Annotated in this window: 60 protein-coding genes, 2 pseudogenes and 1 riboswitch (2 of these 63 running past the window's edge); of the genes and pseudogenes, 50 read left to right on the forward strand and 12 right to left on the reverse strand. The window is 36.8% G+C overall.

The window, feature by feature from the left end:
* Nucleotides 1–367 carry the 5' portion of a LysE family translocator gene (locus tag B3D94_RS18665; RefSeq protein WP_069481268.1) on the reverse strand. Its footprint begins 251 nt before the window's first position, so the window shows 367 of its 618 coding nt (coding positions 1–367); the start codon lies at nucleotides 365–367; its stop codon lies beyond the left edge, outside the window.
* A gap of 246 nt (nucleotides 368–613) precedes the next feature.
* On the opposite strand from B3D94_RS18665, the gene fabZ reads away from it, so the two are divergent.
* From fabZ to B3D94_RS18685, 4 genes are all read left to right on the forward strand, one after another.
* Entirely contained in the window at nucleotides 614–1,039 is a 426-nt protein-coding gene (gene fabZ, locus B3D94_RS18670) for a 3-hydroxyacyl-ACP dehydratase FabZ (protein ID WP_291759173.1), read from the forward strand.
* Nucleotides 1,040–1,219: 180 nt separating this feature from the next.
* A complete protein-coding gene (locus tag B3D94_RS18675) occupies nucleotides 1,220–1,660 on the forward strand; it encodes a hydroxymyristoyl-ACP dehydratase (RefSeq protein WP_291759176.1) in 441 nt (146 codons plus the stop codon).
* On the forward strand, nucleotides 1,644–2,081 hold the full coding sequence (locus B3D94_RS18680) for a DinB family protein (RefSeq protein ID WP_069481271.1): 438 nt from the start codon (nucleotides 1,644–1,646) through the stop codon (nucleotides 2,079–2,081). The genes B3D94_RS18675 and B3D94_RS18680 overlap by 17 nt, the downstream gene beginning before the upstream one ends.
* Nucleotides 2,082–2,159: 78 nt before the next feature.
* Nucleotides 2,160–2,906, forward strand: coding sequence for a polysaccharide deacetylase family protein (locus B3D94_RS18685; protein ID WP_291759179.1), 747 nt, complete (start codon nucleotides 2,160–2,162; stop codon nucleotides 2,904–2,906).
* Between the two features lie 55 nt (nucleotides 2,907–2,961).
* Here the strand turns inward: B3D94_RS18685 and B3D94_RS18690 are convergent, their stop codons facing one another.
* A complete protein-coding gene (locus B3D94_RS18690; protein ID WP_089984403.1) occupies nucleotides 2,962–3,234 on the reverse strand; it encodes a translation initiation factor 2 in 273 nt (90 codons plus the stop codon).
* A gap of 186 nt (nucleotides 3,235–3,420) precedes the next feature.
* On the opposite strand from B3D94_RS18690, the gene B3D94_RS18695 reads away from it, so the two are divergent.
* From B3D94_RS18695 to B3D94_RS18725, 7 genes are all read left to right on the forward strand, one after another.
* Nucleotides 3,421–4,134 (forward strand): GNAT family N-acetyltransferase, encoded by a 714-nt coding sequence (locus B3D94_RS18695; protein ID WP_349679806.1) that lies wholly within the window; start codon nucleotides 3,421–3,423, stop codon nucleotides 4,132–4,134.
* 316 nt (nucleotides 4,135–4,450) lie between these two features.
* Nucleotides 4,451–5,965 (forward strand): S41 family peptidase, encoded by a 1,515-nt coding sequence (locus B3D94_RS18700; RefSeq protein WP_193831881.1) that lies wholly within the window; start codon nucleotides 4,451–4,453, stop codon nucleotides 5,963–5,965.
* Nucleotides 5,966–6,034: 69 nt separating this feature from the next.
* Entirely contained in the window at nucleotides 6,035–6,937 is a 903-nt protein-coding gene (locus B3D94_RS18705; protein WP_291759187.1) for a CobW family GTP-binding protein, read from the forward strand.
* Between the two features lie 444 nt (nucleotides 6,938–7,381).
* On the forward strand, nucleotides 7,382–8,068 hold the full coding sequence (locus B3D94_RS18710; protein WP_008181638.1) for a CAP domain-containing protein: 687 nt from the start codon (nucleotides 7,382–7,384) through the stop codon (nucleotides 8,066–8,068).
* A gap of 220 nt (nucleotides 8,069–8,288) precedes the next feature.
* A complete protein-coding gene (locus B3D94_RS18715) occupies nucleotides 8,289–9,722 on the forward strand; it encodes a spore germination protein (protein WP_069481277.1) in 1,434 nt (477 codons plus the stop codon).
* Nucleotides 9,719–10,747, forward strand: a complete 1,029-nt coding sequence (locus tag B3D94_RS18720) for a GerAB/ArcD/ProY family transporter (protein WP_069481278.1) — start codon at nucleotides 9,719–9,721, stop codon at nucleotides 10,745–10,747. Before B3D94_RS18715 ends, B3D94_RS18720 begins: the two co-directional genes overlap by 4 nt.
* Nucleotides 10,737–11,813, forward strand: coding sequence for a Ger(x)C family spore germination protein (locus tag B3D94_RS18725; protein ID WP_069481279.1), 1,077 nt, complete (start codon nucleotides 10,737–10,739; stop codon nucleotides 11,811–11,813). Before B3D94_RS18720 ends, B3D94_RS18725 begins: the two co-directional genes overlap by 11 nt.
* Nucleotides 11,814–11,853: 40 nt before the next feature.
* Here the strand turns inward: B3D94_RS18725 and B3D94_RS18730 are convergent, their stop codons facing one another.
* A complete protein-coding gene (locus B3D94_RS18730) occupies nucleotides 11,854–13,203 on the reverse strand; it encodes an MATE family efflux transporter (RefSeq protein ID WP_069481280.1) in 1,350 nt (449 codons plus the stop codon).
* A 170-nt stretch (nucleotides 13,204–13,373) separates the two neighbouring features.
* Here B3D94_RS18730 and B3D94_RS18735 point away from each other — a divergent pair, with 170 nt between their 5' ends.
* Nucleotides 13,374–14,450, forward strand: coding sequence for an undecaprenyldiphospho-muramoylpentapeptide beta-N-acetylglucosaminyltransferase (locus B3D94_RS18735; protein WP_291759194.1), 1,077 nt, complete (start codon nucleotides 13,374–13,376; stop codon nucleotides 14,448–14,450).
* A gap of 71 nt (nucleotides 14,451–14,521) precedes the next feature.
* Here the strand turns inward: B3D94_RS18735 and B3D94_RS18740 are convergent, their stop codons facing one another.
* Nucleotides 14,522–15,070 (reverse strand): GNAT family N-acetyltransferase, encoded by a 549-nt coding sequence (locus tag B3D94_RS18740; RefSeq protein WP_025115397.1) that lies wholly within the window; start codon nucleotides 15,068–15,070, stop codon nucleotides 14,522–14,524.
* 540 nt (nucleotides 15,071–15,610) lie between these two features.
* On the opposite strand from B3D94_RS18740, the gene B3D94_RS18745 reads away from it, so the two are divergent.
* From B3D94_RS18745 to B3D94_RS18785, 9 genes are all read left to right on the forward strand, one after another.
* A complete protein-coding gene (locus B3D94_RS18745; protein WP_291759200.1) occupies nucleotides 15,611–17,638 on the forward strand; it encodes a diguanylate cyclase domain-containing protein in 2,028 nt (675 codons plus the stop codon).
* Between the two features lie 113 nt (nucleotides 17,639–17,751).
* Entirely contained in the window at nucleotides 17,752–18,429 is a 678-nt protein-coding gene (locus B3D94_RS18750) for a response regulator transcription factor (protein ID WP_291759203.1), read from the forward strand.
* Nucleotides 18,426–19,811 carry a HAMP domain-containing sensor histidine kinase gene (locus tag B3D94_RS18755; RefSeq protein ID WP_291759205.1) on the forward strand — a complete coding sequence of 462 codons (1,386 nt, stop codon included), beginning with the start codon at nucleotides 18,426–18,428 and terminating at the stop codon, nucleotides 19,809–19,811. The genes B3D94_RS18750 and B3D94_RS18755 overlap by 4 nt, the downstream gene beginning before the upstream one ends.
* Nucleotides 19,812–20,043: 232 nt before the next feature.
* The gene (locus B3D94_RS18760; protein WP_291759208.1) at nucleotides 20,044–22,869 is read left to right on the forward strand and encodes a 2-oxoglutarate dehydrogenase E1 component; all 2,826 of its coding nucleotides are present in this window, start codon (nucleotides 20,044–20,046) and stop codon (nucleotides 22,867–22,869) included.
* Between the two features lie 91 nt (nucleotides 22,870–22,960).
* Entirely contained in the window at nucleotides 22,961–24,217 is a 1,257-nt protein-coding gene (gene odhB / locus B3D94_RS18765; protein ID WP_036125744.1) for a 2-oxoglutarate dehydrogenase complex dihydrolipoyllysine-residue succinyltransferase, read from the forward strand.
* A gap of 304 nt (nucleotides 24,218–24,521) precedes the next feature.
* Nucleotides 24,522–24,708, forward strand: a riboswitch (Lysine riboswitch).
* Between the two features lie 118 nt (nucleotides 24,709–24,826).
* A complete protein-coding gene (locus B3D94_RS18770; RefSeq protein WP_291759214.1) occupies nucleotides 24,827–25,684 on the forward strand; it encodes a transporter substrate-binding domain-containing protein in 858 nt (285 codons plus the stop codon).
* A gap of 167 nt (nucleotides 25,685–25,851) precedes the next feature.
* Entirely contained in the window at nucleotides 25,852–26,577 is a 726-nt protein-coding gene (locus B3D94_RS18775; protein ID WP_012294408.1) for an amino acid ABC transporter permease, read from the forward strand.
* An 11-nt stretch (nucleotides 26,578–26,588) separates the two neighbouring features.
* A complete protein-coding gene (locus B3D94_RS18780; RefSeq protein WP_291759220.1) occupies nucleotides 26,589–27,320 on the forward strand; it encodes an amino acid ABC transporter ATP-binding protein in 732 nt (243 codons plus the stop codon).
* Nucleotides 27,321–27,592: 272 nt separating this feature from the next.
* The gene (locus tag B3D94_RS18785; RefSeq protein WP_069481288.1) at nucleotides 27,593–27,790 is read left to right on the forward strand and encodes a DUF6501 family protein; all 198 of its coding nucleotides are present in this window, start codon (nucleotides 27,593–27,595) and stop codon (nucleotides 27,788–27,790) included.
* A 48-nt stretch (nucleotides 27,791–27,838) separates the two neighbouring features.
* On the opposite strand, the gene B3D94_RS18790 is transcribed toward B3D94_RS18785, so the two are convergent.
* The 4 genes from B3D94_RS18790 to B3D94_RS18805 all read right to left on the reverse strand — a co-directional run bounded on the left by B3D94_RS18790 (nucleotide 27,839) and on the right by B3D94_RS18805 (nucleotide 32,126).
* A complete protein-coding gene (locus B3D94_RS18790) occupies nucleotides 27,839–28,909 on the reverse strand; it encodes a toxic anion resistance protein (protein WP_069481289.1) in 1,071 nt (356 codons plus the stop codon).
* A complete protein-coding gene (locus B3D94_RS18795) occupies nucleotides 28,906–29,556 on the reverse strand; it encodes a 5-bromo-4-chloroindolyl phosphate hydrolysis family protein (RefSeq protein ID WP_025115387.1) in 651 nt (216 codons plus the stop codon). Before B3D94_RS18795 ends, B3D94_RS18790 begins: the two co-directional genes overlap by 4 nt.
* A gap of 516 nt (nucleotides 29,557–30,072) precedes the next feature.
* On the reverse strand, nucleotides 30,073–30,354 hold the full coding sequence (locus B3D94_RS18800; protein ID WP_025115385.1) for an acylphosphatase: 282 nt from the start codon (nucleotides 30,352–30,354) through the stop codon (nucleotides 30,073–30,075).
* A gap of 44 nt (nucleotides 30,355–30,398) precedes the next feature.
* Nucleotides 30,399–32,126 (reverse strand): methyl-accepting chemotaxis protein, encoded by a 1,728-nt coding sequence (locus tag B3D94_RS18805; RefSeq protein WP_291759230.1) that lies wholly within the window; start codon nucleotides 32,124–32,126, stop codon nucleotides 30,399–30,401.
* Nucleotides 32,127–32,213: 87 nt separating this feature from the next.
* On the opposite strand from B3D94_RS18805, the gene B3D94_RS18810 reads away from it, so the two are divergent.
* The 3 genes from B3D94_RS18810 to B3D94_RS18820 all read left to right on the forward strand — a co-directional run bounded on the left by B3D94_RS18810 (nucleotide 32,214) and on the right by B3D94_RS18820 (nucleotide 33,740).
* Nucleotides 32,214–32,534, forward strand: a complete 321-nt coding sequence (locus B3D94_RS18810) for a DUF1033 family protein (RefSeq protein WP_254664271.1) — start codon at nucleotides 32,214–32,216, stop codon at nucleotides 32,532–32,534.
* A 222-nt stretch (nucleotides 32,535–32,756) separates the two neighbouring features.
* A complete protein-coding gene (locus B3D94_RS18815; RefSeq protein ID WP_004230088.1) occupies nucleotides 32,757–32,957 on the forward strand; it encodes a cold-shock protein in 201 nt (66 codons plus the stop codon).
* Nucleotides 32,958–33,254: 297 nt separating this feature from the next.
* Entirely contained in the window at nucleotides 33,255–33,740 is a 486-nt protein-coding gene (locus B3D94_RS18820; RefSeq protein ID WP_291759286.1) for a YkvA family protein, read from the forward strand.
* Nucleotides 33,741–33,795: 55 nt separating this feature from the next.
* Here B3D94_RS18820 and B3D94_RS18825 read toward each other — a convergent pair whose 3' ends face one another.
* On the reverse strand, nucleotides 33,796–34,620 hold the full coding sequence (locus B3D94_RS18825) for a S1C family serine protease (protein ID WP_069481297.1): 825 nt from the start codon (nucleotides 34,618–34,620) through the stop codon (nucleotides 33,796–33,798).
* A 61-nt stretch (nucleotides 34,621–34,681) separates the two neighbouring features.
* Nucleotides 34,682–35,290, reverse strand: a complete 609-nt coding sequence (locus tag B3D94_RS18830; protein ID WP_291759289.1) for a hypothetical protein — start codon at nucleotides 35,288–35,290, stop codon at nucleotides 34,682–34,684.
* Between the two features lie 169 nt (nucleotides 35,291–35,459).
* On the opposite strand from B3D94_RS18830, the gene B3D94_RS18835 reads away from it, so the two are divergent.
* From B3D94_RS18835 to B3D94_RS18850, 4 genes are all read left to right on the forward strand, one after another.
* Nucleotides 35,460–35,930, forward strand: coding sequence for a DinB family protein (locus B3D94_RS18835; RefSeq protein ID WP_069481299.1), 471 nt, complete (start codon nucleotides 35,460–35,462; stop codon nucleotides 35,928–35,930).
* 79 nt (nucleotides 35,931–36,009) lie between these two features.
* Entirely contained in the window at nucleotides 36,010–36,567 is a 558-nt protein-coding gene (locus B3D94_RS18840; RefSeq protein WP_291759293.1) for a TetR/AcrR family transcriptional regulator, read from the forward strand.
* 20 nt (nucleotides 36,568–36,587) lie between these two features.
* A complete protein-coding gene (gene fabF / locus B3D94_RS18845; protein WP_291759296.1) occupies nucleotides 36,588–37,823 on the forward strand; it encodes a beta-ketoacyl-ACP synthase II in 1,236 nt (411 codons plus the stop codon).
* A gap of 161 nt (nucleotides 37,824–37,984) precedes the next feature.
* Nucleotides 37,985–38,728 (forward strand): amidohydrolase family protein, encoded by a 744-nt coding sequence (locus tag B3D94_RS18850; protein WP_291759299.1) that lies wholly within the window; start codon nucleotides 37,985–37,987, stop codon nucleotides 38,726–38,728.
* Between the two features lie 49 nt (nucleotides 38,729–38,777).
* Here B3D94_RS18850 and B3D94_RS18855 read toward each other — a convergent pair whose 3' ends face one another.
* Nucleotides 38,778–40,382: an ABC-F family ATP-binding cassette domain-containing protein gene (locus B3D94_RS18855; RefSeq protein WP_291759302.1), complete on the reverse strand. Its 1,605-nt coding sequence runs from the start codon at nucleotides 40,380–40,382 to the stop codon at nucleotides 38,778–38,780.
* 260 nt (nucleotides 40,383–40,642) lie between these two features.
* On the opposite strand from B3D94_RS18855, the gene B3D94_RS18860 reads away from it, so the two are divergent.
* From B3D94_RS18860 to B3D94_RS18875, 4 genes are all read left to right on the forward strand, one after another.
* Nucleotides 40,643–41,158 (forward strand): phage integrase SAM-like domain-containing protein, encoded by a 516-nt coding sequence (locus tag B3D94_RS18860; protein ID WP_291759304.1) that lies wholly within the window; start codon nucleotides 40,643–40,645, stop codon nucleotides 41,156–41,158.
* 13 nt (nucleotides 41,159–41,171) lie between these two features.
* Nucleotides 41,172–41,666: a M15 family metallopeptidase gene (locus B3D94_RS23075; protein ID WP_414674001.1), complete on the forward strand. Its 495-nt coding sequence runs from the start codon at nucleotides 41,172–41,174 to the stop codon at nucleotides 41,664–41,666.
* A gap of 68 nt (nucleotides 41,667–41,734) precedes the next feature.
* Nucleotides 41,735–42,202 (forward strand): hypothetical protein, encoded by a 468-nt coding sequence (locus B3D94_RS18870; RefSeq protein ID WP_291759307.1) that lies wholly within the window; start codon nucleotides 41,735–41,737, stop codon nucleotides 42,200–42,202.
* 150 nt (nucleotides 42,203–42,352) lie between these two features.
* Complete coding sequence (locus B3D94_RS18875; protein ID WP_291759310.1) at nucleotides 42,353–42,490, forward strand: hypothetical protein; 138 nt, start codon at nucleotides 42,353–42,355, stop codon at nucleotides 42,488–42,490.
* 95 nt (nucleotides 42,491–42,585) lie between these two features.
* On the opposite strand, the pseudogene B3D94_RS22955 reads toward B3D94_RS18875, so the two are convergent.
* A pseudogene (locus B3D94_RS22955) lies at nucleotides 42,586–42,804 on the reverse strand (site-specific integrase); the annotation flags it as partial.
* Nucleotides 42,805–42,920: 116 nt separating this feature from the next.
* On the opposite strand from B3D94_RS22955, the gene B3D94_RS18880 reads away from it, so the two are divergent.
* The 18 genes and pseudogenes from B3D94_RS18880 to B3D94_RS18960 form a co-directional block, all read left to right on the forward strand.
* Nucleotides 42,921–43,415 carry a hypothetical protein gene (locus B3D94_RS18880; RefSeq protein WP_069481309.1) on the forward strand — a complete coding sequence of 165 codons (495 nt, stop codon included), beginning with the start codon at nucleotides 42,921–42,923 and terminating at the stop codon, nucleotides 43,413–43,415.
* A 17-nt stretch (nucleotides 43,416–43,432) separates the two neighbouring features.
* The gene (locus B3D94_RS18885; RefSeq protein ID WP_069481310.1) at nucleotides 43,433–43,969 is read left to right on the forward strand and encodes a hypothetical protein; all 537 of its coding nucleotides are present in this window, start codon (nucleotides 43,433–43,435) and stop codon (nucleotides 43,967–43,969) included.
* A gap of 646 nt (nucleotides 43,970–44,615) precedes the next feature.
* Nucleotides 44,616–45,326: a hypothetical protein gene (locus tag B3D94_RS18890; protein ID WP_069481311.1), complete on the forward strand. Its 711-nt coding sequence runs from the start codon at nucleotides 44,616–44,618 to the stop codon at nucleotides 45,324–45,326.
* Between the two features lie 761 nt (nucleotides 45,327–46,087).
* Nucleotides 46,088–47,371 carry an NAD(P)-dependent oxidoreductase gene (locus B3D94_RS18895; protein WP_069481312.1) on the forward strand — a complete coding sequence of 428 codons (1,284 nt, stop codon included), beginning with the start codon at nucleotides 46,088–46,090 and terminating at the stop codon, nucleotides 47,369–47,371.
* A gap of 453 nt (nucleotides 47,372–47,824) precedes the next feature.
* Entirely contained in the window at nucleotides 47,825–48,382 is a 558-nt protein-coding gene (locus B3D94_RS18900) for a recombinase family protein (RefSeq protein ID WP_291759316.1), read from the forward strand.
* A gap of 296 nt (nucleotides 48,383–48,678) precedes the next feature.
* Entirely contained in the window at nucleotides 48,679–48,987 is a 309-nt protein-coding gene (locus B3D94_RS18905; RefSeq protein WP_254664273.1) for a hypothetical protein, read from the forward strand.
* 136 nt (nucleotides 48,988–49,123) lie between these two features.
* Nucleotides 49,124–49,669 carry a DinB family protein gene (locus B3D94_RS18910; protein WP_254664274.1) on the forward strand — a complete coding sequence of 182 codons (546 nt, stop codon included), beginning with the start codon at nucleotides 49,124–49,126 and terminating at the stop codon, nucleotides 49,667–49,669.
* Nucleotides 49,670–49,813: 144 nt separating this feature from the next.
* Nucleotides 49,814–50,383: a hypothetical protein gene (locus tag B3D94_RS18915; RefSeq protein ID WP_254664275.1), complete on the forward strand. Its 570-nt coding sequence runs from the start codon at nucleotides 49,814–49,816 to the stop codon at nucleotides 50,381–50,383.
* A 442-nt stretch (nucleotides 50,384–50,825) separates the two neighbouring features.
* Nucleotides 50,826–51,362, forward strand: coding sequence for a hypothetical protein (locus tag B3D94_RS18920; protein ID WP_291759324.1), 537 nt, complete (start codon nucleotides 50,826–50,828; stop codon nucleotides 51,360–51,362).
* A 39-nt stretch (nucleotides 51,363–51,401) separates the two neighbouring features.
* On the forward strand, nucleotides 51,402–51,698 hold the full coding sequence (locus tag B3D94_RS18925; RefSeq protein ID WP_069481316.1) for a hypothetical protein: 297 nt from the start codon (nucleotides 51,402–51,404) through the stop codon (nucleotides 51,696–51,698).
* A 43-nt stretch (nucleotides 51,699–51,741) separates the two neighbouring features.
* Entirely contained in the window at nucleotides 51,742–52,137 is a 396-nt protein-coding gene (locus tag B3D94_RS18930; protein WP_139133729.1) for a hypothetical protein, read from the forward strand.
* Between the two features lie 189 nt (nucleotides 52,138–52,326).
* Nucleotides 52,327–52,704: a relaxase MobL gene (gene mobL, locus B3D94_RS23080; RefSeq protein WP_414674014.1), complete on the forward strand. Its 378-nt coding sequence runs from the start codon at nucleotides 52,327–52,329 to the stop codon at nucleotides 52,702–52,704.
* A pseudogene (mobL, locus tag B3D94_RS23085) lies at nucleotides 52,667–53,110 on the forward strand (relaxase MobL); the annotation flags it as partial. The gene mobL (B3D94_RS23080) and the pseudogene mobL (B3D94_RS23085), both read left to right, overlap by 38 nt.
* Nucleotides 53,111–53,245: 135 nt before the next feature.
* Nucleotides 53,246–53,506 (forward strand): hypothetical protein, encoded by a 261-nt coding sequence (locus B3D94_RS18940; RefSeq protein ID WP_291759330.1) that lies wholly within the window; start codon nucleotides 53,246–53,248, stop codon nucleotides 53,504–53,506.
* A 13-nt stretch (nucleotides 53,507–53,519) separates the two neighbouring features.
* Nucleotides 53,520–55,424 (forward strand): LPD25 domain-containing protein, encoded by a 1,905-nt coding sequence (locus B3D94_RS18945; protein ID WP_291759333.1) that lies wholly within the window; start codon nucleotides 53,520–53,522, stop codon nucleotides 55,422–55,424.
* 171 nt (nucleotides 55,425–55,595) lie between these two features.
* Entirely contained in the window at nucleotides 55,596–56,846 is a 1,251-nt protein-coding gene (gene dcm / locus B3D94_RS18950; RefSeq protein ID WP_291759336.1) for a DNA (cytosine-5-)-methyltransferase, read from the forward strand.
* A gap of 29 nt (nucleotides 56,847–56,875) precedes the next feature.
* A complete protein-coding gene (locus B3D94_RS18955) occupies nucleotides 56,876–57,517 on the forward strand; it encodes a DNA cytosine methyltransferase (RefSeq protein WP_254664276.1) in 642 nt (213 codons plus the stop codon).
* Nucleotides 57,518–57,573: 56 nt separating this feature from the next.
* Nucleotides 57,574–57,671 carry the start of a DNA cytosine methyltransferase gene (locus B3D94_RS18960; RefSeq protein WP_349679818.1) on the forward strand. The gene runs 202 nt beyond the window's last position, so only the first 98 of its 300 coding nucleotides appear in the window; it begins with the start codon at nucleotides 57,574–57,576; its stop codon lies beyond the right edge, outside the window.

Here is a 57,671-nt window from a genome sequence, read left to right on the forward strand (position 1 = left end):
ATAATGCCGTCTTTGGATTTAGTATTTCTGCTAAAAAGCCTTGGCGGAATGAAGTACTTGCAGGGCTTTGTTCCACAGTAGGCTGTTCAATTTTCTTCGGCTTCGTTACGAGCATTTGTATTCCTAAATATACAAGATAAGCTACACCTATATATTTCACTACTTCAAAGGCTGTGGCAGATTTCATTAAAATAGCAGATAGACCTAAAACAGCTGCCAGTGTATGGACTAAGTCGCCGAGACCGATACCTAAGGCTGTATAAATGCCATTCTTTTTACCACTTTTTAACGTTTGTGTAATTGTGATAATGACTGCAGGTCCTGGAATTAAAAATAATAAAAGAACTATTGCGATAAAAGATAACATGCTTACCATCCTATTCTAATAAACTAATCATTCTAGGGTGAATGCATGACATATTATATTCTAGCTACTATAGAGCTGTCGATAAAGAAATATTGAAAAAGGAATGAAAAAATATTCAGAAAATAATAAACGAACAGTATATTCGGATTGATGGATGATTCGCCTTTTAGTTAAGTGTATTTTTTAGTACCAACTAATAATATTTAATGATAGAATGAGATCATAATCAAAGTTGGAGGTATTCGCATGTTCACTAGTCAACAAATACAAGAAATTTTACCACATCGTTATCCATTCCTTTTGGTGGATCGTATTGAAGAATTAGAGGCAGGAAAACGAGCAGTAGGTCTTAAAAATGTGACGATTAATGAGGAATTTTTTAACGGTCATTTCCCCCAATATCCTGTAATGCCAGGCGTGCTAATTGTGGAAGCATTAGCGCAAGTTAGCGCGGTCATCATGCTGACGAAGGAAGGCAATGAGGGAAGACTGGGATTGCTAGCAGGCATAGATCAATGTCGTTTTAAAAAACAAGTGAAGCCTGGAGATCAATTGCGTCTTGAAGTAGAAATTACACGTGTAAAAGGTTCAATCGGTAAAGGTAAAGGTATCGCGACGGTTGATGGAGAATTGGTTTGTGAAATGGAGCTTGTGTTTGCATTTGGCAATTAATAAATTTGCTTAATGAAAGGTGTTATAGCATTTTTTGCGGAAAATAGCTAAAGACTTGCCACAAGGCGTACTACACCCCTAATTTTCTTTCATATAATAGTAATCATTATGAACGAATGAGGGGGATTGAGGGTCGCTATTTTTGAATGTAATGAAAAGCTGCTAAGGCCGGAGGAAGCATTGGATAATGATTTTTGTGATCAATTTGTGCAAAAAATGCATAAACAGATTCTCCATAAAACGCTTCACCAAGATATCTATCAGTCCTATTTTGTTATTTTTCAACAACAATATACAACACAGGAGCTACGCTTTATCATCCGTATTTTAAGGCAGCAGGCGGAGGAAATTATGCGTTTAAAGCCCATTTTCATCACTTTAAGTGGGGTCATTCTGTCCATGTTTACGTTGATCGCTACCGCTATGAATAGCCAAATAATGATGGGACATTCGCTTGTCCAAATTGTGGCATTGGCGATATTGAGTCTGAATGTCACGATTCTATTTATTTCCTATAAAATTGAAAAAGAACATAAAAGAGTGCAGGCTGTGATTGCGTTAGTAGATTATTACGTGACCATTTATCAAACAGGGGATGACCATTATGCAGAACATCATTGAACAATTACATTATTGGCTGCTGAAAGTGCCAGAAATGTTTCATGTTATGACAGAAACGGAAATGACAGAACGAACTGCTTCGAATAAATGGTCTAAAAAAGAATACTTAGGTCATTTATGCGATTCCGCTCTCATCAACTTGGAACGATTTATAAAGATTCAATACGACGTTTCACCATATGTAGTGTCTACATACGATCAAGTTCAATGGGTCGAGCTACAGGGTTATCAAAAAATTCCAATAGAAGAAATCTTATTATTATGGACGAGCTTAAACAAAAAAATAGTGGTGGTGTTGGAAAACCTCTCAGAACAGACAGTATCTCGGCCATGTGAAATGGGTCAGCAAAAGGTGACACTAAAATGGCTCATTCAGGATTATCTCGATCACCTAGAGCATCATGTGAAAAAGCACTTATAATATTTATCAAAACGTAAGCATTTTTTTGCGAAATCCTCAAATAATAAAGTACGAAAAAACTTTTGGGGACGTGAAAATTTGAAAAAATTATTACTGTTTTTACTGCCAATTTGTCTGATTACGGTGTCATTTTTCTATGTCAAGGCGAGTTCTTATGAAAATAAAGGCAGAAAGTATTATGAAGAAGCTGGGGAAATACTTTGGGAAATCAAAACGGAGGAGAAAATCATCGCTCTCACCTTTGATGATGGCCCACACCGTACGTACACAGCGGATGTTCTCGATGTATTGGATAAATATCAAGCAAAAGCCACATTCTTCATTGTCGGACAAAATGCAGAAAAAAATCCTGAACTTATTTCGAGAATGTACGATGAAGGGCATGAATTGGCTAACCATACGTATACCCATCCTTTAAAAACAAATGTATCAAATTTGTTGAAGGAAATTGATCAAACAAATGAGACTCTCTATAGTATTACCGGCTTTAAACCTACTTTATTCCGTCCGGTGGAAGGGCAATTCTCAGATGCGATGATAGATGCGATCGCAAAAGAGGGCTATAAAGTGGTGATGTGGTCATGGCATTTGGACACACTTGACTGGAAGAGCCCAGGCGTTAATCGAATTGTGAATACCGTATTAAAAGGGGTAAAGGCAGGGAATATTGTGTTGTTTCACGATGGTGGAGGTAACCGAGCACAAACTGTGAAGGCGCTAGAGCAAATTTTACCGGAGCTTGAAAAACAGGGCTATCGCTTTGTGACCGTTTCAGAATTGCTTGAAGTACAGATGGCCCACAAAAAAATGGAAAAAAAACAGTAGTGTTGAAAGCCTTTTTTCAACACTACTTTTATTGTGCTTTCTTTTTATGTAAAGGTTATTTTAACATTTTTTTGATGTGCTTCAGCTCACCAATTAAATAATCAATTTGCTTCTGCATATTATCAATTTGAACGTTTGACTGGCTGTCACCATTATTATTTTGAGAAGAATCCTTATTCGCATTGACGAGTGCTTCTAGAGCAAGACCTGCTGCTATGGTCTGTAGGCCATCTCCTAGTGTTGAAATAGCTGTGCCAATATAAGATAACTTAGCTGCATAAATTTCTAAGGAATCATTGTTTTGATCGGGCTTATTATTTCTCCCCATTATCCTTCCTCCTTATATTTGTCATTACTTGCATCATATGCGTGAGGAAGAGAAAAGGGGAATGATTTAAATGATTCATAAGAAATGGTAAAATTAGCAGAACGACTAAATATTGGAGGAGCGGCCATTGACACATATAGAGATTGTTGAAATGGATGGACAATTGGTGGAGGGGATAGGCAGTTATTGTTTAAGAAGCAAGAAAAAAGTGAAGGCTATGAAGGCAAAAATAAATGGCTAAATCAACAATTTGAAAAGGACTTGCGTTATGTTCAATTATTAGAAGATCATAAACAAGTGGGCTTTATAGAGTATACTGATGCAGAATACTCATCTAGGGTTGTGCATGCGGATGGCTATGTCATGATTCATTGTTTATGGGTTAGCGCAGTGGGGAAGGGGTACGGTACACAATTATTGAAGAAGTGCATGGATGATGCTAAACAACGGGGCAAAAAAGGAGTAGCTGTTCTTACTAATGACCATACATCATGGACCCCAAGTAAGGCTTTATTTTTACAGCACCAATTCCAACTAGTCGCCACTGCACCTTATGATTTCGAATTATTGGTTTATCCATTTAGTGAAGATGTAGAGTTACCGTATTTTCCTCATAATTGGCATGACCGATTAACTGGCTATCACAATTTGACGATTCTTCGATCTTTTCAATGTCCATATGTACAAGTCGCGACAGAGAACATCTTAGCCGCTGCCAGTAAGCTTGGTCTCTCTGTCGACTTGGTCGAAATCCAAAGCCGTGATGAGCTGATGGAGAAATCGCCGACACCTTACGGCATCTTCTCTGTCATCTATAAAGGACAACTTATTTCCTTTCATCGATTAACTGTTCAATCTGTTTATAAAAAGCTTCAAACACTATTAGAAGGACCTGTGTAAAAAAAACACCATGATTTGCAACTTTTTCAGTCTCTGGCACGTTATATTCTTATAGTATTTCTATGAATCAATTGATTTTTTAGTTGACTGCTACTAGGAAATGAGTAAAATTAGAAGGCAGTACCATTATATACCTTAAGCTTCTATAGGGAATGATGGGTCTATAAGCATTTGGATGCGAGTTGTTTGGAAGCAGGTTCAGACAAGGTCTGTCATAAAATTTCGACAGTCTTTTTCTTTTCGTCTTCTGTATAACCTGTTAAGATGGTAATAGTGTGACAACAAGTTAGTGTATATGAGAGTGGTGACAATCAAGATGGATGAACAGAAAAAAGAAAGTACGGAACAGCAGCAAGAGCCAACGCCCGCTGAGATCAAGCCAGCAGGACAATTTATACAATTAAAACCGTTTAAATTCATCATGCTAATGTTCTTTACAATTCTTATTACTGCCGGTTTAACGATTTTTGCGTTAACATTTGGTGATAAGAAAGTAGTAGAAGTGAAAGTTCCTGTAGAACGTGAGGAATTTACGAAATTATATGAAGCATTTGATTTACTGAAAAATAACTATTACAAAGATATTGAAGATGAGAAAGTAGTCGATGGTGCTATTAATGGCATGTTCGACGCATTAGGAGATCCGTACTCTGATTTTATGGTAAAAGAAGAAGCAGACCAATTTAACTCTGGTTTATCTTCAAGCTTCCAAGGAATTGGTGCAGAAATTCAAGAACGTAATGGTTATATTACAGTTGTGTCACCGATCAAAAATTCCCCTGCTGAAAAGGCAGGCTTATTACCAAAAGATATCATCTTAACGGTTGATGGGAAAAGCATTCAAGGTTTCAGTGCTACAGAAGCAGTAGCGTTAATTCGCGGCGAAAAAGGAACGTCTGTGAAATTATCAGTGAAACGTGGTGACAATACTGAGCCTATTCAAATGACAATTGTTCGTGATGAAATCCCAGTAGAAACTGTTTATGGTGAAATGCTTGATGGCAATATTGCCCATATTCAAATTACAACGTTTAGTGAACAAACTGCCCAAGAGCTTGAAAAAATCCTTGTGGAGTACGAAGGCAAAGGCATGAAGGGAATTGTTTTAGATTTACGTCAAAATCCTGGTGGCTACTTAAAGGCTGCAGTGGATATTTCTAATCTATTCGTTCCAGAAGGCAAGGCCATTGTACAGGTACAAGAAAAGGATGCAGAACCAGAAGTCACAAATGCGATTGCTGGTAAAAAATATAACCTACCAATTACAGTTCTAGTTGATGGTGGTAGTGCTTCTGCCTCCGAGATTTTAGCTGGTGCTTTAAAAGAATCTGTTGGTGCAAAGGTTGTCGGTGAAACATCCTTCGGTAAAGGCACAGTCCAAAATGTGACTCCGTTAAAAGATGGCTCTAATCTGAAATTTACTACAGGTAAATGGTTAACGCCGAATGGTAACTGGATTAATGAAAAAGGGATTACTCCTGATGTCAAGGTCGCTTACCCAACGTATGCCTCATTACCATACTTGAATGCTTCTATAGAGATGAAGGCAGGTATGCAATCAGACTCTGTAAAGGCTGCAGAGGAAATGCTCCAAGTATTAGGGTACGAGCCTGGTGAAATAGATGGTCTTTTCGATGACAATACAGCGCATGCAGTAGAACAATTACAAGCTGCGAATAATCTTGAAGAGACAGGTGTTTTAACAGGAAACACAACGTATGCATTAATGGATGCTTTACGTGCAAAAATGAAAGCTGATGATCCTCAGTTGTTAAAAGCAAAAGAGCTTCTTTTAGGTACAGCTGATAAGACTGAGGAAACAACAAACTAACATTACAGCTGTCGCAACAGTCGTCTTCACGGCATCTGCGACAGCTTTTTTTATAGGGGGAAGAAAAGTATGAAGGATGTATACCTATTTAGTGGCTTTTTAGGAAGTGGCAAAACATCGATGCTGACAGATGTAATTCGCCAACTAAAAGAGAAAAATTTAAAGCCCGCCGTTATTATGAATGAACTTGGCAAGCTACCATTTGACTCACAGGCCGTGGAAAAGGATATTCCGCTCAAAGAGATGCTAGAAGGCTGCATTTGTTGTTCAGGTGCTGAAAAAACGGAGGCACAAATTCAATCTCTTCTATTAGATAGTGATTTTGATGTATTAATTATTGAAACAACTGGTGCTGCCCATCCGGTGGAGGCTTTAGATGCGGTTTATTCACCATTGTTTGCTGATAAGCTTAATGTCAAAGGTATTGTTACAGTGGCAGATTCTAAGCTGTGGCTTCACCGTGATACTCTGACACCACAAGTACGTTCTCTATTTATGGAACAAATTCGCCATGCTCACTTATTATTAGCAAATAAAACGGATCTTTTAACAGAGGCAGAGCAAGCGCAAGTTGTCTATGAGTTACAAAGCTTAAATCCCCATGCCTTTATTTTGCAAACGACGAATGGACGAGTACCCCTGTCATTATTAGAAAATTTAAAGGCAACGGCACAAATGAATAAAGCTGATATTGTGAAAGCGCCGATAGCCTCTATGCAACTTGGCTCGCGCTTAGTGGAATTCACTGATATCGAGTTTACCCAGGAGCAATTTGAAGAATGGGTGCGTGCAATACCTGAAACAATTTATCGAATGAAAGGATATGTGCCGATAGAAGGCATTAAAAATCCAATGCTGTTCCAATATGCATATGGCATGGTTCAATGGCTACCTGAATATTTAAAAATGCCAGCGAAACTTGTTATTATCGGTGAAAACGTAGGATCTCTTCCTGTCATTGGAATTCAATAAAGAAAATGTAAACCTGTGGATTTTTGCACAATTTAGACAATGTGTAAATTACGCAGGTTTTTTTATTTTTATGTAAAGAGAATGTAACGTGTCTGTAATGTTTTTGTAATATATATGATAAGAAGAGCCACTAAAACTAGTGATATCACAATTCTGGCGCCTTTCGATAAGAATAATTAGAATGACTGAATCATTGAATAGCGCATACATTTGGGATACACTTTCAGAGGGAATATACGATAATATTTGCTAGATTTATAGGGGTGTCAACCCACTTTCAAACGTAAGTATTTCATAGATTGGTTAATTCTACAAAGAAATATAGCAAAAAAACCCCGATTTTTCGCGTATTTATTTCCGTGTTGGGGTAGTTAGCAGATGCTGGTAAGAATTTAATGAAATTTATCATTTACGATTAGTGGCATAGAAGGAGGAATTGCAAACATGAAAAAAACACTAACTGCAATTTGTGCAACATTTCTTTTAGCAGCTCCAATTCAAATAGCTTCTGCTGCTACAAATACAACAGAGGGGAATTCAGTAAAGCAAACAACAAACTGTAAAGTTTATTATAAATGGTCTAACAATCATAAATGGAATATTCAATTCCCGCAGGCATCTACACCATCTAAAGAGACGCCTACAACAAATAATAATAATACGGCAACTACGCCAAACAATAATCAATCATCACAAAACGAAAAACCAGCAACACCACCAACTAGCTCTACACCTTCAACAACAACTTCAGATGTGAACGCATTTGAACAAGAGGTAGTAAAATTAACAAACGCTGAACGTACAAAAGCTGGTTTATCTCCATTACAAACAGATGATAAATTAATGGCGGCAGCTCGTGAAAAATCACAAGATATGCAAAGTAATAACTATTTCTCACATACAAGCCCAACTTTCGGTTCGCCATTTGATCGTATGAAAGCTTTAGGCATCGCCTATAAAAGTGCAGGAGAAAACATTGCACAAGGTCAACGTTCACCACAAGAAGTAGTACAAGCGTGGATGGACTCACCTGGTCACCGTGCTAACATTTTAAATGGGAAATTCACACATATTGGTGTAGGTTACGTGAAATCCGGTAATTACTGGACACAACAATTTATTACGAAATAAGATTTTTGTTAACGAAAATGTCTTATAAGTCTATTAGGCTTATAGGACATTTTTTATTATATGAATGTAGAAGAGAGATGTACAGTTAAAGCTAAAATTATTATTAGTAAGATGCCTAGATAAAATCGTCGGGGCATCTTTTTTATGCCGATGAATTCTGTTATAAACTTGTTTGAAATAAGACAAAAATGCTTATACTCTCCAGTAGAGGAGGCGTTTTATGGATAGAGTGGAATATATGATGAAAAGCCTGCAAAAAGCATTCTACCATTCCTCTGATTTGACAGTCAGACAGGTAGATTGGCATAAAGGCAATACAGCTATTTTATGCTTTTACGCTTCTCTTGTAGATGCTAAGGAAGTTCAAAAAGTTTTAGATACAATATATGCACGTTTAGATACAGCAAAGCCGTTTTGGAGTGAAACATTAATTACGACATTAGAAAATTTTTCATTACCCCTTGCGATTGAGCGAGTTTGTCAGGGAGAAACCATCGTTATTTTGCCTGATACAGGAAAAATGCTGGCACTTACTATTGTGAATGAAGTCCGACGTAACCTCGAAGAACCGAGTAGCGAAAGTATTTTGCGCGGTTCGCATGAAGGCCTGATTGAACGTGTGGATACCAATTTAGCGTTAATACGTAGGCGTATCAATAATCCTGCTTTGGTAGTGAAATCATTTTCGATTGGCCAGCAAACGAAATCAAAGGCGTATTATCTTTATATGGATGGGGTTATAAAACCAGAGACATTACAAGAGATAGAGAAGCGGATTGCTGCTCTTCAAATTGATTATTTTTATAGCTCTGGTCAATTAAGCGATGCGTTGGAGGATTCTGTGTTATCTCCATTTCCGCAATTGTTAAATACGGAGCATCCAGATCGGGTAGTAGCCAATTTAGTAGAGGGTAAGGTTGTGGTCATGACGGATATTTCACCGACCGCATTTATTGCTCCTGTCACTTTTTTTTCATTCTATCAGACGCCAGATGACTATAATGGTCGAGTTGTTGTTGGTTCTTTTTATAAAATTGTTCGACTTCTGTCGTTTTTAACCGCTGTTTTTTTACCAGCCTTTTATATTGCAATCATAAGCTTTCATTTTGAAGTACTACCATTGGAATTAAGTAATCAAGTGAAAAATGATGTGAATGACATTCCATATCGACCGCTAATTGAAGCATTGATTCTAGAGATTATTATGGAATTGATTCGAGAGTCCAGTATTCGATTACCACAATCGGTAGGGCAGACGATCGGAATCGTAGGAGGATTAGTAATAGGGGATGCTATCGTCAGTGCAGGATTAGTTTCTAATTTAATGGTCATTGTTGTTGCATTAACGGCTATTTCCAGCTATGTTGTCCCGTCAGTCGAGTTAAATAGTACTATTCGCATGATCCGTTTTCCGTTTATGGTACTTGCCTCTTTGTTTGGTTTTTTAGGGATTGTTGTAGGAGTTGTCATTTTACTTATACATTTAATTAACTTAACGTCTTTAAAACAACCTTATTTTTCACCAATCATTCCTTTCCAACCAAAGGCTGTGCTTAAAATTTTTTTACGCTGGCCGTTTATTAAACCAACCGTGCAAGTCACATCGTTTCAACCATCAAAAGATGAGCAAACGAAAAACGAGGATACACCATGAATGTTTCCCTAACAAAGGCGCAGTTCTTTTTACTATTATTTATTTTTCAAACAGGTGTTGTCTATATCGCCTTTCAAACCCCTCTAATTATTTCCAGTAGAAATAGCTCATGGTTTATTTTTATTGTTGCGAGTGTCATACATTATGGTTTACTCCTATTTTTTGAACGTTATCACTCGTATTTCTACTTAAATGCTTTCTTTCGTTGGGTATATCAAATCTATTGGCTTCTTGTGACCGTTGTCTTTATTGCCTATATGAGCTATGTTTTGGCATCGTGGGTGCTACCACAAACACCTGAATGGATTGTTGTTGTCATCATAGTAGCCCTTTCGCTATATGCCAACTTAAGTAGACCAGAAACTGTTATCAATATTGGTGTATTACTCATTCCCCTTATTTTTCTATTTGTGATTTTTCTCATGCTCGCCATACCAGATTTAACGTGGAGTAATCTTTTTCCAATTGAATGGAATCATACAAAACAAATAGTAGCTGGCCTGATTCATAGTATCTATGCCTATTTTGGCATTGAAATGTATCTTATTTATCGCCCATTTTTACAAAAAGATTTACAAGTTAAGGGAAGACCATTATTGACCTATCAACTAGTCATTTTTGTCTTTTACTTTATCTCGGTTCTTTTTACGCAAATGTTCTTCTCTTTGGATGAAATCAATCTCATACCAGAACCCATTATGTATATTTTAAAATCACAGGAAGTCACATTTGTGAAGCGGCTTGATATTTTTTTCGTCTATATTTGGCTTTCCTGGTCGATTGTTACTATTATGATTTTTGGGCTATCTTTCCGAGTACTCCATTTTATGAAAGAAAAGAAACATCCGAAAAGAAGTATTATGGTGTATCATCTTTTACTAGCCATTCTACCGCTTTTTGTTCTGCATTTCCGAAGCATTGAGTTTATCAAAAATTCTTTACACTACGTATTTATCTTCTTTACTATTTTATTGCCTATGGTCATAATTGGTTGGAATAAATGGAGGGGAAAAAGTGTTTCGTAAAGGAATCGTGATGATCTTGTCGATGTTACTGCTAGCTGGCTGCTGGGATGAAAGACTTTATAAAAACTCTTCCGTTGTGACGCTTGTTGGGATAGAAGGGTATGTTGGCGCGTATAAGGGGTATTATGCCTACCCGACTTCAATGACTCAAGAAACGGAGATTATTGAGGCTGAAGGGTTATCACCTCGTGAAGTACGGACAAATGCCAATTTAAAAGTGGAGCAAACGCTTGATTTATCGGAGCTATCAACAATTCTGATTTCCGATCGTACGGCGAGGGAGTCCATCTATGAACTATTGGACATATATTTTCGGGACCCCCAAAATCCTATATCAATCAAGATGGCTCTTACTGAAGGTGATGTCAAACCGTTTGTAGATTTGACAAAAGATCTTGCCAGTAGCGCTGGGGGCTATTACCAGCGATTTATCGAAAGTTCAGAGGATAATACCTATTTTCCAAAGATTGATTTGCAAGTAGTGGGTTCTATGCTATTGGATCAGACAATTGATATTGCTCTGCCTTATTTTCAACTTAGTGAAGATAAAAAACATGCGGTGGCAGGTGGCTTAGCTTTATTTTCTGGACGAAGCTTTACGGGTACTGTATTAACACCGTCCCAATCCTTAACGATGCTGCTATTAATGAATCAAAAAAGTAAGGCAGCACGCATGAGCTATCTTTGGCAAAATGATGGGAAGGTCAATCCAATTACAGTCGATGTGTTAAAGGTGAAGCGTAAATGGACTGTCAATGAGGAATTGCGAACAATAGATATGAGTTATACCATTGATGTGGAGGTTGAAGAATTTCCTCACGATCATTTATATAAGGATGAAATTTTTCAAGACGTACAACAAATGATAGAGGAAAAAATGCAAGCTGAGTTTGAGGAAGTTTTGCGGATTCTTCAAAATCAAAAATCTGATACATTAGGGATTGGTCGTCATATTCGGGCGTATCATCCAAAAATGTTTAAGGAAGATTGGCATACAGAATTTACCTCTTTATTGCTTAAACCGAAAGTGGATGTAAAAATTATTCGAACAGGAGTTTTACGTTAAAAAATCGCCTTTCCTAGAACTAAGGAAAAGGCGATTTTTATTATGCAACAGTCACTCTTTTTTGAACAAGGAGCAAGCGAATCAATAGCGTAGCAGCGCCAGTAGTCAATCCTGCGACGAGCCCAATCCAATAGCCAAAAGGTCCTAAATCTGTGTGGGTCGCAAGCAGATAACCAACTGGTAAACCAATTACCCAGTAAGAAATAATAGCCATAATAAATGTTATCATCACATCTTTGTAACCTCTTAAAGCTCCTTGCACAGGGGCTTGAATAGAATCAGATAGCTGAAAAATAGCGGCAAAGACTAAAAACTGCACAGCATATTCAATTACATTGCTATCTGTCGTGTACATATGTGCAACGGGTTCTCGCAAAACAAAGAGTATGCAAGCAGAAATAAAACTAAAGACGATGGCAGTACCAACACAAAGGTAACTATAAGTACGTGCATCCCGCATCCGTCCTGCACCAATCTCAAAGCCTACCAATATCGTGACACCCATTGAAATACTTAGGGGCACCATATAAAGGAGAGAGGTAAAATTAATCGCAATTTGATGTGCTGCGATGATGGTGGTGCTAAAATTACTCATCATCATTGTGACGGCTGAAAAGATACTTGTTTCTGCGAAAAGTGAAATGCCTATCGGCACACCAATCAGCAAAATTTCCTTCCATTGTAGCCATGAAGGCTTGCGCCAATTGTGAAACATACGGAAGCGTTCGAAAGGCACTCGTTTTGCGATAATCCAAGCAGTAATTAAGAAAATTAGCCAGTAAGTAATTGCTGTGGCTACACCTGCTCCAATCCCACCAAGCTCAGGTGATCCGAATTTTCCGAAAATAAAGATGTAATTTAATACGATATTAATGGGCGTTGTCATTAAGGTAATGATCATCGTGACACGTGTTTGGCCTAGTGCATCAATGAAACAACGCATAACAAAAAATAAAAATAGTGGCAAAAGACCAGCACACATCGCATAGATGTAGCCCTTTGCTATATTATGTACAGATGTTTCTAAACTCATCTTGCTAAGTATCCAATCGATGCCGAAGAAAAGTCCAAAGAAAATAATGATGGACAGTGTAATGGCGACATAAATGCCTTGCTGAACAGCCTTTTTAGCATCCATTTCCTTTTTTGCCCCTACAAGCTGGGAGACAATCGGTGTAATGGCTAGGAGAATACCGGATAGTCCAGTATAAATCGGCATCCAAATGGAGGAACCAATCGATACACCTGCTAAATCCGCCGTCCCATAGCGACTTGACATTAACACATCAAAAAAAGAAACAAGGTAGATAGCTACTTGGGTCACTAAAATAGGGATGATCATTTTTAAAAGTAGTGCGTATTTTTCTTTCAAAGTGGATGTTTGATACATGTATGATACTTCCTTCATTAACATAATGAACAAGTATAGCATATGTAAAGAGAGAAAAGCTGAAATTTTATTGCTTCATCTATATCTTTTCGTCGGCATATAGTAAAATAGAACACTGTAAACAAAAAGTAGTCTACCTACAATGTTTTTTTAGGAATAGGAGAATTCATGTGAAACAACAAACAATCATTTTAACCGGTGGTGGGACAGCTGGCCATGTATCGTTAAACCAAGCGATACTCCCGTCTTTACTTGAACTAGGTTATGATGTCCACTATATTGGCTCAGAACAAGGTATTGAAAAAGAATTAATTGGCGAGGCGTTCCCTAATGTGCCGTTTTATGGCATTGCAAGCGGTAAATTGCGTCGTTATTTTTCGATGAAAAATTTTACAGATCCATTTAAGGTGCTTGCTGGAATGATGCAGGCTTTTCGTATTATCAAAAAAGTAAAGCCGCAAGTCGTATTTTCGAAAGGGGGATTTGTTTCTGTCCCTGTTGTCATGGCTGCCAAGCTGGCGGGTGTTCCAGTCGTAATCCATGAATCAGATGTGACACCTGGGCTTGCCAATAAAATAGCTTTACCATTTGCTTCTCATGTGTTCACCATTTTTGAAGAAACACTGAAGCATCTACCAAGTGACAAAGCAACTTGTACAGGTTCCATTATTCGCCCTGAATTGTTGAAAGGGGAAAGAGCAAAAGGTTTAGCATACTGTGGCTTTACGACATTAAAGCCTGTTTTACTTGTCATGGGTGGTAGCTTAGGTTCCGTTGTTCTGAATGATGCCCTTAGGGGAAATTTACCAGAGCTGTTAAAGCAGTTTTACGTAATTCATTTATGTGGGAAAGGGAACTATGATGAGTCGTTAGAGCCATTATCCGGCTACAAACAATTTGAATATGTGACGACAGAGCTGCCTGATTTAATGCATGCAGCAGACTTTATTGTGTCTCGAGCGGGATCAAACTCTATTTTTGAGTTTTTAGCCCTTCATAAACCAATGCTTTTGGTGCCATTATCTGCTCAAAAAAGCCGTGGTGATCAAATATTAAATGCCAATTTATTTAAAAAGCAAGGTTATGCAGAAGTGTTACAGGAAGAAGCTTTAACAAAGGAATCCTTTATGAAGTCTGTTTATACACTAACAGGGCGTAAAGAAGAAATGGTTGAAACGATGTCCAAAACTCAAAAACCAAAAACGCCTGACGAGATGGCGTCATTAATTTTGAACTATGAAAAATAAAAGTCATTAAAAAAGCTATGAGGGATGTCGATGATGACAACACCTCATAGCTTCTTCTTATTTTAATAGGCTTACATTGCTTGTTCTTCGCCTTCTTGCATTTCATAAGCAGTTGTTAAGTAGAATAAATCTTTTGGAATTTTAAATAGATCAAATTGTGCCATACCACTATTTACTTGAGCTAACAAAGTTGGATGACTTTCATTAGCGCTTACTATATAGGGTAATTTTAACGCAGCACGCTGTGATTTTATATTTTCAACACGAATACGGAGGAATACCGTATGGAAATTATAATCAAAAAATAACTCATTCAAAAAAAGCATTTTTGCCTTTTGATTGTAGCCTTTTCCTTGGTAAGGGAGTCCAATCCACGTTCCTAAAAAACCTGCACCGTCCTCAACATCGTGTATACTAATGGTGCCGATTGGTTGACCCCAGTCATCAGTGATGGTCCTCGAGATAGCGAGTCCTCTCGCTTCCTCTTCGATCAGTTGCTTTGTCATAAACCAGTATTCATCAGCGGATGTGGCTTTCTGACGGACAAAAGGGAATACAGAAGGGTGTGATAATAGTTCATAAAGCTCTGTACATTCATGCAGGTCTCGATGTTTAAGCATACGAAACGCCTCCTTTACTAGGGTAGTTAAAACAATTCCGTTGAAGCATAAAGAAGAAAACTAAAATTCGTACTGGAATTAAAACCCAAAGAACTAGACGTTATAACTATGAAATTCCATAATCTCCCGCTGTCTTACTGATTTCGACCATACCGAAAAAAGACTAGTTTTTTAAATATAATATAACATGCTAGCTGCTTGATGCAATCATTTTGCTCGTAAAAAACAAAATTTTAAGTTTAATAGTCAGTAAATTCTGATAAATCAACGAAAATATTTAATTTATTTTGCATGTTTTAAATTAAGTAAATTCTATCACTTTTATCTATAATTAATCAATTGTATGAATCTTTAGTAGTGCTTTTTTATGTTTAAATTGTTAAATTATCAAAAATATCCTTAAAAGGATATAATTTATCTAATTCGAGAAAGGTAATTTTTTATTTTTATGTTATAATAGTAGAATTAGTTTTTGCGTATAATTAAGCATATACATAGTTTTTTATTATGATGGCAATAGCCTTTTCTGGAGGTGACAGTATGGAGTATCTTTTAAGCGAAGATTTTTTTAATGAATTATTTATTGGTAATGATTTTGTTTTTCTTATGAAAAAAGTAGAGGAAGATTTTCAATATATTCGCTTAAACTATGCAGCTCGAGAACTGTTATCGATCGATGTAATTGGAAAAATGCTTTCCGCCGTTACCTCGAATCGGAATTTTTCGATCATTCAGAAAAACTATCATCATGCAATTGCAGAACATATACAGGTTGACTATGTAGATTATGCATATGTGCAGTCGGAGGTTCGTAAATATGAAACAACTGTACGCCCTTTGCACTATAACCAGGAGGACTATGTTTTAGCAATCACCAAGGAAATTCATTATGATCGTAGTATTGAAGATAAGTTTTTGTTTATGCGGTCCATGTTCGACCATGCCTTTTTTTCGACTGTTGTGTTATCAGCTGAAGGTATGATTTATGAAGTGAATTCAAGCTTTATGGAAGATTTTCAATTAGATAATGAAGACGTTAAACAAAAAATGTTTATTGATTTACCGATTGTTCCAAAAGAAGAAGTGAAACAAATTAAATTGTATTTACAACAAGCGGCTAGAGGAGAAAACGTTCATGAAAAGTTTGTAAAACTGCTTACGTTGGACCAGCAAGAACGCATGTATTTACTGTCACTATCGCCTGTCATGCAGGAGGATAATTCCTTTGCAATCTTTCTTATTATGCAGGATTTCACACAGTTCACCTTGCAAAAGGCAGAACTACGTTCGAAATCTCACGGCTTTGAAGTGTTTAAGTCGGCATTAAATTCAGCTACGGCCATTGCTATTTTAGATAGTACAGCCCGTATTTCAGAAGTGAGCGAGATGTTTTTGCAAGCTTCGGGTTACACCGAAGAGGAATTAATTGGGCAGTCTTATGCGTTACTTAAGCCTCGGTACCAAACACAAAATTTTTTACAATTAATTAATGACAAACTTGCTAGTGGAGAGATCTGGCGGGGAGAGTTGTGCTATCGCACAAAATATCATGCTGATTATTGGGTGGAGGCAACCATTGTTCCATTAAAAAATGAATTTGGTCAGATTGAACAAATTTTAACCATTAACTATGATATTACAGACAAGAAAAGAATGTTCACAGAATTAAAAAATATTGAACGTACTTTCCGTCTCATTACGGAAAATACGAATGATTTAATTGTCATTACGAATGAGGATGGAATCATTATTTATACGTCACCATCCTATGAAATATATTTAGGCTATGAAAATGTGGAGCTACAAGGTCAATTTTACAGTGCTATTATTGATACAGAAAGCCAGCAAGAATGGCAAACATTTTTAAATAACTTTACTGGTCAAACAGATACCCAGTTCGAACTTTTACTGAAGGCAAAGGACGGCACACCTATTTGGACAGAAGTTAATGTCACGGTGGTTCATGACCCTGATCGAGAAAAAGTTTCTCAAATTATGATGGTGTCCCGTGAAATTACCCATCGTAAAGAGAGAGAAAATGATTTGCTGTATCTGGCCTATCATGATTCTTTAACACAGCTCCCAAATCGCCGTTATTTACAAAAAGAGTTTCCTACTATATTGGCAGAGGCCGACGAAAACAATGCAAGTGTAGCGATGCTTTATTTGGATGGTGATGATTTTAAAGCTGTCAATGATCGCTTTGGTCATGATACAGGGGATGCTTTTATTCAGAGTTTTGGTCACGCTCTGAGCAAAACCGTTAGAAGTCATGATATCGTTATACGAATAGGGGGAGACGAATTTCTTGTCATTCTAACAGGTTTAACGAGGGAAATTGATAAAAGGCATAGTCAAATTATGCATATTATTCGTCGCATCCGAGATGAATTAGCAACAGGCTGGATGATTGAGGATCATCGGTTCACACCAACAGCTTCAATAGGAATTTCCTACTATCCAGATCATGCCCAAACGTTGGATGAATTAATGGATTTGGCTGATCAAGCTTTATATAAATCAAAAGAAGCTGGGAAAAATAATCTCTTTATTTCGGAAGCTCATTAAAAAAGTCTGTCCACAAGTTAATCCTTGTGAGACAGACTTTTTATTTGATGTTATGCTATAACAGTATAGGGATAAAAATCCTGCATCGTTATTTCGGAATAGAAGGTGATTATGTGCCTAAGAAAATATTAGTAGTGGAAGATGAAAAGCATATTGCACGTTTTGTCGAGCTAGAGCTACAGCATGAAGGCTATGACGTGACAGTTGCCTTTGAAGGGCGTGAGGGGCTATCTTTGGCAACAACAGTAGCATTTGATGTGCTATTACTTGACGTGATGCTACCGGGCATCAATGGTATTGAAATTTGTCGGCGGGTTAGGACACAATCTCAGGTGCCTATTATTTTAATAACGGCAAGAGACGCTGTTATGGATCGTGTAGCTGGCCTAGATGCTGGAGCAGATGACTACATCGTCAAGCCATTTGCGATCGAAGAACTATTAGCAAGAATTCGAACGATTTTACGCCGTACAACAATAAAAGAGCCTACAAATAGTGAATTTTTGAGTTTACGTGATATTGAAATAGATATCGCAGCCTATGAAGTTTTCGTGCAAGGGAATAAACTTGACCTCACAAAGACAGAATATGATTTACTGAAACTATTAATCGAACACAAAAATAGAGTTTGTACACGCGAGCATATTTTAACATCTGTCTGGGGCTACGATACAGATATAGAGACTAATGTGGTAGACGTGTATATACGTCATTTACGGACGAAGCTCCCAGGTGATACGAATGCCTATATTGAGACGGTTCGAGGGGTTGGGTATGTGATGCGGGAATGAACAAGTTACTCATGTATCTACGTCGTCAATCTTTGCAGAAAAAATGGATGCTCACATCGAGTATTGTGATTTTTTTAAGCTATACGATTATTTGCGTGGTTGTTTATATTTCTCTCCATACATGGCTTTTAAATGATGAAGAAAGCAAGGTTGAACGGACTAGCAGGGATATCATTTCATTTTTACAATCCCAGGGACAGGATATTACGATCCAACAAATCCAACAAAATACTGGTTTGCTCAAATCGATTGTCGACCGAGATGAAACTGTTAGAATGTTTAATGCGGACGGCGTGGATATTTTGCGTATCAATAATACTTCAGCTGCTGCACCACTTAGCTCCATGCAGGAGATTTTTGAGACAACTATTGATAAGCAGGATGTACTGGTCATGAATGAACCAATACGACTAGGCTTTTTTCAAGGATATGTCCAAGTTGTCCATCCGCTCACTGGTTTTCAATCGCTTATGCATTATCTATTAACAGCTATGCTCATCGCTGGTCTTGGGGCATTGGTGTTATCAGGCTCTATTGGGTATTATTTAGCCAATTATTTAATGAAACCATTACGTGAATTACGTGCTTCTATGAAAACGGTGATGGATCAAGGCTTTAATGAGCCCATACAGCTAATGTACACATCACACGATGAGATTGGTGATTTGTTGAAAATGTACAATGCCATGATGAATGAGCTGCAAATTTCTTTTACACAGCAACAACAATTTGTCGCAGATGCTTCTCATGAGCTTCGTACGCCAATCCAAGCAATTGAAGGGCATCTTTCTTTGCTCAAAAGATGGGGCAAAAATGATCCAGCTATTTTAGAGGAGTCGATCGATACTTCATTAACAGAAATAGCTCGCATGCGTAAAATGATTGAGGAGTTATTAGAGCTTGCAAGACGTGAGGAAAAAGATGAGATGAGTGAGGCAAATGCACTATCGGTGATTGAGGCTGTTATCGATGAAATGAGGCTTGTACACCCAAGAGCGCGAATTTTGCTGTCGAAAAATGATGAAATGGGTCCTTTATTTATAACTGAAAATGCACTAAGTCAAATCATTCGTAATATAATAGAAAATGCAATTCGTTATTGTGAAAAAATTCCTGAGATACAAATTTCTATTTCAGTTGCTGGAAATTATGCATGTTTAGAAATTGCTGATAATGGTATAGGAATAGCAAAAGACAATATTCCTTTTATCTTTGATCGTTTTTATAGAGTGGATGAGGCAAGGAACCGTCAAATTGGTGGAACTGGCTTAGGATTAAGTATTTCGAAGATGTTGCTTGAAAAATATAATGCAACGGTAGAAGTCAAGAGTGAGGTTAATATTGGAACCGTTTTCTCTTTAAAGATCCCGCTAAAATATTAAGAAAAATGCACGCTTTATTTCATTATTCTATCCTTTGCGAAAAAAATTGCTTAATTTGCTAAAAAGAGTTGTATTTTTTGTGAAGAGTAGTAAGATTGAGATGGAAAAAACGTTCTTTAAAATATGGAAAAGTAGTGTAAAACATTCTTTTAAAGAACGGCTAAATATTATATAATTAATTGCAATTTAATTAATGGAACTGCCGAAAGGCAAAATTTGGAGGTCATTTTTCATGTCGAACAACGTTACAACTGTAAGTTCTCCATGGTCAGCTTTCTCTGGTCCTAACCTAGGATATGTGATGGAGCAATACGACTTATTCTTACAGTCTCCTGAAGAAGTAGAACCGGAGTTAGTTTCTTTATTCCAACAATTTGGTGCACCAGTAGTAGTAGAAGGTGAAGTAGCTGTAGCTAGTCATACAGCAGCTGCTCCTGCTGGCGATTACAAAAAAGTGTTAGCCGCTGTGAAATTAGCCGATGCAATCCGTTCACGCGGTCATTTAGCAGCAGATATTTATCCTCTGAAAAACCGTGAACTACAAACAGCTCAAATTGAAGAAAGCGCGTTCAACTTAAGCGCTGCAGATTTAGCTGAAATTCCTGCAGCAATCTTCTTCAAAGATGTGCCAGCAAACGTGAAAAATGGTAAGGATGCAATTGACTATTTAAAAGCTATTTATACAAATAAAGTAGCGTTTGAATATGAACATGTAGTAGCTACAGAAGAACGTAATTGGATTCAAGCACAAATTGAATCTGGCTCTTTCCAACAAGCACTTTCTTCTGATGAAAAGAAAGCCTTATTAGATCGTTTAACGCGTGTTGAAAATTTCGAGAAATTTATCCATAAAACATTTGTAGGACAAAAGCGTTTCTCTGGTGAGGGCTTAGATACGCAAATTGTACTATTTGATGAAATCATTAAAACTGCAGAAGCGCTAAGTGTTGAAAAAGTACGTATTGGTATGGCACACCGTGGTCGCTTAAATGTTTTAACACATATTTTAAATAAACCTTATGACATGATGTTCTCTGACTTTGCACATGTATCAAATGATTTATTTATGCCAGAAAATGGTCGCCTTGAAATTACAAAAGGGTGGACAGGTGATGTGAAATACCATATGGGTGCTTCTTATAACCGTGATTCAGGTATGAATGTAAAGCTTGCATACAACCCATCACACTTAGAAGTAGGCAATCCAGTAGTTCTAGGTGCTACACGTGCAACGCAAGATGACACTTCAAAACCAGGTCAAGCGATTCATGATCGCACAAAAGGCTTAGGAATTCTTGTGCATGGTGATGCAGCATTCCCAGGTCAAGGTATCGTAACTGAAGTATTAAACTTCGCTAAAACTGAAGGATTTACAACAGGTGGTACTATTCACATTATCGCGAACAATATGATCGGTTTCACGACTGAACAATATGATTCTCGTTCTTCTGTTTACTCTTCTGACCCAGCAAAAGGGTATGAAGTACCAGTAGTACATGTGAATGCAGATAGCCCTGAAGCAGTGGCACAAGTTGGTCGTTTTGCAGCTAATTACCGCCAAAAATTCGGTAAAGATATTGTCGTTGATTTAGTTGGTTACCGCCGTCATGGTCATAACGAAACGGATGATCCAACGGTTACAAACCCAGAAACTTATAAATTAGTATCTAAACACGAAACTGTACGTTCATTATATGGTGCAGCACTTGTAACTGAAGGTCTTGTATCAACTGAAGATGTAGCTGCATTAGATACAGCTATTTATGCAGAAATGCAAGCGGCTTATGATCATGTAAAAGAAATGGCTTCAAAAGATGAGCATCATCAATTAGAAATGCCAGAAGAGTTAAAAATTGAATTCCCACAAATTGATACAGCAGTTGGAGCAGAACGTTTAGGTAAAATTAACGAAGAGCTTCTAGTGTTTGAAGAAAACTTCGAGCCACAGAAAAAGCTTGGCAAAATTTTAGAAAAACGTCGTGACGCATTTGCATCTGCGAAAATCGACTGGGGTCATGCGGAAACTTTAGCTTATGCAACAATTATCCAAGATGGCACACCAGTACGTTTCACAGGTCAAGATGCACAACGTGGTACTTTCTCACAACGTCACTTAGTGCTTCACGATAAAAACAATGGTAATGTCTTTACACCACTTCATCATATTTCTGGTGCAAGTGCATCCTTTTCAGTGCACAACTCACCACTGACTGAAGCAGGGGTAGTTGGCTTTGAATATGGTTACAACCTAGAAAACGGCCATGTATTAACAGTTTGGGAAGCACAATTTGGTGACTTCGCGAATATGGCACAGGTAATGTTTGATAACTTCATTTCAGGGGCACGCTCTAAATGGGGTCAAAAATCTGGCATGGTGATTCTATTACCACATGGTTATGAAGGCCAAGGTCCAGAGCACTCTTCAAGCCGTATGGAACGTTATTTACAAATGTCAGCAGAAAATAACTGGTTTGTAGCAAACTGTTCAAATGCAGGTAACTACTACCACTTATTACGCCGTCAAGCAGCGTTATTAGGCACTGAGGGTGTACGTCCACTTGTGGTTGTATCACCAAAATCATTATTGCGTCACCCATTAGCAGCAGCTAATGCTGAGCAATTAGCAGATGGTTCATTCCAAGAAGTGATTGAACAACCTGGCTTAGGTACAAAAACAGAAGCTGTAGAGCGTATTGTATTAGGTACTGGTAAAGTGATGATCGATTTAGCAGATCGCGTGAAAGATGGAGAAGGTTTCGATCACGTACACATTGTTCGTGTAGAACAACTTTACCCATTCCCAAAAGAGCAAGTTGCTGGTATTATTGCTAAGTATCCTAATGTAAAAGAAATCGTATGGGTACAAGAAGAACCTAAAAACCAAGGCTCATGGAATTATGCACTAGAAACATTATATGAACTTGCAGAAGGTAAAAAGCTTCGCTATGTAGGTCGTCCTGCAATGAGCTCAACTTCTGAAGGGGATGCAGATTCTCATAAAGCAGCTCAATCATCACTTATTGAAGAAGCAGTTGCTGAGCCAGTAAAGGTTAAATAATAACATATAAATATTGATAGCTGGGCTACTTGCCCATAAGCAGTAGCCCTTTTATGTGCGTCATGCACGTTAATCAAAGGAGGAAATGAAAGTGGCTGAAATTAAAGTCCCTGAATTAGCAGAATCGATTACAGAAGGTAGTATCGCACAGTGGGTTAAAAAAGTGGGCGATCGCGTTGAAAAAGGTGAATTCATCGTTGAACTTGAAACAGATAAAGTAAACGCTGAAATCATTTCTGAAGAAGCAGGTGTATTAACACAAATTTTAGCTGAAGAAGGCGATACTGTACTAGTTGGTCAAGTTATTGCTATCGTAGAAGCAGGCGAAGGCGCAGCAGCTGCACCAGCAGCGGCGGCACCAGCTGAAGCAGCTCCAGCTCCAGCAGCGCCACAAGCGGCTCCTACAGCACCAGTTGCAGCAGCTCCTGTAGTAGAAGAAACTTCTGGTGAGCGTGTGATCGCATCTCCAGCGGCACGTCGACTTGCACGTGAAAAAGGCATCGATCTTGCAGCGGTATCTCCAGTAGATCCACAAGGCCGTGTTCGTGTACAAGATGTATCAGCACATGGTACAGCACCAGCAGTAGCAGCACCTACACCAGTAGCAACTACAGGTGGCCCAGTTGTATTCACACCAGCAGCTAATTCTGACCGAGTAACAATTGAAAAAATGAGCCGTCGTCGTCAAACAATTGCAAAACGTTTATTAGAAGTTAAACAATCAACAGCAATGTTAACAACATTCAACGAAATTGACATGACAAACATCATGGCACTTCGTAAACGTAAACAAGAAGAGTTTGTTAAAGCAAACGACATCAAACTTGGTTTCATGTCATTCTTCACAAAAGCTGTTGTTGCAGCACTGAAAAAATACCCATATGTAAACGCTCAAATCGTTGGCGATGAATTACATTTAAATAACTTCTTTGATATCGGTATTGCAGTATCAACTGAAGAAGGTTTAGTAGTACCAGTTGTACGCGATGCAAACAGCAAAAACTTCGCAGAAATCGAAAAAGATATCGCTAGCTTAGCGACTAAAGCTCGTGAGAAAAAACTAGGATTAAATGACATGGCTGGTGGATCATTCACAATCACAAACGGTGGTGTATTCGGTTCATTAATGTCAACACCAATTATGAACGGTACTCAAGCTGGTATTTTAGGTATGCACTCAATTGTTAACCGCCCAGTTGCGGTAAATGGTGAAGTTCAAATCCGTCCAATGATGTATGTAGCACTTTCTTACGATCACCGTATTATTGATGGAAAAGATTCTGTAGGATTCTTAAAAACAGTTAAAGAATTAATCGAAAATCCTGAAGATTTATTATTAAATTCATAATTCCTTTAAACCCTGTAAACTTTGTTTTACAGGGTTTTTTTCTTGGTTTTCTGTATCACTAAAGTCTTTAGTGATTTTGAAAATCCGAACCTATCTACTTAGTATAAAAATAATTGATAGTAAAATTTTGCTTTTTATCAGCGGATATATTGACAAAAATACATAGATTATTAATGGATAGGCCAAGCATAATACCCTAATATTGTCATTAGTCAGAAAAATGATAAAACTCTCTTGACGTACATACTAGTTTTATAGTAGTATCTAAATATCAATTAAATAAACAAACCTCACTAACATATAACAGTGAGGTAGAGGCGCGGTATTTATTAGTTCATTGTTGAGTACAAGCAAACAAAGACGCAATGAAGAAGGAAATATCGCCGAAGTATAAAAGGAGCTCGTACTTTTATGCTGGGTCTGCAGTGAATAAGTGCAGGACTGTCCTAGTAAATTCAATTCCAGGTTTACTAGGTTGTGCTATCTCGGAAACATGGAATAATAGTGAGGATTTGGGCAACTGTCATAAAAGGTAAGACCTAAGTTCACAAAACTTAGGTCTTTTTTCGTACAGTTGTCTTATTTTTTTACAGAAAAGGGGAGTTTTTCATGAAAAGAAAATGGTTGTTAGTAATGATTTCTATCATGACGGCAATTGTGCTAGCTGCATGTGGCACTAGTGACAAAAAAGAGGGCAGTTCAGGTGATGCTGGCGCAGATAAAGAAGAAAGCGGCGGTGAATTCCGAATTGGAATGGAGGCTGGCTACCCACCATTCAACTGGACACAGCAAAATGATGCAAATGGTGCAGTGAAAATTGCAGATAACGCAGAGTATGCAGGCGGCTATGATGTACAAATGGCGAAAAAAATTGCTGAAGGTTTAGGTAAGAAATTAGTGATCGTTAAATTGGAATGGGACGGCTTAGTACCAGCGCTACAATCTAATAAAATTGATGCGATCATCGCGGGAATGTCGCCAACAGAAGAACGTAAGAAAACAATTGATTTTACTGAAAACTACTATACTTCTGATTTTGTCATGGTTATTAAAAAAGGCAGTAAATATGAAGGCGTTAAATCGATTCAAGATTTCTCTGGCGCAAAAATTACATCACAACTTAATACATCCAACTACAATGTGATTGACCAAATTAAAGGTGTCAATAAACAAACAGCAATGGAAAGCTTCCCAGCTATGCGTGTAGCTTTAGAGGCAGGTAAAATTGATGGCTATGTTGCAGAACGTCCAGAAGGTATTTCCGCAGCTGCTGCCAACGATAAATTCACATACGTAGCATTCGAAGAGGGCTTCGATACAGATCTTTCAAATACGTCAATTGCTGTAGGCTTACGTAAAGACGATGCGAATCTTGATAAAATCAATGAAATCCTAAAAGGTATTTCTGAAGATGATCGTCAAGCGATAATGGAAGAAGCTATCTCTCAGCAACCAGCAGCACAATAAAAAATGGCACGGACTAGTGGCTAGTCCGTGCACTATCATTTCATCATTATTAAAATGAGAACCTCTCTACATAATGATAATGTCCTAGCGAAATAAAACATAGACTAGTAAAAAGAGCTAAGGCACGAAAAGATAGCAAGCAACATGAAATTGTTAGGAGGAACATCATGAGTCTTGAATGGATACTTTCAATTATTGAAAACAACTGGCAAATGTTTTTACGAGGTGCGTATTATACGTTACTGATTTCAACTATAAGTACAATTATTGGTGCATTTATCGGATTTTTCATCGGAATTATGCATACGATTCCAGTTCGTAAAAAAGGTGTGAAATTTTATAGCTTAAAGCTTATTAATTTTATACTCACATGCTATGTTGAATTTTTCCGTGGTACACCAATGATTGTACAGGCAATGGTTGTCTACTATGGATTAGATATTGCATTTGGCATAGACATGCACTTTATTACAGCGGGGATTTTAGTTGTTTCGCTTAATACAGGTGCCTATATGGCAGAAATTGTTCGCGGTGGTATTGTGTCGATTGATAATGGTCAATATGAGGCAGCATCAGCTATCGGTATGAATCACTTCCAGATCATGCTTCACGTAGTTTTACCACAAGTAGCGCGTAACGTACTACCTGCGACAGGCAACCAATTAATTATGAATATTAAAGATACAGCCGTATTAAACGTTATCGGAGTAACTGAATTATTCTTCCAAACAAAATCTATCTCCGGTAACAACTTCCGTTATTTTGAATCATTCTTTGTAGCTTGTATTCTTTATTTCATCATGACATTTACTGCATCACGTATCCTGCTATATGTTGAAAAACGTTTAGATGGACCAGATGCCTATCAAAAAGAACAAAAAGAAGCAATATAGGGGGCGCACAAATGGCAGTCATTAAAATTGAGCATTTAAGTAAATCATTTGGACGTAACCAAGTGTTAAAGGATGTTAATTTTCAAGTGGAAAAAGGGGAAGTCGTATGTTTAATTGGCTCCTCTGGTTCAGGTAAATCCACTTTACTTCGTTGCATTAATTTATTAGAAATACCAAGTGGTGGGCAAATTATTTATCAAGGGGAAGACATCCTAGACGAAAAACACAATATCCAAGAATATCGAACACATCTAGGAATGGTATTCCAGCAATTCAATTTATTTAACAACCATAATGTTTTAAATAATTGTACAGTGGGTCAAATAAAAGTTTTAAAACGCTCGAAGAAGGAAGCTGAGGAAACGGCGCTTAAATATTTAAAAATCGTTGGTATGGATCAATATGTAAACGCAAAGCCTCGACAACTTTCAGGGGGGCAAAAACAACGCGTAGCCATTGCCCGAGCATTATCCATGAATCCAAAAGTGATGCTTTTTGATGAACCTACATCAGCACTAGACCCGGAGATGGTAGGAGAGGTACTCAAAGTCATGCGTCAATTGGCCGATGCAGGCAATACGATGCTAATTGTGACGCATGAGATGGAATTTGCCAAAGAGGTAGCAGATCGCGTAGTCTTTATGGATAAAGGTGTAATTGTTGAAGAGGGCCCACCATCACAAGTATTAATAAACCCGCAACATGATCGTACGAAAGAGTTTTTAAAACGAACATTAAAGTAATAGCAACAAATGAAAAAGTGAGTCCTAATTTAAGGACTCACTTACTTTCTAGAATTCCACTCTGCATAAAGGACAAAGCAGATTACAAATGCTATTGCAATAATAAAAAACCATTGCGGTACTCCGCCAAAGCTCATTATAACACCTCAAATGTAAAATTATTTTTGGTTAGATTAGGGATTGTATTTCTTTTTTCTCCACAAAAGCCTAAAAATATTATAAAATAAGCATTAGACATTAGCTTTATGCTAGTAAAGAGAGGTAGAGAAAATATGTTACATTTAAAATGGAAAGATGCGCCAACATTACGAACAGTGACTTGCAAACATACCAATGCATCAAAATACTTAGTATCGAACGTTTTAACAGTAGGAAAAGACTATGAAGTGAAAAATGAAACAGAAGAGTTCATTTTTATCATCGATAACACTGGCAACGTCGGTGGCTACTATAAAGATTATTTTGCATAAAAAGAAGACAGGGTGGTTCAGGCAATTTGCTGAGCCACCCTTTTTTCATTAGTCCCTCTGATAGCCTTTTATATCCGTCGCATCTTGCAACTGTTGTTTTTCTTGTTCAGTCGCCGTATGTAAGGCGAAGACATCTTTTATAGCTGTTTGTAGCTCATGTTGTGTTTCCTTGAATTTCGATACTTGCTGTTCAAATGAAGGCCTTGCAAAACGATCCTGTGTCTGTGATAATCTTTCCTCCAGCTGTGCATAGTGATGATCCATATGCATGGAAAGCATCATCGCCAATTGATTTTTCCATAAAGGAATTAGTGTTACAATGGAAAATTCAATTTTTTCAGCTAATGTTTGATTCGCTTGCTGTATCATACGAATTTGTGGTGCCGTTTGAAGGGCTACTTGTTGAGAAACCTGTAAATCATAAATGCGTTGATCTAGCCTCTCAATTTGTGCCGCGAAATCATTTAGCTGTTGTATGGCAAGCGGCTGTTTATTTGCTTGGACACTTGTTATTTTTGTAGGAAGCTCCACTTCAATGGCTTGCTGTTTTTTCATTTGACCAGCTGCAATCGCAGTAGCTAATTCCTCGAAAAACCCTCGATTATGTGTATAAAGTGCTTCTAAATTTTCTACATCACGAATTAGTTGGAGCTGGGCACGTTCCAATTGGACCCCAATACGTTCCACCTGAATACTAATACGCTCAAATTCTGTTAGCGTTTGTTTCACAGTAGGCTCTGTTTTACTACCAAATATTTTATTGAAAAAGGTTTGCTTTTTCGGTTCTAAAGCTGTCGGGTCTACACGATCTAAAGTATGCATTAAGGAATCCAGCATTTGACCGATTTTGGTCACGTCTTTTTGCTTCACCTGCGCTAACATCCGATCTGCAAACTGGGATAGGGAACGCTGTGAATCTTGCCCTAAGGACAGCAAAGATTCAAAATCAGTTAAATCAATTTGGCTAGCATAAAGTAAGGCTCGACTTTGCGCAAGAGGCGATAGCGTTTCGTACGTCGCCATCGCCTCATTTTGTGGAGTTGTTTCTAAATAAGATTGTACTAATGGAGAAAGACCTGGAATGGTATTTAATTCGAAAGCATGTTCATTTGCCGTCATTTATCATCGCCTCGCCAGTCCAATTGTTCTCTACGTCTAAGATTAGAACGATTTGCGAATTCAATCTCCATTTGTAGGTGGTCAATATCATTAGCTAGCGCATCCTTTAAATCAATTTGAATCGTATCATTTAAATCCGTAAGTGTTTCACGCGTTTTTGATAACGTCAACTGAATTTCTTTGTCCTTCACTGGCTGCCTAGAAAGCATTGTATACTTATCCGTTAATTCCACTGCTGAAGGTAAATGTGCATAGAAAAAGGGTTCAACATTATAAAATTTACGTGGATCCGTCTTTACAATTTTGACGATATTTTTTGAAATACGCGTCATCTCTAGTAATTGTTTAAAAGCCGATACAGAACGTACACGTAAATAGTTTTGACTTAATGTTTGAATTTGCTTATTAGCGGTTGATAATTGTGTTTCAATGTGTTTGAATTCTTCTTTTGTGATACCTGCTATTTGCATGACTTTCTTTTTTTGTCTATGTTTCAGCAACGCTGTACTCGTCGCATATGAACCAGCAAACAGTAAACCACCAAGGAAGAATCCAGGATTTGCTGCTATTGCTGCGATAGAAACAGTTGTTAGCGAAATAACGAAGCTAGCAGTATGTCTAGAAAAAAACTGTCCAACACTAAGCATTGTTTCTTCCTCCTTGCATTTCAATATGTCTATCTTCTTATACGAAATAATCGACATAAAGTTTCAATGAAAAATGAAACCTTACATAAATTTTACTGCGAATCGCAAATTTTCTCAATGATATTACCTAGAATACCTAGGAATAAGTCGTTCATTATTTATGTCCACTTATTTTTAAGAGATTTGTGAACACTAATTATAGGTATAGATTCGAATTTCTTATGATTAGGTTTATGTACGGTTTGATTAGAAAATAAACGTGGATGGCTTGTTGTTATGAATAATTATTGCTAGCATCATACTTTTAGACTGTGTAATTCGTGTTATCTATATATTTGAATTATATGGAAAAATTAATTGGTCTATATTATTTTTAGCATTATGTATGATTGGTTTAATAGAAGTCGCAATAGCTAATATAAAATAAAATTATTAAACAGAACATAGATCATGAACTATTAAGGTATTTTTAGGGTCATACTATGGCCTTACACTTTGTAAAAAAGAAGAGCCAGACTAAACAATGTCTGACTCCATTCGTACATATCCTTTTAAATCATCATAAAGCTCTAAAGAAAATGAGTTGGAATCGGCTTGGGGGCTGACACCTTTTTGGACAAAAAGAAGGAATTCATTTAGCGCTTTTTCAGCTCCTTCTACTTCAACCTCAATTTGCTCGGCGGCATTCAATCTGCAATACCCTTTTAGCCCTAATTCAATGGCCTTTTGTTTAATAAAGAATCGGTAGCCTGTCCCGTAGACGTCACCAAAAAATTTAATACTTGCTCGTTTGTTCAAGGAAATACCTCCTACCATTAGAGAGAGGGGAAGAGCCTCTCTCTTTAGTGCATAACTCGTTCCTTTTCTAAATAGGCGATTAAGTTATTAATATAATAAAGAACTTGAGTAGACGCTTCATCCACTTCTTTTAGATGGCTATCAGCTTGTGCGATATTGCCAGCTTTAAAGGCAGTAGCCGCGCGCTTCGCTGATTCGTGGACAAGTAAATGATAATTGTCTAAATCATGATAATCCTGTAAATGGCCGAAGCGTTCTACCGTGCGAGAAGCTGTATACCATTTGCCAAGTCGGCATTCTCTATGTGAAGAGACATCGCTTGGCTCAACATGTTCTAGGCCAAGGAACATATTGTAAATGCGCCACTTCCATAAAATATGATCAGCTTTAGATAGCTGTAAAAGGGCAATAGATGAAAGCTGTACATTATTATTGGCAATAATATCATTACGGAAACGATTGATTTCTTTCCCTAGAAGATGAATATCACTTGATGTATTATGACTATAGTCTCGAATATCCTCCTGTAAGCTAGATATTTCAATCATTCTAGAGGAGACTTCATCGATAGCCGCTGCCTGTTGCTGGGAAATGGCTGCCGTATTGGTCACATCCAAGTTAATACCTTCAATCGCATGCACAATAGCATTCAATAATGGTAACGATTCTTTCGCCTCAACGGTTGCTTCTTTAATGATTGCTGTTGTTTCTGTTATTGAGTCGGAAACGTCATTGGAATAGCTCTTTAAATGGTGAACATTTGCAGAGACTTCGCTTAAAGCTGAGACCGTGCTTTCCGCAAGTTTTCGTACCTCCTGTGCTACGACCGCAAAGCCTTTACCATGTTCACCCGCACGTGCAGCCTCAATGGATGCATTTAGTGCTAGTAAATTGGTTTGATCCGCAATTTGGTTGATCAATGTTACAACTTGTTCAATGTCATTTACTCGTTTTTGCAGTTCTGTAAAAGATTCTACAATCGAAGTAAATGTTTCTTCTGTTTTAAAAATTTCTGATAATGCATGCTCAATTGCATTTTTACCCTGTGTCGCATGGTCAACAGATTCAGTTGTTTTTTCTGATATATGAGAGGACATACGTGCTACTTCATTTATAGAAGCGGCAATTTCTTCAGTCGCAGCTGTAGAGGACTGAATCTCCTCATTTTGCTTATCTAAACTAAATACTAAATCTTTCATATACATGATTTTGGCATTGACATCCATCAAGGATGATATTTCACCCACAACATTCTCAATGATGCGTTCTGTTAAAACTTCCACTAATAGCTCCTGATCAACATTGACAGCAGACTGGAATGATTTCATAAATTGGAAGGCTTTATTGGGCTTCATCCCAAAGTTATGTAAAATATAAGTAGTAATATAGAAGGCGAATTGATTGAAAACGACAATTAATTTACCAGGCTCATATTGATGCTTGCGAAATAAATTGAAAAACTTGACGGTTTCATCCACATACTCGTCATCACGTGTTGCTAGGAAAAATTGCGTTAAGTATTGATTTATATTTTCTTCACTAATGGTTAATTGAGAGGTAGGGGATATCTCACTTAAATAGTGGTGAAAAATGGCATTCATAGAAGGGGTAATATCTTTTAGCTTTTCATAGAGCGTCTTTAAATGCTCTTCATCTTGCGTATTAAAATGATTAAATGCCAATGTTTGATGGAAACGGCCTGTTGCACGTAAATCAGTACCACGCTTTAGTAGTTCTTCTAGCTCAGCTTTAGGTCGAATGCTTGAAAACATATAAAAACCTCCAAAAATTATGTATAATAAGGTAATAATAGCATAATTCAGGTTGTTTTAATAGACATTTCAGATGTGTTTGCTAAAATGAAAATATCTTATGACAGCAAGGAATGGGCAAATATGTATACAATTATTTACATGAAAGCGGACTATGAGCCTTGGTGGAAATTTGAGGGCTGGGAAGCTTTTATTCAAACACACGATACATTTGAAGCGAAGGAGCAGTTTGAGCTGGCTTTACAGCATAAATTAGCACATTTTCGCTCAACATATGATAATGAAGCAGTAAAAGAAGGTCAATATTGGGCTTTTTGGTCAGAGGATGAAAGTTTTTTCTGTGAGGCGTGTGATGATGACGCACAAGTATATCATGGAATTATTGCATGTAAAATGGAAAATAAGTAAAATATTTTTGAAATAAAGTAAAAAAACAATTTTCTTTATTTGACAATATTATGAATGATGGTTATACTTAGGTTAACAATTTAATTGCTTCACCGGAAACATGAATTCACATATTACAAAAAGTGATCGCGTTAGTACGGTACTCTTTGTAATATGTGAATTTTTTTCAATCGCTGAAGAAATTACATATTGTTCACTTTTATTTTTTGGAGGTTTTCTTAAATGAAACAAGGTACAGTAAAATGGTTTAACTCAGAAAAAGGTTTTGGATTCATCGAAGTTGAAGGTGAAAACGACGTATTCGTACACTTCTCAGCTATCCAAGGCGAAGGTTTCAAAACACTTGACGAAGGTCAAAAAGTGGAATTCGAAGTTGTAGATGGCAACCGCGGACCACAAGCTGCTAACGTAACTAAACTTTAATTCTCAGAAATTAAAATTACTTTCGTTAAACCCAGACATCCTATGCAAATAGGATGTCTTTTTTTATATCATTGCAATGTTCAATGATTATAAATCTTAAAAATGGATAAATATAAAGTAGTGCTGTTGGGTAAAGTTAATAGCGCGGTGGAAGTGCTGGATAGAAGTGTAAGTGAAGGATAGAACCAGAAAAGAGACGGATAGCTCCGCAAAAGTGCTAGAAAGCGCCATGAAGGTAAATAATTAGCCCACAAAAATAGCATACAAAGGTACTTACTATTGGAGGTAGATTTATTTATGGAAGATTTAGTGAAATTACCGAATGATCAGGAACAGCAGGATTTTTATCAAAAGTTACGTACAAAATTAGTTGGTTTTCTTGGGTCGAAGAAGGGCAAAAGTAGTAAGTTTACACCGTATTTAATGTTTGTGCCTGATTTATTTCATCTATTAGTTAAAACGTTAACAGATGCGGGGGTGGATAAAAAAAGTCGGGCATTGATCGGTTCATCGATTGCGTATTTTGTGTTTCCGATGGATCTGATGCCTGAGGGGATATTAGGGTTTGGCGGTTATTTGGATGATATCGTGTTGGCGACGTTTGTGGTGAATACGATTATTAATAAATTAGGGCCTGAAGTGGTGGAAAAGCATTGGACAGGGGATGATAATCTTTTGCATGCACTCCAAAAGGTTGCTGAGGTTAGTGATGAGGTTGTTAGTAAAATTCCTGTGAAATCGGCCATTGCTCAGTTTGTGAAACAGGAAAGTAAAGATAAATAATATTATTATGTAAACTTATTCAATGCCAACAAAAATGAACCTGCACTTTACAGGTTCATTTTTTGTTTGATTGTTCTAAAATATGGTGAAGTTGTTGGACTGGGACAAATAGGCCAACTCGCCCTATAGGTTCATATTTCATCGTTGCGAAGATAATCCCGATGACTTCACCCTGTTGGTCAATGACGGGGCTGCCACTATTGCCACGGTAAACCGGTGCTTTCAGCATCATTACAGGTACTTGCCAATCGTCTAACTGAATGGATTCCAGCAAAGTCCCCTCATTAGCTATTCCAGTAAAGGCAAGGGGGTTACCGATAAAATGGATATGCTCATTGGCAGGGAAGGTTGGATCATCTGCTAGTGGAAGATAGGGAAGCTGATCTGCCTGTACTTGCAATAAGGCTAAATCAACATCCGGATAGCTTTTAATTAGCATTGCTTCCATTACTCCTTCATCAGGAAACACAACGGATAATGTCTGTGCTTGTTCTACTACATGGGCATTGGTGACAATGAGACCGTCCTTTGAGATGGCGAAACCAGTGCCTTTGCTGGAACCTGTTGAAATTTCCACGACAGCTTTTTTATAGGTTTGTATATCCTCTTGTGCGGATAGCTTTGTTGATACTTTGATAAATTCGATAGCCGGAATGGAATAAATTTGAAAAATAAGCGCAAATGTATTGAAAAAAAGTACAAATGCCATACTCCATACAATCCAGCGTACGAATGGTTTGGGCTTTTTTGTTTTTTTCCCATAAAGTCGTTCTTCTTGCTCTTGTGCTAATGCTTTTTGTTGTTCAGTTAATACAAGCTCAATAAATTCTTCTTCTGTTAATTCTTCCTGCTCGTTAGCAGACTTATGTAGGTCACTCATAGGATGATGCCTCCTTTTGCTACATAACAGGCGCCCAAGCAGGACGCCTATCACCACCATACTATTCTATTTTTTGTAAAGTTGAAGTCACGATAAATGGCTGCTCTTGATCAGACTCCATCGTATCTTCGATTTTGATGAGGCCAACCCGTTGAGCAAAGTATTTGGTCGTTATGAATTTGTCTTCAGTGCGTGTGAGCTGGATGACATTCGTATAGACTTTTGTTCCAGTATCGACTTGAGCGGTTGTGGATTGAATGGTCCAGCCTTGGAAGCTTGTCCCAACTTGTATAGGTTGTTGCAGTATCGTTTCTAGCACAGGGTAAGCTGCAACCTCAGTTGTACTAGGTAAGCTTGGGTTACTGTCAACGGGTTCTCGATAGACTAGTTCAATCTTTGAATCTGTAATGCGATAAATTTTTAATAGGGTCACACCACCATTATCTTCAACTTGAGCAATATGTTGCGTATCCATATAGGTAGTTTGTAGGGTAAAGCTGGCAAATTCGTTTCCCTCTCCTTGAAAATATGCGATAGAGCCATCAGGTGGGAAATAGGTGAGTAGTGATACTTGATCTTGAACAATTGGGGGCACAGGTTCATTTTTCATTTCTTCATTGCACCCTGTCAATAAAAATACAAGAGCAAGTACGAAAATAGAATGTTTCATTGATACACTCCTTCGCTACTTTTTATTCATTATACGTGAATGTTGTGCATTATACGAATCATAGGCAGTTTATATATAATTTTATTATGTAAACTAAAAGCTGAAAACTTGTAACTATGAAAAAAAATAACTAAGATAGAATTGTAGTTAAAAAATGGGGGGCATGGTTATGTATAGACAAGCGGATGATTTTTTACAGGAATGGACGATGGCTGCAGAGGGAACATTGAAAGTATTACAAGCAGTAACTGACGATAAGTTAAATCAAAGTATCGTAGAGGGTCATAGTACACTTGGCTGGCTTGGTTGGCATTTAGTAGGAGCAGCTGGATATTTTAGTTATCTAGCAGGCTTAAAGGTACCGATGATTCGTCAAGAAGATCCTGTACCAACAACAGCTGTAGAAATCGTACAAGCGTATGAGAAAGTTGTATATGGTATAAAAGAGGAAGCGGCAAAACTTTCAAATGAAGATTTAGTAGAAGTGGTGAATGGCTTTACAGGGCCAATACCAAAGGGCGCTTTATTACGTGCATTAATTGATCATCAAACGCATCATCGCGGTCAAATGACAGTTCTACTTCGTCAAGCTGGTTTACCAGTACCGGGTGTTATGGGACCAACAAAAGAAATGAAATAGACGTCAATTCCAGCAGATAAACAACTTATCTGCTGTATTTTTAGTTGACACTTACCTACTAGTAAGTTAGTATAAAGCCATGACAAATAGAAAATCACAAATTATTGAATTAACATTGAAGAATATTCAAGAAAAAGGTTTCACATCATTTAGTTATGACTATTTAGCGAAAGAGCTCGGTGTAACAAAAGCGAGCATTCATTATCATTTTGAAAAAAAGGAAGACTTAGGGATTGCTGTTTGCGAAAGAATTCAAAAAGGATTAGGGGAGGTTTATACAGTAATTAAGGAATCTACAGTAGCAGCTGAGGAAAAACCTATCGCCTTTATTTTACGACGGATAAAATTCCTAGAGCAAGACGGTGTTTGCCCCATTTCTGCTTTACAAGCGGACTATCAAGAATTGTCACCTGCGATGCAAGAAAAAGTTCAACAGCTTAGCCAAATGGAAGTAGATGTTTTGGTGGATTTACTACAAGATGCTAAGAACCATGGCTCACTTGAGTCGACAATGGATTTAGAGGCATTAGCCATCCTGCTTATTTCTAGTACGAAGGGTGCTTTACAATACAAGCGGGTTTTAGGGGAAGATTTCTTTCACAAAATGATGGAGCAATTAAAGGAACTGCTAAAGTAATCGAAAAAGGAGAGGAATATATGGTACGTAGAGTAGTTGTCACTGGATATGGTGTCATCTCACCATTAGGTCAAACAGTATCAGCCCTATGGGAGAACATTAAAGAAGGCAAATCAGGTATTACAAAGTTAGAAACGGAGGAATTCAGCGGCATTAATACACAAATTGCTGGTTCTATCACTGACTTTGATGCCACTCAGTACATGGATAAAAAGGAATTAAGCAAATATGATCTTTTTGTTCAATATGCACTGGCTGCATCTCAGCAGGCTTTGGAGCAAGCAAACATAAATATGGAGCAAGTTGATAAGGAACGTCTAGGTGTTTATATTGGCTCAGGTATTGGAGGAATTGAGACGATTTTAGCGAATCATCAAGCCATGCTTGATAATGGACCAAGGAAAGTGTCACCGTTTATGGTGCCGATGATGATTAGCAATATGGCCGCAGGGATTCTCGCGATAAAAACAGGCTTTAAAGGGCCAAGCTTTTCACCGGTTTCCGCTTGTGCAACGGGTAACCAAGCAATTGGTGAAGCGTTTTTAAATATACGTCATGGCTATGCTGACGGAATTTTAGCAGGTGGGGCTGAGGCACCGATAAATCCGCTGAGCTTTGCTGGATTTTCCCGTATGAAGGCGATGTCTACTAGAAATGATGCGCCAGAACATGCTAGTCGACCATTCGATAGCCAACGTGACGGCTTCGTCATGTCAGAAGGAGCAGGGGTTGTGTTTCTAGAAGAATATGAACATGCAAAGCAAAGGGGAGCCACGATTCTTGGAGAAATCGTAGGCTATGGGGTGACGACTGATGCTTTCCATATTACAGCGCCTGATTTTACTGGGGCAGCTAATGCGATGAAATTAGCCTTAAACATGGGGGACATTGATGTGACGGCTGTGGATTATATCAATGCACATGGTACTAGTACACCAGAGGGAGATAAATCGGAAACAAAGGCTATAAAAAGTGTATTTGGTGAGCAAGCCTATCAATTAAAAGTGAGCTCCACGAAGTCGATGACAGGCCATCTTTTTGGCGCAGCTGGCGGAATCGAGGCCATCATTACCTTAAAAAGTATTATGGAAGATATCATTCCACCAACAATCAATTACGAAACGCCAGATCCAGAGTGTGATTTGAATTATGTTCCAAACGAGGCACTTCATCAAACCGTCAACATTGCTTTGTCTAACGGTTTTGGCTTTGGTGGTCATAATGCTGTGTTGGCTTTTAAAAAGTTTGAGGAATAATAGTACAAAATGGTATGAAACGATCATTTCATACCATTTTTTATTGTCTTTATTAAATGACCTATACATTTTTAATAAGTTATACTTATGACATTGCGCAAATAATCAATATTTTCGCTTATGTTCTTTCTGTGATATGTTAAAAAAAAGGAGGATGGATAATGAGAATTTTTGATGCACATTTTCATATTATTGATTTTGATTTTCCGATTATAGAAAATCAAGGATACACACCACCAAGCTATGTAGTAGAGGACTATCAAAAGGAAATAGCTCTTTACAATGTAGAGGGAGGCGCCATTGTTTCGGGTTCCTTTCAAGGATTTGATCAGAATTATTTACTGAAGGCTTTGAAACAACTAGGCACCACATTTTGTGGAGTGACGCAATTACCGTATACAGTGACAGATGATCAAATCCTTCATTTACATAAAAATGGGGTTAGAGCCTTGCGTTTCAATATTCAACGAGGCGGTTCAGAGGATTTGTCCAGACTCGATAGCTTTGCAAGAAGAGTGTATGAGCTGGCGGGTTGGCATAGTGAACTTTATATAGATGCTAAATATTTACCTGAGATTGCTTCCACGATTGAAGCATTACCAGCCATTTCAATTGACCATCTAGGCTTATCGGAGGAAGGGTTGCCCCATTTGCTAAAGCTTGTAGAAAAGGGTGTACGTGTGAAAGCGACTGGTTTTGGACGGGTAGAATTGAATGTGAAAAATGCTTTGCAATCCATCTATAGCATCCATCCAGATGCATTAATGTTTGGAACAGATTTGCCATCGACAAGAGCAAAACGACCTTTTGAATTTGCGGATGTTGAATTAATTCAAGAGCTTTTTGATGACCAGGCTGCGGATAAAATTCTCTATCAAAATGCTAGGAAATGGTATGACAAGTAAATGCAAAAAATCCTCTACCCAAACATTTGGTAGAGGATTTTTATTGGGATTAGTTTAAACCTTCGCGATCTTTCCACTCTAAGAATTCATCATATGTTAATTGCTTATCTAAAATTGAGCCGTCTTCACGGATTTCAATCACACGGTTAGCAATTGTTTGAATGAACTGATGGTCATGAGATGTGAAAATCATAGCCCCTTTGAAACGAATTAAGCCTTCGTTCAATGCTTGAATGGATTCAAGGTCAAGGTGGTTTGTTGGTTCATCTAGTAAAATCACGTTTGCTGTTGCAAGCATCATTTTTGATAACATACAACGAACTTTTTCGCCTCCTGATAAAACAGAAGGTGATTTTTTCACTTCTTCACCCGAGAACAGCATGCGTCCTAGGAAACCACGTAGGAAGCTTTCTGTTTCATCATCAGGAGAATATTGACGTAACCATTCCACTAATGATTTTTCTGTGCCTTCGAAGTACTTGTCATGATCGTTTTCGAAGTAGCTTTGAGAAGTAGTTACACCCCATTTAAATGTACCAGCATCTGCTTCTTTATCTCCCATTAAGATATCAAGAAGCGCTGTTTTAGCAAGTGGACTACCAAGTAAAACGATTTTATCATCTTTGTTCATCGAGAAACGAATATCTTTGAATAGTGATTCGCCTTCATGACTTACAGTTAAACCTTCAACTGTTAATACATCATTCCCGATTTCACGACCAATTTGGAAGTTGATGAATGGATATTTACGGCTGGATGGTTTAATGTCATCTAACTCGATTTTATCCAGCATTTTTTTACGAGATGTCGCTTGTTTCGATTTAGAAGCATTCGCAGAGAATCGTGCGATAAACGCTTGTAATTCTTTGATTTTTTCTTCTTTTTTAGAATTTTGGTCTTGAGCCATTTTTTGAGCTAATTGAGAAGATTCATACCAGAAATCATAGTTACCCACATATAATTGGATTTTAGAGAAGTCCAAATCAGCAATATGTGTACATACTTTGTTTAAGAAGTGACGGTCATGGGATACAACAATGACTGTGTTTTCAAAGTTAATTAAGAACTCTTCTAACCATTGGATAGCTTTTAAGTCAAGGTGGTTGGTAGGCTCATCGAGTAACAGTACATCAGGCTGACCAAATAGAGCCTGCGAAAGTAATACTTTTACTTTATCTGAACCTTCAAGATCACCCATTAGCATGTAGTGAAGGTCATCTGAGATACCTAAACCGTTTAATAATGTCGCTGCTTCTGACTCAGCTTCCCAACCGTTTAGCTCTGCAAATTCACCTTCTAGCTCAGCGGCACGCATACCATCCTCATCTGAGAAATCTTCCTTTGCATAGATAGCATCTTTTTCTGTTTTTACGTCATAGAGGCGTTTATTCCCCATAATTACAGTGTCAAGCACTGTATAATCATCGTATTCAAAATGGTTTTGTTTAAGGACGGATAAACGTTCGTCCTTGCCCATTGATACGTTACCTTCTTGTGCTTCAATTTCACCAGAAAGAATTTTTAAGAATGTTGATTTACCAGCACCGTTTGCGCCAATTAAACCATAGCAGTTACCTGGTGTGAATTTTATATTTACGTCTTCAAATAGTTTACGATCGCCATAGCGAAGACCTACATTACTAACTTGAATCATGCAAGTTCCTCCTTTTTTCACAATGGCACTAGTATATCATGAAATATGTTCCATAGTCTATAAACATTATGACAGCAAGGTTTATTGGCAATTGTTTTATTTATCGATTGAAAGAGGTATGGAGAGTAATCTAAAAATAGATTGATCGAAATATTTCCATTTGTATTTAAACGTTTCTAGGGAAAAGAACTGGGAAGTGAATAAAATAATTTTATCCCCAATTTGTTACCTTCTTTATTTTATTGAAGGGAAGAGGTTAAATGTCTAGAAAGGTAAAAGAATTACGAATGGAAGATGTAGTTTTTAAGCCAACTTTACAACCTAAGAAATCTGAGAAAAAGAATGTAGTACAAAAATCTGACTCTTTATCTATACTCAAGGCTATTGAAATTGTAAATCGACAAATGCAATTACAAGGATTAAGGCATAAAACTTTGCTGACCTATACCCAGACGATGCAAAAATATGTAGCATTTTTAAAACTTGAGACAGTGGATGATATTAATAAAGAAGGATTCGCGAATTGGTTGGAATCACTTAATCATTTAGATAAGACAACTCAAGCTAACAGATTTAGGTTTGTATCAGCAATTTTAACTAGGTTTTATGATAACGGTTGGTTTAAAGATCAAGTTAAGTTTTGGAAGGATACTAGAATTAAAGTTGATAAAAAGGTTAAAAAAGCAGCCGATGTAAAGGAACTAGAAATATTATTATCGCTAATTGATACTACTTCATGGATTGGTTGGAGGGATGTAACGGTATGTTGCGAATGAAAAATCTCAAACTATGAGATCATTTCACTTAGTAGGACAAGCATTAGATTGGGTTCTAGTGGATGCTAACGGAAATACAATGTGGAATGCTTATAAAACTCCAAATGCTGATAAGGTAATAAATTATGCAAAAAAATTAGGATTTGAGAGTGGTCGTGATTGGGGTTGGGACGCACCTCACCTACAGTACGATTATAAAGGTTATGGAAAAGATACATTTGGAAAAATTAAAGAAAATGGAGATGAGCTTACTATATCACAGTTTAATCACCTCAAAGAAATGATTACTGCTCTTCAAAAAGAAAATAAAGAATTAGAGAAACAATTAGATTATAAACTAGATAAACAAAAAGTACGTGAACCATTGAAGTATCATGTCGATGATTGGAATTGGTTAAAAACTAATGGTATTACAGATGGTTCGAATCCACAAAATTATATAACTCGTGAACAAATATCAAGTATTCTAAAAAAGTTCGAACAGTATTTAACCAAAAAATTAAGCTAGAATCTTTATACAATAGTATAGTAATGGTAAAATGGTATCATAATACAGAAAAGGGTGATGCTTTAATTATGAAGAAAATATTGGCGGGAGTTTTAGCAGTAGGTTTATCATTATCTACACTAGGAGTAGCTTCTGCAGAAGTACTCGTACCAGATAAAAATGGTGTATTTGAAAAATATAACGAGCATTTAAGCGGATATGGAGATATTTATAATTTCGTTGTATATGAAACAACATACGACAAGAAGTACTCTGAAAAATATCAGAAGGATTACAATATCGCAGGAATACTTTATGCATTTGAGAGTAAGACATATCGTGATGGTAAGGAAGTAGACTCATTTTATATCTACTTGAATCCACTACTGATGAAACACGCAGGTCATCCAAATAAGCCAATTGACGGTGATACTTATTTACTTGTTAAAGATAATAAGAAGATTAAGTTTACTAAAGTAATAAATCCACATCCAAGTGAAGAAAATAAAGAAGAGCCTAAGAAGAAAATCAAATTCAAACCAAAACCAAAGAAGTAATAATACTGAGACTATCTCTTAATTGAGGTAGTCTTTTTTTTTAAAATTTTTTTATCAATTATTTTAGTAATTTTACTGTAAGAATATTACATTGATTCTAGCATATAAAAATAATAACAGGAAGATTAGAAATAATGAGAGGATGGATGAATGGGTAGAAAAATAAAGATTCATAAAACAGATATTGAAATAGAGTTAACAGATCCTGCTGCTATATGGTTTTACGAATCACAATTAAAAGATGCAAAAGAAAGTGGTCAAGTACTTCGAGCGAAATTAACTGAATAGGGAACAATCTACTATACAATAGGAGAGTTAAATATAGATAGGGCTGCTAGGTTATTTTATGAAATGTTAAAAGAACAAGGGAAAATCTAAAATGTTTATTTATCTGTAACTAATAAATCTGAAAAGCCGTTTAAACTGTTACTGAATAAAGCTACGGATTCCGTTTCCATTTCTTTTAAAACATGTCCGTATACTTTATAAATCATATCAGGTGTATTTCCCAGTCTTTCAGAAATTACTTTCACATTCATTCCTTGATGTAATAAGATGGTGCAATGTGTGTGATGTAATCCGTGCAAAGTAATTTTGGGAATAAGAGTTCTTTTTATAATTCTATCAACTATTTTTTTGTTCGTTCAGCGGATAACGGTTCAAACGAGTTAGCGGAGAGAAAGACAAATGTACTTTCAGTTAATTGAGGAGCAGGAAGATGAATGTAAAAGTAGTAGATGGGATTCAATTTTTTGACAAAGAATTAGAGTGTTTATACAAGTACGAGTTTGAATATGTGCATGATCCGAAGAAAAAAATGACTGCTTCTTCTTTAGTCACTTACTTATTACTACGCTCACTTTGTGATGAAGTGGGCCTTATTCTGGAGCAAGATTTAAATTTAAAGGAAGAATGTGAAAAGCGTAATCTTCCCTATAGTTCGATACATAATGGTTATCATCGTCTTTTTGACATTGGTTTAATAAACATTGACCGTATAAATGGTCGTACATACATTCAACTACCGATAGTGGCTGCTTATGTGCCTACTGCAAAAGATCCTAAGATACCTGGTTACTTCTATGTACCAAAAGTTATTTTTAGTAGCAAAAGAGGTTTCATTAAAGCGCGTAATGTACGCGGTTTATTAGGGTTACTTGACCTTGTTAATGGTCTTTTAGGGAGTTTTCACGTAAGCGTAGCACCTGGTTAAAGCGCAAGAAAACCACGTTGTTTAAAAAATTCCAGCAGTCTAAGAAGGTATTTAACAAATGGCTGCAACGTGTACTCTATGGCCAGAATAGTTTGATTCAAGTTAAACAGGAACTAGATGGTTTATATGAATTGAAATTTACAGAAGAAGCTTTCAGAGAAAGAAAGCAAGATCCGGAGTTTGACCAATTCAAGGCATCAGCTCACAATACATTGTCATCTCTATTGAGATCAAGTAGTGTACGTTATACAAAAGATGAATTACAAGACATCCAGTTTGCTTGCAAGCAAGAAGTCATTACGCCAATGTATTATGCTGTTGAGGCGAATAAAAAAGCGATGTCAACGGTGAAAGCTGTCATGGCGGATATATTAAGCGTTAGTGTACGAGAGCTTGAACGCCAAACTGGCAATGTTAAAGTGCTAGGGGCATTTTTCCGCAAGACTTTAAGACTCCATACAAAACGTATTTTGCAAGAAGAGCAGCCATTACGTTATCTCATTGCTAGTTCATACAAAGATGCAAATTGGGAAGTTCCTGAGCAGTTTCAATAAGTGCATAAGTGCCTTTTCTGAAAAAATCATTCAGAAAGGGCTATTTGTCATGAGGAAATACATGCACCTGTACAAAGTCCAGCTTAAAAAATTAAAAAAATAGTGTATTTTGTTGGTAGCACCAGGAAAAAGTTTGGGTGCTGCCTTTTTTACGGACTTTTAATCTAATTCAAGCTGTGGAATAGTGGAATTTTGAAAACTAAATCCATTTAATTATGTGGATGATTTTTTTCGTGGGTTCCCTATTTTGAGGATAGTTGAAATGGTTGTGTGAATGAACCATTTCTTTTCGCCATTTTTAGCGGATAAACCATTTGCGGAATCTAATAAGTCGTGAAAGCCTTGCTATCACTCGGTTTGTCGGCTCGTTGATTGCTCTCTATTAATATATGAGTACTATATTGATTACTATGTATTGTTTTTTCTCTAGGTTTTTTTCTATTATACTTTCCTCATCTTTATGATGATGGCATGGATTGGTTATGCTTTTCTTTCTATCAAAGAAAGAATGGAAAATTTAAGTTATAAATAATGCCAACCATCCCTTATAAGGAATATAAAAAAGTAAAACACACACAATAATATGACAATTTTTAAATCATTTTTTTGGTGGCAATAAAATTCACTATGGAAAAGAGGACTTTAGTTGGCAGAGGTATACAACTTTTGTGGTGTAATAGCATATTTTTTTCCCGGAGCAGCTACAACGAAACCGGACGGAAGGGATCGATTTAGTACGGACATGATAGAAGCAAGGGAGATTTGGAATCTTCGCTTTGTGGAGATGAATACAATACATTTAACTCAACAAGAAGCAAATGAAATTAATCTGCAACAAGCTGATGTAGATTGTGATAGTGATTTCTTAAATGATGATGGCCCAAATAACAAAGCTCGCGAAGAGATGGCCAAAAGAAGATATCGAGATTATGTTAACCTCGATCTCATGGGGAACTGGATCTCTGTTTGGTATGTACCCTTTGCTACGTTTTCAAACGGTACAAACATTGGATGCGCTTGGCCCCAAGTAGGTAACCCTGTATTTCATTATATTATTTTGTCGGAGGATTCAAACAACCCGAACAATCAAAGTTCTTTAGCACATGAAATTGGACATATTCTTTTTGGTACGGTGTCTGGTGAAAATAACTCTGATCCAACCGGACCAGAAACCACAGTTACAATAGAAAATGATGATGGAACCACATTTACAATAACGCCTTCTCATAGTTTAAAAGAAGATAATGTTATGTATCCGACTGCTGGAAAAAGAACTGGTATCGAGTCGAGTCAGCGTGAAAAGGCTGCAAAATCGAGAATACTAACAGTTTCAGAGCCAAGTGTGCATGATAGATGAACCATAAGGATCAATGGTTCCTAGTGTGTATTTAAAATAAAGTTCGATCGTTTAAGATAAAATTTAACCGTTTTGCTTGCTAAATTCTTAAATGCACAAGAGAACTCTTCATTTTGAGCAAGCTTTGTTTAATGAAGAGTTTCTATTTGACACTAGAGGTCTGCTACGCGGATAATCAAACTGAAAAAATTAAGTTTATATAGTATTGCAATTTTTAATAATGCAGATTATGCTTTTGGCCATTCTTGTTTTAAAAAATGTTCATTTTAAGTAGACTCTAGTTGAACAAAACGAAATGTAGTAATATCAATGTATTGAGTTGTTCGTTAAAAGTTGTTCAATTAAAGGAGTCAATACATATTAATTTTTGATTGTGTGCGGGTTAGTTGTCACTTTAGGAGGTAAATTGCGCTTATTTTAAGTATTATTTTGCACTATAAGTAAATATAAAAAAGCCCAATTTCTCGCATTAAAATTGAGAAATTGGGCTTTTATTGTTATTCCAGAAAAGCGCCCGATTGTTGAGTACCTTATTGAAGATAAGCGCCTGATTATGGAACAACTTGTTTATTTGTAATACGTCCTATTTGTTCTCTTGGCTTCTTTTTCAAATTTTTGATGGTTTTTGGCACCATACTACATTTATAAATTATTTTTATTAGGACAAACTAAACTCGATTTCAAGAAGTAAAACCTTGGACTTCCGAATTTTTCATACATGAAGATAAGCAATATTACAAATAAGAAGAGGAGTTACACCCATGAGTCCATTTAATAGAGATTTATCTATCCCGCCACCGAACTACTTAATAAATTTAGAAGAACCGAACGGTATAGATATCGATGGTCATCTAAATGTATTAGCAGCTATTGTCGAAGAAACAAGTAACCCCGACAATACACGATCAATTATTCTCCAACATATTCTCCCTACAACAATTGAGTATATAGACTTAGTCAATTCGATTTACCCTGTTGAATTAATAATTGCTATTCCATACTCGGCTGATTCTTGGACAGTTGAGCAACTAAAAAATAAGGGATATGATGTAGTAGTTCCTAAAGATATAGACGATATGCTTAATAATTCTTGGAAACTTGTAGAGAATAAATTAAAGGCCACACAACAACCGTTAATTGTGCAAGAGGTCGGTGGCTACTTTGCAAATTGGACAGTAGAACTTGGAAAGTATCCACACTTCAAAGGTATTGTGGAAGACACAGCTAATGGACTATGGCGGTATCAAGCTGCAGAACGTGAAAGGCCACTTGCGGTACCTGTGATTTCTATGGCAGACACTCCCTTAAAACACGTAGAAGACGCACTTATTGGGGATGCTTGTGTCTATAGTTTAGAAAAAGTTATGCGGTCCCAAATGTCAGCTATTCTTGCTGGACTTCGTTGTGGAGTTGTGGGATGGGGGCATATTGGTAAATCTGTAGCAGCAGCATTTGCTGGACGGCATGCAACAGTCTCAATTTATGATATAAATCCAATCGTAGACATGCTTGCTTACGCCAAAGGATATTTTCCTTTACCGCTAGCCCAACTCCTTAGTGAATCGGACATTGTTATGGGATGTTCAGGTAGGCGTTCAATACGTGTAGCTGACCTTGATGATTTAAAAAATGGAATAATCCTATGTAGTGCCTCATCCAAAGATATCGAGTTTGACCTTAAAGGTTTTGCTGAGGTTTGCGACATTGAGGATATACAAATTGAAGAGTCTGGCAAGTGTTCAATACAAAAATATACTGTAAGAGCCAGCAAAAAATACTTTTATGTTCTCAAACATGGTACTCCAATAAATTTCTTAGATAGGCCACTACAGGGAGCAATCCTAGATTGTACTTGTTCAGAATTATTTATGTGTATGAAGGAACTCGCTAGTAAATCACACCAGCCTGGCATTATTTCTTTAACTGACAATCTCCAAATTGCTGTGGCTAAAAAGTGGCTAAAAACTTATTTAGATATATTTAATACTATAACTGCGGAAAAAGATAAGGTCTTCTTCTTTCCTGATAGTTGGGATTGGGAGTAAGGGATTTTATTCTCATACACAATAGCAAAAATCACTTCAAAATACCACCTGAATTTCAACATAAATTTCCTGGATTACCTTAAAATGTTATTCAATTAAATGGCCCAGTTTGCTGAACAAAAAAATTCCAGATTATACGATAAATAAAAGAGTTACCAAACCCTCGTTTGGGGACTTTTCTTTGCTTACCGTTGTAAATGCGCATAAATCTGACTAGATCCTTTATTCCACAATCTGGCCCAGATTGCTGAACAAAGTTAAAAGAGCACACATATTACTATTTGTTCCAAAACTCGTCCTTTTCTGAACACGCTCCTTTTAAAATCAAAAGAGGCGTTTTTTTGCTATTGAAATGTAACAAAACTCCGTTCATTATTCTATGTCCATTAACCCTTCGATAATTATCTTATGTTACAACAAAAGAAGAAGGAAAAAATGAGAAATGAGTGATTTTTGGTATTGATTGGATATGCGCGTGTGTCAACAGGATTGCAAAATTTAGATTTACAATTTGATTCTTTAACTCAGTATGGTTGTACGAAAATTTTTCATGACAAAATGAGTGGGACAAAAAAACTGCGCCCTGGTTTAGAGGAAGCTCTTCAGTATGCTCGTAAAGGTGATACTATTGTAGTTTGGCGATTGGACCGATTAGGACGAAACATGCAAGATTTGATTCAAATTGTTAACAGCTTAAATGATCGAGGTATTGGCTTTCATAGTCTGCAAGAAAACCTAACAATGGACAAAAGCAATGCAACAGGACAATTGATGTTTCACTTGTTCGCAGCGTTTGCGGAATTTGAACGAAATCTGATTGAAGAACGTTCGGCTGCTGGACGAGCAGCTGGTAAAGCTCGTGGGCGACTTGGTGGGCGCCCAGAGAAATATGGATCAAAAGATATTGAAATGATGAAAGCTTTAATTGAAAGTGGGACACCGATTAAAGATGTTGCGGAAAAGTGGGGTGTATCTCGTACTACGATTTATCGTTATTTAGAAAAACAATAAATCGTAAAGGTTGATGTCTTGGAAACTGATGTTGTAGTTTTATAAAAAAATTTGATCATTTAAAACAAAGTTCGATAATTTATATTAAAGTTTGATTAAACATCCTGTGTTGATATGCAGGATTTTTTTGTTCAACAAACGGGCCATTTAATTGAATAACGTCTGTAAATAAATTTGGGGAAATTCTGTTGAAATTTAGGTTAGATTGTGAAGTAATGTACTCAAACTAATGGGGCAGAATAGCTGAGGAACAGGAGGTAATTATTATTAATAATAAAAAACTGATTCATTTTACATTGGTAGATGTTATTGAAAGAAAAATACACTTCACAAATACAAATACTATATTTAATAAAACAGATTTTAAAGATAATGATGAAGGAGAATTACTGGCTTATCATCAAATGTTGGTGGACGTTAAAGAAATGAATGAAAACGAATTTGTGAATAAGTACCTAAATATAGTTAAGAAAATTACAGTACAGTTCGAAAATGAAGAAATAAAAGACGAAAAAGAAATAGAAAAGGTTTCTGGATACAACAATGCAATTGTTTCTATTTTGAAATGTATAAATCCATTATATGAGTATGAAGTAGAGGATTGATTATAAAAATCAACTCTTTCTTGTTCAACTAAAGGGGGCTTTAGTTTAATAACACTCTTCAACAATCGGGCGCGTTTATTTAAGAACGCGTCTTTTTCTTTTAAGGGCCAGATTGTGGAATAAGGAAGGTAATCAGATGATTCATCTCGAAATTATTAGTTATGCCATTATAGATGATTGGAGAGAATATAAAATGGATGTAAGGACACTTTTGTTACAACAATGGGCAAGCTGCTTAGATAAAGAAGACTGGTTCCCACCACTTGAAAAAGTACTTGAGAATATTACATTGGAACAGGCAATTTGGAAACCAGTTGAGGGGGCACATTCCATTTGGGAATTAGTTTGTCATTTACTTTTCTATGAAAAGAGAATTCTGTTACGCTTTCTTGGTGAAACAGCAAATGAACCAAAGGCAGAAAATAATGACGCTACATATCGATTACCAACTGAGACTTTTCAAAATTGGAAGGAGACAAGACAAGAATACTTTTCTGTTCATCGTGAACTTGAAAAAATACTAGCAAAATCAGAACTAGAAGATTTGTATAGACCGATTCCCGATGACAATCCATTAGTGCTTGAACTGAAGAGTTTAGCAATGCACAATGCATATCATATTGGGCAAATTGTATTCCTCAGTAAAATGCAAGGAGCCTGGGCAGGAAAACGCAGCTTTTAAAAAAGCTACATTAGCTTTACAGTTACATTAACGGGCGCATTTCTTTAATAAAGAGATGCGTATTTTTAATTAAAGGGCCATTTACTTCAATGGGGATTGTTGTAATTGAACTGGATATACTAAACCCAAATACAATTTAAGGTGATGGAATTGAATAAAAGTAAACCTTTTCTTTTGGTTTTATTTAGTATACTAATTTGTGGTTTGTATTATGGAACAGTAAATGCAAAATCGGATGATACTCCTCCTTCCTTTGAGGAAAAGATTACTGAAGGTAAACAACTCACTCCTTTAGAAAGCCAGTTAATGTCTTTTATGACTGGTTTGATGGTAACCGAACCAAAACAAGCTGTTGAATTGTGGATATCAGGAGTAAATAATCGAAGTGGTGCTGTTCAATATGCGATGTTGTCCCCTGCGCTTCGAAAGCAATCAAGGAGTAAATTCGAGCAAACTCACTGGATAACAGGTCAGTCAAGTCCTTCGGTTAGTAACTTTCGTTTTACTAAAGTAGAAAAGCTCAGCGAATCAAAAATGCAGTATACCGTTAAATACGATTTATGGGCATCATATGGAGACTTTGGTGGTGGGGAGAAGATTATAATTGTGGAGAAGAATTTAGAACCATTTAGAGAGTATTGGTTTATTTCATCAATTACAACGAAATATAATCCATGGGAAGCATTTACCCCAGCCGAGACAGTTTTAAAATAGGGCATTAAAGATAAAAAAACTATTTTGTAGAGTATTTCTTTCTTCAACAATCGGGCGCGATTGTGGAGCAACAATGGTAGAAAATAATCAAACTTTTTTATAAAACCTAACTTAAAACTGCTAAAGAAGAATCCCTTTTGATCAATCTTTTTTCAAAAGGGATTCTTCTTATTTAACGTAAAATAAGGGATTTGCGAGGCATTTTTGCTCAAACTTTATTTCAAAGCAACAGATGTTGAGGATTAACCTGGACAATTTGCGGACTTTTTCCGGACGATTTGCGGACTTTTTTTCGGAAAATCTGTGCTAAAGTATTAGTATCAGAAGATTATGTCCAGAGGAAGGAGTTACTTTTCTTAGGATATATAAGGGATCTTTCTTATTAAATTAGGAAGGGTCCTTTTCTTTTGAAATATTTTAAGTAGACAGGAGGAAAATAGAGATGACAGAACGTTATGGGTATGATCTTGAACCCGTGGCCATTTCAGATGTGTTGTCTTTTGTGGAAAGTAGGCAAGAAGTACATGGCAATATACCAAAAGTTAATTTGAGCATGTATGGTGATGCTGGAAAGTGGCATGTAGATGCAGCTGTAAGCTATAAAGGGCGTGAAGGACGAGATGAGCATCAAACCTTCTTATTAAAGTCGTATAAACAGCTTTGGCGCGCTGAAAAATATGTGAAGGAACTTGCTGAAGAACATGGTTTTTCATATGAAGGACTTAACCCAAATTTAACTAATGAAGACATGTACCTACAGTATCAAAAACGACAACAGGCGAAGGATACATTCACAAACGACTTGAAAAATGAAATGACTCAACACAGTACAGAATTACAGGAAGTCATTGAAACGCAGTTAGTTGGTGATGAAAATGATCAATCCTTCTTAACTAAGAAAGAAGTGGAACAATTAATAAGCGTTCATTTTAATCGTATTGAAAAAGGTCTTGGACATTTGGTCGAATCTATGGAATAGCAATCAAGGAAAAGGACATTCGCTGACTATTGTGATGAAATGAAGAACCTTTTAAAGGAATGTCGCCAGCATTTCAAAGAATCTATTATTGAACGTACTTTAACATCCAAACAAAAATTGGATGACAAAGTAACTGGGCTACGCAATGATGTTCGAGATAATATCATAGAAGTAAAAGACTCAGCTAAGTCAACGGTGAAACAGACCATTCTTTCGATGAATGAACGCTTAAAGGATTTTACAAATGCCATCGATCAGAAATTATATGAGCATGAGCCAGTACAACTTGATAGGAAGCAAAATAAAGCCATGGCTGCACAAGCACATGAACGATAAGGATTCGCCAAATTAGGTGAGTCCTTTTGGGATTTTAGTGAAAATGACAAAAAATTTTAAACGTAAAATGATGGCGGTACCGTTCGCTGCTATGACAACTATGATGCTAATGACATCGGCTTTTGCTGCTGAAGTTGATGCAAAGCCAATTAACCAGGTGGAACCAATTGTAGAAGTATCACCAACAAATACAGCAACTAATCTAAAGCTTGAATCTAACAATGATACAGAGCGTAGACAAGCATTAGAAGAAACATATAATGTGAAGCTTTCCGACACAGATATTTGGGCGGATAAAGCTGGTGAGCATGTGTATGATCCGTATGGTAATAAGGTTGAATACACACTTCATGAAGCACTTAAAGCACTAAATGTTTATGCTGTGAATGCAAATCGCCAAGAGCTTATTCAATATGGTATTCGTACAAATGATTGGTAGCCATATTATGCATTTGAAGCGCAAAAAACACCTGCTTACTTTGATCTTGTTGATGGTAAATATGAAAACAACAAAACTTCCTGGGGAAATCAAATTGAAAATACTTTAAAGAATTTGAAAGAAAAATTGGATGATAATTGGGGTAACGAAGAAAAAAGTGCCGAAAACGAGGCTGATATAAAAGCTTTGATGGATAGTGCTGTATGGTCTGCAGCAATCCACTATAACACGGATAATCTTTATGTTCATATAGCGACAGTAGAGCCAATACCAACACGGGTTAAAAAGTGGACAATGAATTTAGAAACAGGTAAATGGGAAGAGCAAGTTCGGGCCAAACGTAAACAAGGTTCCCTGGATAAAATGAAGTCGAAAGTAGCCAACCTTATTATGGATCGGACAAAAGAACGGAATCTTGTTACCGATTTGATTCGGGGTAGTGTGAATTTAAAAAAAGAAAAACGATTTATCTACACACCGCCAAACAAAAAAATTATTTCGAAAAGCACTTCAACGATTACCTTCAGATTGTTCTCAATGGAGGTACGGCTATCAGTCTATCGATGAGGCAAGACTGTATATTGATCAAATCGTTGATATTTATTTAGATGTTACTATAAAAATGAAAGATCTTCAAAGACTTCTGGATGAAGAAGTTGAAGTTATGAGGGAAAAGTACGGTGAGGGTAGCAAGTATCAAAACTATAAGCAGACCAAACTAGATGATTTGAAAAAACGTATGGGAAATGCGGTTTTAACTGAAATGCGCGCCTATCAAAAAGAAGTGTATGAACTATCTAGATCTCAAAGGAAGTATCAAGCTCCTATGTATCGTCAAAATTTACAGGTTTCTAAACGGTTAAATCATGCATTAAACAACTTGAATTTTCGATTACGAAAAACGTACCACGACTTTAAAAAGGAACGAAATTTGGATGAATTTGACCGCTTGTTAGATGGATATGATCGTTAAAGGAGGTTGCTAAATGATCTATCAAGTTAAGTGTGAACTATGCAATAAGGTTCTTGATGTAGTAAAAGAACCCTATCAAGGGGCAAAGTGTATGTCGTGCATTGAAAATAACTTGGATAAAAAGGATGGGGAAAAATGAACAACATTGTATATGCATTTATCAAAGAGTTAAAAGAACAACATGTTACGCTTCGAATAAATAATATAGACGAAACGGTGAAGCTAACTGAGGAAAATCGACAATTTATTTTTGGGGCAATTCAACAAGGGACATTCATTGTGCCATTCAATCAAGAGAGTCATGAAATTGTTATGGATACCTCGTTGCTTGAATATTTTCCTGAAGCAGAACGACAGGAATTAACTGACGTCCATTTAGTACCTGAAGATTTATAAAGGAGTAGATATTATGGTGACTGCACGTAAGAAATATACAGCAAAAACAGCAGAAGAAAAGCAAAAAGAAATAGAAGAATTATCAGAGAAAATGACCAATCAACTTAGCTCCTATTTTGTATCTGAGGAAGCTCTAAAAGAACATTTAGCTTTTATGTCAATTTTTTATAACTATTCCTTGCGTAACATGACTTTGATTCAAAGTCAGTTCATGGGTGCACAAGCAGTAGGTTCATTTAAGTTTTGGCAGGACAATGGCGTATCTGTTAAACGAGGTGAAAAGGGGATTCAACTTTTTGTTCCTACACCTGTTACGTATTTTAATCGTGATGGTGAGTGGATTCAAATGCAATACGCTAATTCAAAAGAAAAAATGCAAATTAAAAATGGAATGTTAGAAACTCAAAAAAAGTTATTTTTCAAAATTGGCCATGTGTTTGAATACAGCCAAACAGATGCAAGAGAGAAAGGGATGCCTGTCTCTGAAATATTTGGCCAGTACTATCAGGATGGAGTCATAGATAATGAAGATGAAATGTTAGTAGCGTTACATAAAGTCTCTGAAAATGTCGGATTTGAAATATTACCAATACCTCCGCGTGAATTAGGAGTGGCGAAAGGTGTTGCTTATCCAAACGAAAAAATAATTGCCCTTAACCCAAGAAATACTGCCTATGAGAATGTCACAACGTTACTTCATGAATTAGCACACGCTAGACTGCATACACCTGATGTTCGAGGTAACTTTACTAAAGCAGAACGTGAATTTCAAGCAGAGATGGTATCGTATGTCGTGGCCAGCCGATACGGAATAGACACCGAAAATTTTAGCCTTTCTTATTTGGCCGGATGGACACAACAAGGGAAAGAATTAAAAGATAAAGAAATGTTACTGAATGGAGTGAGGACAGCAGCAAGTGAATTTATTGAAACAATCGATCAACATTTTTCCGAAATTAAACGTTCAAAAGAGAACAAACTAATGCAGCCAACGCAGCTGTTATTAATTGAGTATGGGGCTTTATCGAATGCTGGCTTGCGGACAATTGATGCTGAAGACTTAAAAGAAATGATTAATGACTTAATCATTAATAAGATCGAGCAACTACAACATCCAGCTTTCCAACAGGAATTGGCTCAACTAAGGAGCGTAAGTGATGAATTACTAGCCTTTAAGCAAGTAAATAAGGATTTTATTCAGTTGTTTAATGATACGTTTAAAGATAATTTTGCGCTCATTAATCAACAAGAAGTGACTAATCCAAAGATTCTAATCCAGTTTTCAGAAAGTGAACTAATGTCTAATGAATTAATGGGATTTGCCGAAGGAAATATTCGCATGGCCCAACTTGAAAAGGAAGTATTTTCTGATAAAGAAAAAGCCTATAGTTATCTCAAAACTCGATACCATGTATTGATTCCGGACGGAGATAAAATCAATCTAATCAATCCAGATCGATTAGATATTGGTGATGGACTTTATAATAGTCCTTATCAGCAGCTACTAGCAGAAAATAAATTAACAGACCAACAACATCAAGAGGTTTTAAAGGACCTTGTAGCCTTTACACCATGTGAAAAAATAATTGAGAATCAGTTAAGTGAGCTTAGAACCTTGCACTATTGGCGAAGAAATCAACTTATTGCTAAGCAAAATCAAGATTTTACTGAAGTCGAGAAAAGCGATCAAGCTATTCGTCATCAGTTAGATCAAGCTGATGAACAAAATATCCCTTTCAAATTACAAAATGAAGTTTTACATCATGCCGAGCATCATCCAAATGCGAGCTTTAGCGAAATGAAGCTACATGAGATTTTGCTATCGAATTATTTTCTTGATAATAATCCGGATATACAGCAGGAAGTCACTAAATCAAAAAAACACCAAATAAATATGAAATTTGAGTGTTTAAAGTAAAACGCAGTCGATAATGGCTAGCGTTATTTTTTATGTCTTAAATACCAAGCGTTTGGAAATTTACCTCAAATGTAAAAAAGAGGCTTGCACAAAAGCAAGCCTCTTAAATACTGAATAAGAACGAGAGTTCCTAATCGATATTCATTATAGTGTATCGGGAGGGAAAAAGATATGCGGTTTTTAGATTTTTTTTCAGGAATTGGTGGTTTCAGACTAGGAATGGAAGCCGTTGGACATGATTGCGTCGGTTATGTCGAATGGGATAAGTTTGCACGAAAATCATACGAAGCTATTCACAACACAGAAGGAGAGTGGACTGCACATGACATTACAACAGTTTCAGATGCAGAATTCGGCAAATTTAGAGGAAAAGTCGATATTATCTGCGGAGGATTTCCATGCCAAGCATTTAGTGTCGCAGGCAAACGACATGGATTTGAAGATACTAGAGGAACATTGTTCTTTGAAGTTGCAAGGGCAGCTAAACAAATCCAACCACGGTATTTATTCCTTGAAAACGTTAAGGGGTTATTATCTCACGACAAAGGGAAAACGTTCGGAATTATCCTCGATACGTTGGATGAACTTGGGTATGACGTTGAATGGCAAGTGCTTAACACTAAAGATTTCTCAACAGAAGAACGCCCAACACCACAAAACCGAGAAAGAATTTTTATTATCGCACATCTTAGAGGATCAGGTACCAGAAAAGTATTTCCTATCACAGGAGAAAGTGAATGCTCTAATAGCAAATCAAAAATAAAAATATTTGGTAGTACACAAAAGGAGGTTAAGACATCCCTTAGTCAAAGGGAGTTAGTTTATGATTCTGATGGTGTTATAGGTTCTTTGATGGCTTCGGATGCTAAGAATCCAAAACAGGTTGTTATTCGTACTGTAGGAAAGTTACCTGGAAAGCATGAACAGAAAAGTCGTGTATATCGCATTAAAGGTTCTCAACTACCAATACCTAAAATTTGTTTGCCAATTCTTACACCGGATCGGATAAAAACAAGACAAAACGGTAGACGTGTTAAAGGACCGGACGAACCTATGTTTACAATTACGGCACAAGATCGTCATGGTGTAGCCATTAAAGAAGCAACCACGCAGGGCTTTGATATGGCTTATCCAGGTGACAGTGTAAATTACAGTGTTCCTAACTCGACAACTCGTAGAGGACGTGTAGGAAAAGGAATTGCGAACACATTAGATACTGGTTGCCAACAAGGAGTTTTAACAGATGAATTTCGAATTAGAAGGCTCACACCGAAAGAGTGTTGGAGATTACAGGGCTTTCCAGATGAAGCATTTGAGAAAGCTGCAGCTGTTAACTCAGACTCGCAACTGTACAAGCAAGCAGGGAATAGCGTAACCATTAATGTAATCCAAGCAATTGCGGAAAATCTTGCTGAACAATAATTTGATGTGTTTTTAAAGGAAGTGGCTCGGTGATTAATTTACTATCACTTTTTGGTGGTATCGGTGCAGATATAAAGGCATTAAAAAATCTAGGGATAGAAGTTAAAACAATTGACTATGTGGAGTGGAAGGATAACAGAGTAAAGGCATACAACGCCATGAATCCATTCAGGTACACTTCGCAAGATATTAGAGGCTGGAACTTAAAACCTGATATTTTAGTACATGGTTCACCTTGCCAAGATAATAGTGCAGCAAATTTGAATGATGATAAAGGGCGTTCAAAGTTAATGCTTGAAACGATTAGGATCATTCGTGAAATGGGTGAATGGAGACCGAAAGTTGTTATTTGGGAAAATGTGCGTGGTGCATTGTTTAAAAAGAAGCGACCCATATTCAATGAGTATTTGCGTGATATGGAATCATTGGGATATACAAATTCATATCAGGTATCAAATGCAATGGATAGATGTATTCCCCAAACGAGAGAGCGAGTATTTTGTATAAGTATTTTAGGGAATAAAGCATTTGATTTTAATAAGGTTAAAAAGAAATCATTAAGACCAATGAGTGATTTTAAACAAAATGATAACGAAATTGAGAATATTGAAAAGTATGTTGTAAATGCTCCGTCAATGTTAAGAAGCTTTAGCCAAGCTTTGAGGAAATAGAGCGTAATAAAACCAAATTCCGTTATGTCAAAACAATAACAGATGTCTGTAATACCATTACTGAACGTCCTGATCGTTGTCCAAGTGCTGGTGTGTTTAAAATGGCGGATGGTCGTTATAGATACCCAACAGAGCGAGAGTGGTGGAGGCTGAT

Origin of the sequence: Lysinibacillus sp. UBA5990 (assembly GCF_002429815.1) — a bacterium.
Taxonomy (GTDB): Bacteria; Bacillota; Bacilli; order Bacillales_A; family Planococcaceae; genus Lysinibacillus; species Lysinibacillus fusiformis.

What these genes read in the sequence shown, in the direction of transcription:
- fabZ (WP_291759173.1), top strand. Translation starts at nt 614, where the DNA reads ATGTTCACTAGTCAACAAATACAAGAAATTTTACCACATCGTTATCCA.
- B3D94_RS18680 (WP_069481271.1), top strand. Translation starts at nt 1,644, where the DNA reads ATGCAGAACATCATTGAACAATTACATTATTGGCTGCTGAAAGTGCCA.
- B3D94_RS18690 (WP_089984403.1), bottom strand. Translation starts at nt 3,234, where the DNA reads ATGGGGAGAAATAATAAGCCCGATCAAAACAATGATTCCTTAGAAATT.
- B3D94_RS18700 (WP_193831881.1), top strand. Translation starts at nt 4,451, where the DNA reads ATGGATGAACAGAAAAAAGAAAGTACGGAACAGCAGCAAGAGCCAACG.
- B3D94_RS18705 (WP_291759187.1), top strand. Translation starts at nt 6,035, where the DNA reads ATGAAGGATGTATACCTATTTAGTGGCTTTTTAGGAAGTGGCAAAACA.
- B3D94_RS18710 (WP_008181638.1), top strand. Translation starts at nt 7,382, where the DNA reads ATGAAAAAAACACTAACTGCAATTTGTGCAACATTTCTTTTAGCAGCT.
- B3D94_RS18715 (WP_069481277.1), top strand. Translation starts at nt 8,289, where the DNA reads ATGGATAGAGTGGAATATATGATGAAAAGCCTGCAAAAAGCATTCTAC.
- B3D94_RS18720 (WP_069481278.1), top strand. Translation starts at nt 9,719, where the DNA reads ATGAATGTTTCCCTAACAAAGGCGCAGTTCTTTTTACTATTATTTATT.
- B3D94_RS18730 (WP_069481280.1), bottom strand. Translation starts at nt 13,203, where the DNA reads ATGTATCAAACATCCACTTTGAAAGAAAAATACGCACTACTTTTAAAA.
- B3D94_RS18740 (WP_025115397.1), bottom strand. Translation starts at nt 15,070, where the DNA reads ATGCTTAAACATCGAGACCTGCATGAATGTACAGAGCTTTATGAACTA.
- B3D94_RS18745 (WP_291759200.1), top strand. Translation starts at nt 15,611, where the DNA reads ATGGAGTATCTTTTAAGCGAAGATTTTTTTAATGAATTATTTATTGGT.
- B3D94_RS18755 (WP_291759205.1), top strand. Translation starts at nt 18,426, where the DNA reads ATGAACAAGTTACTCATGTATCTACGTCGTCAATCTTTGCAGAAAAAA.
- B3D94_RS18760 (WP_291759208.1), top strand. Translation starts at nt 20,044, where the DNA reads ATGTCGAACAACGTTACAACTGTAAGTTCTCCATGGTCAGCTTTCTCT.
- B3D94_RS18770 (WP_291759214.1), top strand. Translation starts at nt 24,827, where the DNA reads ATGAAAAGAAAATGGTTGTTAGTAATGATTTCTATCATGACGGCAATT.
- B3D94_RS18775 (WP_012294408.1), top strand. Translation starts at nt 25,852, where the DNA reads ATGAGTCTTGAATGGATACTTTCAATTATTGAAAACAACTGGCAAATG.
- B3D94_RS18780 (WP_291759220.1), top strand. Translation starts at nt 26,589, where the DNA reads ATGGCAGTCATTAAAATTGAGCATTTAAGTAAATCATTTGGACGTAAC.
- B3D94_RS18785 (WP_069481288.1), top strand. Translation starts at nt 27,593, where the DNA reads ATGTTACATTTAAAATGGAAAGATGCGCCAACATTACGAACAGTGACT.
- B3D94_RS18790 (WP_069481289.1), bottom strand. Translation starts at nt 28,909, where the DNA reads ATGACGGCAAATGAACATGCTTTCGAATTAAATACCATTCCAGGTCTT.
- B3D94_RS18795 (WP_025115387.1), bottom strand. Translation starts at nt 29,556, where the DNA reads ATGCTTAGTGTTGGACAGTTTTTTTCTAGACATACTGCTAGCTTCGTT.
- B3D94_RS18805 (WP_291759230.1), bottom strand. Translation starts at nt 32,126, where the DNA reads ATGTTTTCAAGCATTCGACCTAAAGCTGAGCTAGAAGAACTACTAAAG.
- B3D94_RS18810 (WP_254664271.1), top strand. Translation starts at nt 32,214, where the DNA reads ATGAAAATATCTTATGACAGCAAGGAATGGGCAAATATGTATACAATT.
- B3D94_RS18815 (WP_004230088.1), top strand. Translation starts at nt 32,757, where the DNA reads ATGAAACAAGGTACAGTAAAATGGTTTAACTCAGAAAAAGGTTTTGGA.
- B3D94_RS18820 (WP_291759286.1), top strand. Translation starts at nt 33,255, where the DNA reads ATGGAAGATTTAGTGAAATTACCGAATGATCAGGAACAGCAGGATTTT.
- B3D94_RS18825 (WP_069481297.1), bottom strand. Translation starts at nt 34,620, where the DNA reads ATGAGTGACCTACATAAGTCTGCTAACGAGCAGGAAGAATTAACAGAA.
- B3D94_RS18830 (WP_291759289.1), bottom strand. Translation starts at nt 35,290, where the DNA reads ATGAAACATTCTATTTTCGTACTTGCTCTTGTATTTTTATTGACAGGG.
- B3D94_RS18835 (WP_069481299.1), top strand. Translation starts at nt 35,460, where the DNA reads ATGTATAGACAAGCGGATGATTTTTTACAGGAATGGACGATGGCTGCA.
- B3D94_RS18840 (WP_291759293.1), top strand. Translation starts at nt 36,010, where the DNA reads ATGACAAATAGAAAATCACAAATTATTGAATTAACATTGAAGAATATT.
- fabF (WP_291759296.1), top strand. Translation starts at nt 36,588, where the DNA reads ATGGTACGTAGAGTAGTTGTCACTGGATATGGTGTCATCTCACCATTA.
- B3D94_RS18850 (WP_291759299.1), top strand. Translation starts at nt 37,985, where the DNA reads ATGAGAATTTTTGATGCACATTTTCATATTATTGATTTTGATTTTCCG.
- B3D94_RS18855 (WP_291759302.1), bottom strand. Translation starts at nt 40,382, where the DNA reads ATGATTCAAGTTAGTAATGTAGGTCTTCGCTATGGCGATCGTAAACTA.
- B3D94_RS18860 (WP_291759304.1), top strand. Translation starts at nt 40,643, where the DNA reads ATGTCTAGAAAGGTAAAAGAATTACGAATGGAAGATGTAGTTTTTAAG.
- B3D94_RS23075 (WP_414674001.1), top strand. Translation starts at nt 41,172, where the DNA reads ATGAGATCATTTCACTTAGTAGGACAAGCATTAGATTGGGTTCTAGTG.
- B3D94_RS18870 (WP_291759307.1), top strand. Translation starts at nt 41,735, where the DNA reads ATGAAGAAAATATTGGCGGGAGTTTTAGCAGTAGGTTTATCATTATCT.
- B3D94_RS18875 (WP_291759310.1), top strand. Translation starts at nt 42,353, where the DNA reads ATGGGTAGAAAAATAAAGATTCATAAAACAGATATTGAAATAGAGTTA.
- B3D94_RS18880 (WP_069481309.1), top strand. Translation starts at nt 42,921, where the DNA reads ATGAATGTAAAAGTAGTAGATGGGATTCAATTTTTTGACAAAGAATTA.
- B3D94_RS18895 (WP_069481312.1), top strand. Translation starts at nt 46,088, where the DNA reads ATGAGTCCATTTAATAGAGATTTATCTATCCCGCCACCGAACTACTTA.
- B3D94_RS18910 (WP_254664274.1), top strand. Translation starts at nt 49,124, where the DNA reads ATGATTCATCTCGAAATTATTAGTTATGCCATTATAGATGATTGGAGA.
- B3D94_RS18915 (WP_254664275.1), top strand. Translation starts at nt 49,814, where the DNA reads ATGGAATTGAATAAAAGTAAACCTTTTCTTTTGGTTTTATTTAGTATA.
- B3D94_RS18920 (WP_291759324.1), top strand. Translation starts at nt 50,826, where the DNA reads ATGACAGAACGTTATGGGTATGATCTTGAACCCGTGGCCATTTCAGAT.
- B3D94_RS18925 (WP_069481316.1), top strand. Translation starts at nt 51,402, where the DNA reads ATGAAGAACCTTTTAAAGGAATGTCGCCAGCATTTCAAAGAATCTATT.
- B3D94_RS18930 (WP_139133729.1), top strand. Translation starts at nt 51,742, where the DNA reads ATGACAAAAAATTTTAAACGTAAAATGATGGCGGTACCGTTCGCTGCT.
- mobL (WP_414674014.1), top strand. Translation starts at nt 52,327, where the DNA reads ATGGATAGTGCTGTATGGTCTGCAGCAATCCACTATAACACGGATAAT.
- B3D94_RS18940 (WP_291759330.1), top strand. Translation starts at nt 53,246, where the DNA reads ATGAACAACATTGTATATGCATTTATCAAAGAGTTAAAAGAACAACAT.
- B3D94_RS18945 (WP_291759333.1), top strand. Translation starts at nt 53,520, where the DNA reads ATGGTGACTGCACGTAAGAAATATACAGCAAAAACAGCAGAAGAAAAG.
- dcm (WP_291759336.1), top strand. Translation starts at nt 55,596, where the DNA reads ATGCGGTTTTTAGATTTTTTTTCAGGAATTGGTGGTTTCAGACTAGGA.